57 protein-coding genes and 1 riboswitch (2 of these 58 only partly in view) are annotated in these 55514 nt (G+C 72.2%); of the genes, 25 read left to right on the top strand and 32 right to left on the bottom strand.

Annotation, left to right across the window (positions count from 1 at the left end; translation table 11 throughout):
* The 7 genes from metE to ACIRL2_RS09925 all read left to right on the top strand — a co-directional run.
* Positions 1–1715, top strand: the 3' portion of a protein-coding gene (gene metE, locus ACIRL2_RS09955; RefSeq protein ID WP_402231368.1) for a 5-methyltetrahydropteroyltriglutamate--homocysteine S-methyltransferase. It extends 610 nt beyond the left edge of the window; only the last 1715 of its 2325 coding nucleotides appear in the window; its start codon lies off the left edge, out of view; it ends in the stop codon at positions 1713–1715.
* 181 nt (positions 1716–1896) lie between these two features.
* Positions 1897–2038, top strand: a riboswitch (cobalamin riboswitch).
* A 97-nt stretch (positions 2039–2135) separates the two neighbouring features.
* A complete protein-coding gene (locus ACIRL2_RS09950; RefSeq protein ID WP_395858980.1) occupies positions 2136–3632 on the top strand; it encodes a prenyltransferase/squalene oxidase repeat-containing protein in 1497 nt (498 codons plus the stop codon).
* Entirely contained in the window at positions 3629–4657 is a 1029-nt protein-coding gene (locus ACIRL2_RS09945; protein ID WP_402231366.1) for a hypothetical protein, read from the top strand. The genes ACIRL2_RS09950 and ACIRL2_RS09945 overlap by 4 nt, the downstream gene beginning before the upstream one ends.
* Entirely contained in the window at positions 4654–5889 is a 1236-nt protein-coding gene (locus ACIRL2_RS09940) for a CbiQ family ECF transporter T component (RefSeq protein ID WP_395858977.1), read from the top strand. The genes ACIRL2_RS09945 and ACIRL2_RS09940 overlap by 4 nt, the downstream gene beginning before the upstream one ends.
* Positions 5886–7613 (top strand): ABC transporter ATP-binding protein, encoded by a 1728-nt coding sequence (locus tag ACIRL2_RS09935; protein WP_402231365.1) that lies wholly within the window; start codon positions 5886–5888, stop codon positions 7611–7613. Before ACIRL2_RS09940 ends, ACIRL2_RS09935 begins: the two co-directional genes overlap by 4 nt.
* Positions 7610–8596, top strand: coding sequence for an ECF transporter S component (locus tag ACIRL2_RS09930; RefSeq protein ID WP_395858975.1), 987 nt, complete (start codon positions 7610–7612; stop codon positions 8594–8596). Before ACIRL2_RS09935 ends, ACIRL2_RS09930 begins: the two co-directional genes overlap by 4 nt.
* Before the next feature lie 240 nt (positions 8597–8836).
* Positions 8837–9475, top strand: a complete 639-nt coding sequence (locus ACIRL2_RS09925) for a hypothetical protein (RefSeq protein WP_395858974.1) — start codon at positions 8837–8839, stop codon at positions 9473–9475.
* A 75-nt stretch (positions 9476–9550) separates the two neighbouring features.
* On the opposite strand, the gene ACIRL2_RS09920 is transcribed toward ACIRL2_RS09925, so the two are convergent.
* The 5 genes from ACIRL2_RS09920 to ACIRL2_RS09900 all read right to left on the bottom strand — a co-directional run bounded on the left by ACIRL2_RS09920 (position 9551) and on the right by ACIRL2_RS09900 (position 12666).
* Positions 9551–9793 carry a hypothetical protein gene (locus ACIRL2_RS09920; protein WP_402231362.1) on the bottom strand — a complete coding sequence of 81 codons (243 nt, stop codon included), beginning with the start codon at positions 9791–9793 and terminating at the stop codon, positions 9551–9553.
* Positions 9794–9944: 151 nt separating this feature from the next.
* The gene (locus ACIRL2_RS09915) at positions 9945–10346 is read right to left on the bottom strand and encodes a VOC family protein (RefSeq protein WP_331771055.1); all 402 of its coding nucleotides are present in this window, start codon (positions 10344–10346) and stop codon (positions 9945–9947) included.
* Positions 10347–10404: 58 nt separating this feature from the next.
* Complete coding sequence (locus tag ACIRL2_RS09910) at positions 10405–11187, bottom strand: aminoglycoside adenylyltransferase family protein (RefSeq protein ID WP_402231360.1); 783 nt, start codon at positions 11185–11187, stop codon at positions 10405–10407.
* A gap of 178 nt (positions 11188–11365) precedes the next feature.
* A complete protein-coding gene (locus ACIRL2_RS09905; protein ID WP_395858971.1) occupies positions 11366–11785 on the bottom strand; it encodes a YybH family protein in 420 nt (139 codons plus the stop codon).
* Positions 11786–11907: 122 nt separating this feature from the next.
* Complete coding sequence (locus tag ACIRL2_RS09900) at positions 11908–12666, bottom strand: DeoR/GlpR family DNA-binding transcription regulator (RefSeq protein ID WP_395858970.1); 759 nt, start codon at positions 12664–12666, stop codon at positions 11908–11910.
* 61 nt (positions 12667–12727) lie between these two features.
* Between ACIRL2_RS09900 and ACIRL2_RS09895 the strand changes: the two genes are divergently transcribed.
* Both ACIRL2_RS09895 and ACIRL2_RS09890 read left to right on the top strand, forming a co-directional pair.
* Positions 12728–13360, top strand: coding sequence for an HAD family hydrolase (locus ACIRL2_RS09895; RefSeq protein ID WP_402231358.1), 633 nt, complete (start codon positions 12728–12730; stop codon positions 13358–13360).
* Positions 13361–13434: 74 nt separating this feature from the next.
* Entirely contained in the window at positions 13435–14658 is a 1224-nt protein-coding gene (locus ACIRL2_RS09890) for an MFS transporter (RefSeq protein WP_402231356.1), read from the top strand.
* 274 nt (positions 14659–14932) lie between these two features.
* On the opposite strand, the gene ACIRL2_RS09885 is transcribed toward ACIRL2_RS09890, so the two are convergent.
* A complete protein-coding gene (locus tag ACIRL2_RS09885; protein ID WP_395858967.1) occupies positions 14933–15478 on the bottom strand; it encodes a YceI family protein in 546 nt (181 codons plus the stop codon).
* A gap of 127 nt (positions 15479–15605) precedes the next feature.
* Between ACIRL2_RS09885 and ACIRL2_RS09880 the strand changes: the two genes are divergently transcribed.
* Complete coding sequence (locus ACIRL2_RS09880; RefSeq protein WP_402231354.1) at positions 15606–16214, top strand: MarR family winged helix-turn-helix transcriptional regulator; 609 nt, start codon at positions 15606–15608, stop codon at positions 16212–16214.
* Positions 16215–16241: 27 nt separating this feature from the next.
* On the opposite strand, the gene ACIRL2_RS09875 is transcribed toward ACIRL2_RS09880, so the two are convergent.
* The 5 genes from ACIRL2_RS09875 to ACIRL2_RS09855 form a co-directional block, all read right to left on the bottom strand.
* A complete protein-coding gene (locus tag ACIRL2_RS09875) occupies positions 16242–17042 on the bottom strand; it encodes a putative protein N(5)-glutamine methyltransferase (protein WP_402231352.1) in 801 nt (266 codons plus the stop codon).
* A gap of 295 nt (positions 17043–17337) precedes the next feature.
* Positions 17338–17646 carry a hypothetical protein gene (locus tag ACIRL2_RS09870; protein ID WP_402231351.1) on the bottom strand — a complete coding sequence of 103 codons (309 nt, stop codon included), beginning with the start codon at positions 17644–17646 and terminating at the stop codon, positions 17338–17340.
* A 435-nt stretch (positions 17647–18081) separates the two neighbouring features.
* Positions 18082–19182 (bottom strand): hypothetical protein, encoded by a 1101-nt coding sequence (locus tag ACIRL2_RS09865; RefSeq protein ID WP_402231350.1) that lies wholly within the window; start codon positions 19180–19182, stop codon positions 18082–18084.
* A 209-nt stretch (positions 19183–19391) separates the two neighbouring features.
* Positions 19392–21494 carry an NAD-dependent DNA ligase LigA gene (ligA, locus tag ACIRL2_RS09860; protein ID WP_402231348.1) on the bottom strand — a complete coding sequence of 701 codons (2103 nt, stop codon included), beginning with the start codon at positions 21492–21494 and terminating at the stop codon, positions 19392–19394.
* Positions 21495–21602: 108 nt separating this feature from the next.
* Complete coding sequence (locus tag ACIRL2_RS09855; protein WP_395858961.1) at positions 21603–22784, bottom strand: MFS transporter; 1182 nt, start codon at positions 22782–22784, stop codon at positions 21603–21605.
* 59 nt (positions 22785–22843) lie between these two features.
* Between ACIRL2_RS09855 and ACIRL2_RS09850 the strand changes: the two genes are divergently transcribed.
* Positions 22844–23896 carry an ArsR/SmtB family transcription factor gene (locus ACIRL2_RS09850; RefSeq protein ID WP_395858960.1) on the top strand — a complete coding sequence of 351 codons (1053 nt, stop codon included), beginning with the start codon at positions 22844–22846 and terminating at the stop codon, positions 23894–23896.
* Here ACIRL2_RS09850 and ACIRL2_RS09845 read toward each other — a convergent pair.
* On the bottom strand, positions 23860–24186 hold the full coding sequence (locus ACIRL2_RS09845) for a hypothetical protein (RefSeq protein ID WP_395858959.1): 327 nt from the start codon (positions 24184–24186) through the stop codon (positions 23860–23862). The genes ACIRL2_RS09850 and ACIRL2_RS09845 overlap by 37 nt on opposite strands.
* A gap of 127 nt (positions 24187–24313) precedes the next feature.
* Between ACIRL2_RS09845 and ACIRL2_RS09840 the strand changes: the two genes are divergently transcribed.
* Positions 24314–25072, top strand: coding sequence for a YqjF family protein (locus tag ACIRL2_RS09840; protein ID WP_402231346.1), 759 nt, complete (start codon positions 24314–24316; stop codon positions 25070–25072).
* A 366-nt stretch (positions 25073–25438) separates the two neighbouring features.
* Here the strand turns inward: ACIRL2_RS09840 and ACIRL2_RS09835 are convergent, their stop codons facing one another.
* Together ACIRL2_RS09835 and ACIRL2_RS09830 are read right to left on the bottom strand one after the other, a co-directional pair.
* Complete coding sequence (locus tag ACIRL2_RS09835; RefSeq protein WP_395858957.1) at positions 25439–25966, bottom strand: nucleotidyltransferase domain-containing protein; 528 nt, start codon at positions 25964–25966, stop codon at positions 25439–25441.
* Between the two features lie 107 nt (positions 25967–26073).
* Complete coding sequence (locus ACIRL2_RS09830; RefSeq protein WP_402231344.1) at positions 26074–27504, bottom strand: amidase; 1431 nt, start codon at positions 27502–27504, stop codon at positions 26074–26076.
* A gap of 220 nt (positions 27505–27724) precedes the next feature.
* Between ACIRL2_RS09830 and ACIRL2_RS09825 the strand changes: the two genes are divergently transcribed.
* Complete coding sequence (locus ACIRL2_RS09825; protein WP_402231342.1) at positions 27725–28375, top strand: TetR/AcrR family transcriptional regulator; 651 nt, start codon at positions 27725–27727, stop codon at positions 28373–28375.
* Positions 28376–28403: 28 nt separating this feature from the next.
* On the opposite strand, the gene ACIRL2_RS09820 is transcribed toward ACIRL2_RS09825, so the two are convergent.
* The 3 genes from ACIRL2_RS09820 to ACIRL2_RS09810 all read right to left on the bottom strand — a co-directional run bounded on the left by ACIRL2_RS09820 (position 28404) and on the right by ACIRL2_RS09810 (position 32035).
* Positions 28404–29351, bottom strand: coding sequence for a carbohydrate kinase (locus tag ACIRL2_RS09820; RefSeq protein ID WP_402231340.1), 948 nt, complete (start codon positions 29349–29351; stop codon positions 28404–28406).
* 88 nt (positions 29352–29439) lie between these two features.
* Positions 29440–30471, bottom strand: coding sequence for a LacI family DNA-binding transcriptional regulator (locus ACIRL2_RS09815; RefSeq protein WP_395858953.1), 1032 nt, complete (start codon positions 30469–30471; stop codon positions 29440–29442).
* A 139-nt stretch (positions 30472–30610) separates the two neighbouring features.
* On the bottom strand, positions 30611–32035 hold the full coding sequence (locus ACIRL2_RS09810) for an AGE family epimerase/isomerase (RefSeq protein ID WP_402231338.1): 1425 nt from the start codon (positions 32033–32035) through the stop codon (positions 30611–30613).
* A 373-nt stretch (positions 32036–32408) separates the two neighbouring features.
* Between ACIRL2_RS09810 and ACIRL2_RS09805 the strand changes: the two genes are divergently transcribed.
* From ACIRL2_RS09805 to ACIRL2_RS09795, 3 genes are all read left to right on the top strand, one after another.
* On the top strand, positions 32409–33182 hold the full coding sequence (locus ACIRL2_RS09805) for an ATP-binding cassette domain-containing protein (RefSeq protein ID WP_395858951.1): 774 nt from the start codon (positions 32409–32411) through the stop codon (positions 33180–33182).
* A complete protein-coding gene (locus tag ACIRL2_RS09800) occupies positions 33179–34324 on the top strand; it encodes an ABC transporter permease (RefSeq protein WP_402231336.1) in 1146 nt (381 codons plus the stop codon). The genes ACIRL2_RS09805 and ACIRL2_RS09800 overlap by 4 nt, the downstream gene beginning before the upstream one ends.
* 148 nt (positions 34325–34472) lie before the next feature.
* A complete protein-coding gene (locus tag ACIRL2_RS09795; RefSeq protein WP_402231334.1) occupies positions 34473–35438 on the top strand; it encodes an ABC transporter substrate-binding protein in 966 nt (321 codons plus the stop codon).
* A 231-nt stretch (positions 35439–35669) separates the two neighbouring features.
* On the opposite strand, the gene ACIRL2_RS09790 is transcribed toward ACIRL2_RS09795, so the two are convergent.
* The 10 genes from ACIRL2_RS09790 to ACIRL2_RS09745 form a co-directional block, all read right to left on the bottom strand.
* Positions 35670–36227, bottom strand: a complete 558-nt coding sequence (locus ACIRL2_RS09790) for a septum formation family protein (RefSeq protein ID WP_402231332.1) — start codon at positions 36225–36227, stop codon at positions 35670–35672.
* A gap of 102 nt (positions 36228–36329) precedes the next feature.
* Positions 36330–36956 carry a S26 family signal peptidase gene (locus ACIRL2_RS09785; RefSeq protein ID WP_395858947.1) on the bottom strand — a complete coding sequence of 209 codons (627 nt, stop codon included), beginning with the start codon at positions 36954–36956 and terminating at the stop codon, positions 36330–36332.
* Complete coding sequence (locus ACIRL2_RS09780) at positions 36953–38770, bottom strand: ABC transporter ATP-binding protein (protein WP_402231329.1); 1818 nt, start codon at positions 38768–38770, stop codon at positions 36953–36955. Before ACIRL2_RS09780 ends, ACIRL2_RS09785 begins: the two co-directional genes overlap by 4 nt.
* Entirely contained in the window at positions 38767–39291 is a 525-nt protein-coding gene (locus ACIRL2_RS09775; RefSeq protein WP_395858945.1) for a hypothetical protein, read from the bottom strand. Before ACIRL2_RS09775 ends, ACIRL2_RS09780 begins: the two co-directional genes overlap by 4 nt.
* Positions 39291–39815, bottom strand: a complete 525-nt coding sequence (locus tag ACIRL2_RS09770; RefSeq protein ID WP_402231327.1) for a MauE/DoxX family redox-associated membrane protein — start codon at positions 39813–39815, stop codon at positions 39291–39293. The genes ACIRL2_RS09775 and ACIRL2_RS09770 overlap by 1 nt, the downstream gene beginning before the upstream one ends.
* A gap of 339 nt (positions 39816–40154) precedes the next feature.
* A complete protein-coding gene (locus tag ACIRL2_RS09765) occupies positions 40155–40313 on the bottom strand; it encodes a hypothetical protein (protein ID WP_331771024.1) in 159 nt (52 codons plus the stop codon).
* A gap of 263 nt (positions 40314–40576) precedes the next feature.
* Positions 40577–41329 carry a class F sortase gene (locus tag ACIRL2_RS09760; protein ID WP_402231325.1) on the bottom strand — a complete coding sequence of 251 codons (753 nt, stop codon included), beginning with the start codon at positions 41327–41329 and terminating at the stop codon, positions 40577–40579.
* A gap of 3 nt (positions 41330–41332) precedes the next feature.
* Positions 41333–41803, bottom strand: coding sequence for a hypothetical protein (locus ACIRL2_RS09755; protein ID WP_395858942.1), 471 nt, complete (start codon positions 41801–41803; stop codon positions 41333–41335).
* A gap of 120 nt (positions 41804–41923) precedes the next feature.
* Positions 41924–43768: a SpoIIE family protein phosphatase gene (locus tag ACIRL2_RS09750; protein ID WP_402231323.1), complete on the bottom strand. Its 1845-nt coding sequence runs from the start codon at positions 43766–43768 to the stop codon at positions 41924–41926.
* A gap of 93 nt (positions 43769–43861) precedes the next feature.
* Entirely contained in the window at positions 43862–44881 is a 1020-nt protein-coding gene (locus ACIRL2_RS09745; protein WP_402231321.1) for an ACP S-malonyltransferase, read from the bottom strand.
* Between the two features lie 559 nt (positions 44882–45440).
* Between ACIRL2_RS09745 and ACIRL2_RS09740 the strand changes: the two genes are divergently transcribed.
* From ACIRL2_RS09740 to ACIRL2_RS09730, 3 genes are all read left to right on the top strand, one after another.
* The gene (locus ACIRL2_RS09740; RefSeq protein ID WP_402231319.1) at positions 45441–45722 is read left to right on the top strand and encodes a hypothetical protein; all 282 of its coding nucleotides are present in this window, start codon (positions 45441–45443) and stop codon (positions 45720–45722) included.
* A 155-nt stretch (positions 45723–45877) separates the two neighbouring features.
* A complete protein-coding gene (locus ACIRL2_RS09735) occupies positions 45878–46786 on the top strand; it encodes a Gfo/Idh/MocA family protein (RefSeq protein ID WP_395858938.1) in 909 nt (302 codons plus the stop codon).
* Positions 46787–46797: 11 nt separating this feature from the next.
* The gene (locus ACIRL2_RS09730) at positions 46798–47265 is read left to right on the top strand and encodes a hypothetical protein (RefSeq protein ID WP_402231317.1); all 468 of its coding nucleotides are present in this window, start codon (positions 46798–46800) and stop codon (positions 47263–47265) included.
* Positions 47266–47290: 25 nt separating this feature from the next.
* Here ACIRL2_RS09730 and ACIRL2_RS09725 read toward each other — a convergent pair whose 3' ends face one another.
* Positions 47291–47734 (bottom strand): nuclear transport factor 2 family protein, encoded by a 444-nt coding sequence (locus ACIRL2_RS09725; RefSeq protein ID WP_402231316.1) that lies wholly within the window; start codon positions 47732–47734, stop codon positions 47291–47293.
* Between the two features lie 70 nt (positions 47735–47804).
* Between ACIRL2_RS09725 and ACIRL2_RS09720 the strand changes: the two genes are divergently transcribed.
* Positions 47805–48752 (top strand): LysR family transcriptional regulator, encoded by a 948-nt coding sequence (locus tag ACIRL2_RS09720; RefSeq protein WP_402231314.1) that lies wholly within the window; start codon positions 47805–47807, stop codon positions 48750–48752.
* Positions 48753–48761: 9 nt separating this feature from the next.
* On the opposite strand, the gene ACIRL2_RS09715 is transcribed toward ACIRL2_RS09720, so the two are convergent.
* Positions 48762–49190, bottom strand: a complete 429-nt coding sequence (locus tag ACIRL2_RS09715) for an ankyrin repeat domain-containing protein (RefSeq protein WP_395858934.1) — start codon at positions 49188–49190, stop codon at positions 48762–48764.
* Between the two features lie 161 nt (positions 49191–49351).
* Entirely contained in the window at positions 49352–49822 is a 471-nt protein-coding gene (locus ACIRL2_RS09710) for a hemerythrin domain-containing protein (protein WP_402231312.1), read from the bottom strand.
* 305 nt (positions 49823–50127) lie between these two features.
* Between ACIRL2_RS09710 and ACIRL2_RS09705 the strand changes: the two genes are divergently transcribed.
* Positions 50128–51015: a SecDF P1 head subdomain-containing protein gene (locus ACIRL2_RS09705; protein ID WP_395858932.1), complete on the top strand. Its 888-nt coding sequence runs from the start codon at positions 50128–50130 to the stop codon at positions 51013–51015.
* Between the two features lie 57 nt (positions 51016–51072).
* Here the strand turns inward: ACIRL2_RS09705 and ACIRL2_RS09700 are convergent, their stop codons facing one another.
* Entirely contained in the window at positions 51073–51942 is an 870-nt protein-coding gene (locus ACIRL2_RS09700) for an aminoglycoside phosphotransferase (protein ID WP_395858931.1), read from the bottom strand.
* Between the two features lie 250 nt (positions 51943–52192).
* Between ACIRL2_RS09700 and ACIRL2_RS09695 the strand changes: the two genes are divergently transcribed.
* Positions 52193–52681, top strand: coding sequence for a GNAT family N-acetyltransferase (locus tag ACIRL2_RS09695; protein ID WP_395858930.1), 489 nt, complete (start codon positions 52193–52195; stop codon positions 52679–52681).
* Between the two features lie 134 nt (positions 52682–52815).
* Here ACIRL2_RS09695 and ACIRL2_RS09690 read toward each other — a convergent pair whose 3' ends face one another.
* Positions 52816–53790 (bottom strand): acetylxylan esterase, encoded by a 975-nt coding sequence (locus tag ACIRL2_RS09690; RefSeq protein WP_395858929.1) that lies wholly within the window; start codon positions 53788–53790, stop codon positions 52816–52818.
* A 279-nt stretch (positions 53791–54069) separates the two neighbouring features.
* Between ACIRL2_RS09690 and ACIRL2_RS09685 the strand changes: the two genes are divergently transcribed.
* From ACIRL2_RS09685 to ACIRL2_RS09675, 3 genes are all read left to right on the top strand, one after another.
* Positions 54070–54471: a VOC family protein gene (locus ACIRL2_RS09685; protein ID WP_395858928.1), complete on the top strand. Its 402-nt coding sequence runs from the start codon at positions 54070–54072 to the stop codon at positions 54469–54471.
* 305 nt (positions 54472–54776) lie between these two features.
* On the top strand, positions 54777–55418 hold the full coding sequence (locus tag ACIRL2_RS09680; protein ID WP_395858927.1) for a hypothetical protein: 642 nt from the start codon (positions 54777–54779) through the stop codon (positions 55416–55418).
* 30 nt (positions 55419–55448) lie between these two features.
* Positions 55449–55514, top strand: the 5' end (the start) of a protein-coding gene (locus ACIRL2_RS09675) for a class I SAM-dependent methyltransferase (protein WP_395858926.1). 690 nt of this gene lie beyond the right edge of the window; 66 of the gene's 756 nt are visible here — the first part of the coding sequence; it begins with the start codon at positions 55449–55451; its stop codon lies beyond the right edge, outside the window.

Here is a 55514-nt window from a genome sequence, read left to right as displayed (position 1 = left end):
TGCGCGCGGCCGGCGCCGAGTGGGTGCAACTGGACGAACCCGCGCTGGTCCAGGACCGCAGCTTCGCCGAACTCAACGCCATCGCACGCGCCTACCGCGACCTCGGCGCGCTCACCGACCGGCCCAGGCTGCTGGTCGCCTCGTACTTCGACCGCCTCGGCGAGGCGTTGCCGATCCTGGCCAAGGCGCCGATCGAGGGGCTCGCCCTCGACTTCACCGGAGCCGCGTTCGCCAACCTGGACGCCCTGGCCGCCGTCGGCGGACTGCCCGGCAAGCGCCTGGTCGCCGGCGTCGTCGACGGGCGCAACGTGTGGATCAACGACCTCGGCAGGTCGCTGGCCACCCTGGGTACCCTGCTGGGCCTGGCCGAGCGCGTCGACGTGTCCGCGTCCTGCTCCCTGTTGCACGTGCCCCTGGACGCCGGCGACGAGCGCGACATCGACCCGCAGGTCTCCCGATGGCTCGCCTTCGCCCGGCAAAAGACCGAGGAGATCGTCACGTTGGCCCGCGGCCTGGGCCAGGGCACGGACACCATCGCGACCCATCTCGCCGCCAACCGGGCCGACCTGGCCGCGCGCAAGACCTCCGCCCTGACCCGCGACCCCGCCGTACGTGCCCGCGCCGCCGCGGTCACCGACGCGGACGGCCGGCGCAGCCTGCCCTACGCCGAGCGCGCCGCGGCCCAACGCGCCCACCTGGGACTCCCGTTGCTGCCGACGACCACGATCGGCTCCTTCCCGCAGACCGGCGAACTGCGCACCGCCCGCGCCGACCTGCGCGCCGGACGCATCGACGAGGCGGGCTACGAGGAACGCATCGAGTCCGAGATCCGCGACGTGATCTCCTTCCAGGAGAAGGCCGGAATCGACGTCCTGGTGCACGGCGAGGCCGAACGCAACGACATGGTGCAGTACTTCGCCGAACAACTCACCGGATACGTGGCCACCCGGCACGGCTGGGTCCAGTCGTACGGCACCCGGTACGTGCGCCCGCCGATCCTGGCCGGCGACATCTCCCGTCCCGAGCCGATGACCGTGCGCTGGACCTCGTTCGCCCAGTCGTTGTCCGACCGCCCCGTCAAGGGCATGCTCACCGGCCCCGTCACCATGCTCGCGTGGTCCTTCGTGCGCGACGACCAGCCGCTCGGAACCACCGCCCGGCAGGTCGCCCTGGCGCTGCGCGACGAGGTCCGCGACCTGGAGGCCGCGGGGGCCTCGGTCATCCAGGTGGACGAACCAGCGCTGCGCGAGACACTGCCGCTGCGCGCCGCGGACCGCGCCGAATACCTGGCCTGGGCCACCGAGTCGTTCCGCCTGACCACCTCCGGCGTGCGCGCGGCCACCCAGATCCACACGCACATGTGCTACGCCGAGTTCGGCGACATCGTGCAGGCGATCGACGACCTCGACGCCGACGTGATCAGCCTGGAGGCCGCCCGTTCGCACATGCAGGTCGCCCGGGAGCTCGCCGCCCACGGCTATCCGCGCGAGGCCGGTCCCGGTGTGTACGACATCCACTCCCCGCGCGTCCCGAGTGCGGAGGAGGTGACCGCTCTGCTGCACGAGGGGCTGACCGCGATCCCCGCCGGGCGGCTGTGGGTCAACCCCGACTGCGGCCTCAAGACCCGCGGCTGGCCCGAGGTTCGCGCCTCGTTGGAGAACCTGGTGGCGGCGGCGCGCGGGGTACGGGTGACGCTCCCCGACGCCGCGTCCTGAGTCGGGACCACCGGGGCGGGGAAGGCACGCCCCGCCCCGGCGGTCCGGGTTGTTGCGGCGGCCATGCGTGCCCGAACGGCGTGCGATTGTCCACCGCGGGCTCACGGTTGGTGACGCACGGCACCGTTGATCGCATGCTCGTGCTGTTGTCCGACAGCCGGAATGCTCCGTATGCTCCACACGCCGACGTGTGTCGGCACCCTCAACTTCATAGTTCGAAACCCAGGGGAAGCCGGTCGAAGTCCGGCACTGACCCGCAACCGTAGGCGGCGGCCGAAAGGCCGCCGCGAGTCGGAATGCCTGGGTGCGTACGAATTGAAGGCTCCAGCTGTCGTGGACTACACGCTGAGGCCCGGACGCCCGACCGATGCCCGCATTGGTCGGCTCCCGGGACGCGTTGGTCTCGGAAGGGTCCCATCGATGTCCTGGCTCACCGTGAGGAACACCGGCGCCGTCGCGGTCTGCGGCGCGGTCCTGGTCGCGGCCTCTCCCGTCTTCTCCGCGTCGGCAGACGCCGCGAACCCGCACGCCGACAACGCCGTCGCGGCGGCGAAATGGCAGGCCGGGGAACTGGTCGACGGCGGCATACCGGGGTTCGCCGGCTCCGACTGGGGCCTGACCATCGACACGATGATGGCGTTGTCGGCCACCCGCTCACAGCCCGCCGCGGTCAAGGCCGCCGCGGACGCGGTGGCCGCCAACATCCGCAAGTACAACAGCGCCGAGGAGTGGGGCATGCCCGGCTCGCGGATTGCGGGTGCCACCGCGAAGGTGCTCTTCGCCGCCGTGATCGCCGACCGCGATCCGACCAGGTTCGGCGGCCTGGACATGCGCGCCGAGACGCTGGACCTGATCGCCGGGGCGGACGCCGGCGACGACGCGGGTCGGATCCGGGACAAGCTCACCGGCAGTCCCGACTCGAGCAACGCGTTCGGGCAGTCGCTGGCCGTGCTGGGTCTGGCCCGCAGCGGCGGGGTGCCGCAGAGCGCGGTGGACTTCCTGATCAAGCAGCAGTGCCCCAGCGGCGGATTCCGGCTGTATCCGGGTCAGTTGGGCAGCACCGGCTCGACCTGCCAGGACACCCCGACCACCGTGCTGGACCCGGACTCGACCGGCATGGCCGTGCAGGCGCTGCTCTCGGCGGCGACCGAGAGCAAGTCGGTCGGCGCCGCGGCCGCAGCGAAGAAGGGCGTGGACTGGCTGAAGTCCGAGCAGCGCGAGGACGGTTCGTTCGGCGGCTCCGGACCCACCGCGGCATCGAACACCAACAGCACCGGCCTGGCCGGCCAGGCCCTGCACGCGGCCGGCTACCGGGCCGAGGCGGACAAGGCCGCCGCGTGGGTGGTCAAGCACCAGATCACCAAGGACAACGCGGGCGCCGCCGACAAGGAGATCGGCACGATCGCCTACAACGCGGAGGCCCTCACCTCGGCCCAGGCCGAGGGTATTCCGGACTTCCAGCGCGACCAATGGCGCCGCGCGACCCCGCAGGCCCTGCTCGTGCTGGCCGATGTCCCGCTGGGTGACCTCGGCAAGGCCCCCACCGAGCCGACCGGCACCGCCTCGACCTCGCCGAAGCCGACCGACTCCGGCACCCCCAAGCCCACCGGCTCGGCCACTCACACCGGGTCCCAAACGCCGTCCGCGTCGACGTCCGGCACACCCACCACCTCGCTCACCCAGACCGCGAGCGCGTCGATCACCGCGTCCGCGACGACCACCACCGCCGGCACCGGCGGCTCGGTGTCGGGCGGCACGAGCAGCTCGGGCGGTGGGGGCACCACGAAGGGCGGCGGCGGAAGCCTCGCCAAAACCGGCGCCCAGGTCGGCGGACTGCTCATGCTCTCCCTCGGACTGGTCGGCACCGGCCTCGCCGTGCGTGCCGGCGCGCGGCGCACGAACGGAAAGCGCACATGAGGCGCCGTGGGAGTGGCGGCCGAACAGCCCGCGTGGTCACCGCGCTGGCCCTGCTCGCGCTGCCCGCCACCGCCCAGGTCACCGTGGCCGCGCCGACCGCGCACGCGGTCGACACCTCCAAGGGCACCCCCGGCTACTGCCCGGACGCCAACGGTGTGACGGTGGTGATCGACTTCCAGGAACTGGGCGGCACGACCATCGTGCGCTGCGCACGAGGTGACCAGGCCACCGGTCACGCCGCGCTGAAGAACGCGGGTATCGAGATCGCCGGTGTGGCCCGCTGGGGCGAGGCGTTCATCTGCCGGGTCGAGGGCAGGCCCGGCGCGAACTCCGAGGCGTGCATCGACACGCCGCCGGCCTCCGCGTACTGGTCGTACTGGCACTCGTCCAACGGCGGTTCGTGGACGTACAGCCAGTGGGGTGTGATGAACCGCAAGCCACCGCTCGGCAGCTTCGAGGGCTGGTCGTTCTCCAAGAACAAGACCGAGACCACCAACCCGCCACCCCGGGTGGCACCGAAGCGCCCGGCGGCACCCGCGACGCAGGACCCGCCACCCCGGACCGACAACCCGCAACCGCCGCAGGGCAACGGCGCCAACCGCACGACGTCGACCGCCCCGGGCGGCAACTCCAGTGCCGGCGGGACCGGTTCGACGTCCGCCGGGACCACGTCCAACGGTTCGACCACGACCGGTACCGGCGCCGGCACCTCGGGGAGCGATCCGCTCGCCCCGGGGCCCGGCGTGTCCGGCAACCCGATGGAATCCGAGCCGCCGCCCGCCGCGCCCACGAGCGAGGAGCCGACCGCGGCGGCGAGTGAGCCCGGTTCCGCCGCACCGTCCGCGCAGCCCTCGGGCGTCACGCCACAAGGTCAGACGTGGACCGGTGGCGAGGAGTTGGCGACGAAGAAGCAGGACGGAATCCCGACCATGACCATCGTCGGCATCGCCCTGTTCGTGGCCATCTGCGCGGCGGCCGGGTTCACCGCCTGGCGCCGGCGAACACGCGCGGACGGATCGGGATGACCGTGCCCCACCCGAAACAAACGCCGATCGCCGCCGCGTTCCGGCGCGGCGGCGGGCGTTTGCCGCGCACCGTGCATCCCGGCGCGTGGTGGTTGTGGGCCCTGGGCCTGGCCACTGCCGCCAGTCGCACCACCAATCCGCTGCTGCTGGCGCTGATCCTGGCCGTGGCCGGGTTCGTCGTCGCCAACCGACGCGGCGACGCGCCGTGGGCTCTGGCCTTTCGCATGTACCTGTTCCTGGGCCTGTTCATCATCGTGATGCGCGTGTTGTTCCGGATCATCTTCGGTGCGGGGGCGGCGAGCGGCCATGTGCTCGTCGACCTCCCGGAGATCCCGTTGCCCGCGTGGGCGGCGGGCATCCACCTGTTCGGCCCGGTGGGCTTGGAGCACGTGCTGGGCGGGTTCTACGACGGGCTGCGGCTGGCCACGATGATCGTGTGCCTGGGCGCGGCGAACGCACTCGCGAGCCCGAAACGCATGCTCAAGGCGGTGCCCGCGGCGCTGTACGAGGTGGGCGCGGCCGTGGTGGTCGCGCTGTCGGTGGCACCGCAACTCATCGAGAGCGTGCATCGGGTACGCCGGGCCCGCCGGCTGCGCGGCGGCGCGCAGAAGGGCATGCGGGCGCTGCGCTCGATCGCGATCCCGGTGCTCCAGGACGCGCTGGACCGATCGCTCGCGCTGGCCGCCGCGATGGACTCGCGCGGGTACGGCCGCAACCGGCACCTGCCTCGGGCCATCCGACTGCTCACCGGCGTACTGACCCTGGTGGGCCTGCTCGGCGTCTGCGTGGGGGTGTACGCGCTGCTCGACGGCAGCGCCCCGCGCTATCTGGGCGCGACCATGCTGCCCGGCGGGATCGTGGTCGCCGGCATGGGCTTCGTGCTCACCGGCCGGCGGATCAACCGCAGCGTCTACCTGCCGGATCGCTGGCGGTTCGCCGAATTCGCGGTCGCCGCGTGCGGGTTGGGCACCGGTGCGCTGCTCTACCTGACCAGCCGGATCGACGCCGGGAACCTCTATCCGTCGCTGAGCCCGCTCGCGTGGCCCGAATTGGCGCCGCTGCCGGCGCTCGCGCTGGTCGTGGGCGCGCTGCCCGCGTGGCTGGCACCGCCGCCCCCGCTCACCGTGCCCCGGCTCGGCGACACCGTGCCCCGGCCGGATACGACGGCCGGCACACCGACCCCGGGCCCGGCCGATGCCGGCACCACCATCAGGGAGAAGTCCGTCCGGTGATCGAATTCCGCGACGTCACCATCACCTACGCCGACGCGCCGGAACCTGCGCTGCGCGACGTCGAACTGAGCATTCCCGAAGGGGAGTTGTGCCTGGTCGTCGGTCGCACCGGCGCCGGCAAGTCCACCCTCCTGGGCGCGATCAACGGTCTGGTCCCACACTTCACCGGCGGCACCCTGCGCGGCAGCGTGCTCGTCGACGGAATCGACACCCGCTCCCGGCCACCGCGCGAGTTCGCGCACCTGGTCGGCGTGGTCGGTCAGGACCCCCTCGCGGGCTTCGTCACCGACACGGTCGAGGAGGAACTCGCTTACGGAATGGAGCAGTTGGCCATCCCCTCGCCGGTCATGCGCAAGCGCGTCGAGGAGACCCTGGACCTGCTGGGCATCGCCGAACTGCGCCATCGCCCGCTGCGCACCCTCTCCGGTGGCCAACAGCAACGCGTCGCGATCGGCTCGGTGCTCACCGCGCACCCGCGCGTACTGGTCCTGGACGAGCCCACCTCCGCGCTGGACCCGACCGCCGCCGAGGACGTACTCGCCGCGATCACCCGGCTGGTCCACGACCTGGGCATCACCGCGATCGTCGCCGAGCACCGCATGGAACGTGTGGTGCAGTACGCCGACCGACTCGTGCACCTGCCCGGCGACCGCACCGTCCGCGACGGCCCGCCCGCCGAGATCCTTCAGACCTGCGACATCGCCCCACCGGTGGTCGAACTCGGTCGGCTCGCCGGTTGGTCACCCCTGCCGTTGTCGGTGCGCGACGCCCGCCGCCTGGCCGCGCCGCTGCGCGCACGCCTGGTCGGCCGGACGCCGCCGCAGCCGGGTTCGCCCGCCGGCCCGTCGGCGTCGTTGCTGACGGCGCGTCGGATCATCGTGCGCTACGGCGACGTGATCGCGGTTCGCGGCCTGGACCTGGATCTGCCTCCCGGGCAGGTGACCGCGTTGATGGGCCGCAACGGCTCCGGCAAGTCCTCGCTGCTGTGGGCCCTTCAGGGCTCCGGACCCCGCCAGGGTGGCACGGTGGACGTCGCGGGTGAGGATCCGGGCAAAGCCGCCCCGCAGCGCGCCCGCGCACTGGTCGGCCTGGTCCCGCAAACCCCCGGCGATCTGCTCTACCTGGAGACCGTCGACGCGGAATGCGCCGAGGCCGACCGGGAATCCGATGCCGAGGCCGGCGCGTGCCGGGCGTTGTTGGACCGCATCGCGCCCGACATCGACGGGGCCCTGCACCCGCGCGACGTCTCCGAGGGGCAGCGCCTCGCGCTCGTCCTGGCCATCCAACTCGTCGCCGCACCAAGGGTCGTGCTGCTGGACGAGCCCACCCGAGGGCTCGACTACCACGCGAAGCGGCGGTTCGTCCGCGTCGTGCGCGAACTCGCGGACGCCGGACGGGCGATCGTACTCGCCACACACGACGTCGAATTCGTCGCCCAGGTCGCCGACCGTGTGGTGGTGATGGCCGAGGGCGACATCGTCGCGGACGGCCCGACCGCCGAGGTCGTGGTGTCCTCGCCGGCGTTCGCGCCACAGGTGGCCAAGATCCTCGCGCCCGCGGAGTGGCTGACCGTCGCCACGGTCGGCGACGCCCTTGCCGAAGCCGAAGCCGAAGCCGAAGCCGAAGCCGACGCGGCCGACCGTTCGCGGCTCGTCCCGCCGGAGTCCGTGCCCGCGCCACGCGACGTTCGCGGCCGTGCCCAAGACCGGGAGACGACCGGATGACGATCGCACCGACCCCGACCAAGCGCGGCAACGCCATCCGGATCACCCCGCGCACCGCGATCGTGCTCACCATCGCCTCGATCGCGGGCCTGGCGATGTTCCTGTGGCCGTTGTTCGCCTCGCCCTCGCCGGAATCGGCCGCGCACTCGGGCGACGCGCCGCTGATCTTCGCGGTCACCCTGCCGTTCGTGGTCGCGGTGGTGCTGGCCGAGATGACCAGCGGCGGTCTCGACTCCAAGGCGCTGGCCATGCTCGGCGTGCTGTCCGCGATCAACGCGGCCCTGCGTCCGCTGGGGGCCGGCACCGCGGGCATCGAGACGGTGTTCTTCATGCTCGTGCTGGCCGGGCGGGTGTTCGGGCCGGGTTTCGGCTTCGTGCTCGGGTGTACGTCCTTGTTCGCCTCGGCCCTGTTGACCGCCGGGGTCGGGCCCTGGTTGCCCTTTCAGATGCTCGCCTCGGCATGGGTGGGCCTCGGCGCGGGGCTGCTGCCGCAACGCGTCCGCGGCAGGCGCGAGATCGTGATGTTGGCCGGCTACGGGGTGTTCTCCGCGTATGCCTTCGGCTTCCTGATGAACATGTGGTTCTGGCCGTTCCTGGCCGATTCGGAGAGCATGGTGGGCCCCGCGTTCGTACCCGGCGACGGCATCCTGGACAACCTGCACAGATTCTTCGTGTTCACCATGCTCACGTCCACCTTCGGCTGGGACACCGGGCGCGCGATCACCAACTGCGTGGCGATCGTGCTGGTGGGTCCGGCAGTGCTGGCCGCGCTGCGCCGCGCGTCCCGCAAAGCGGCGTTCGAGGCGCCGATCGTCTTCGAACCCGCCCGGGCGGACAGCGACCGCCCGAGGGCGGGCACCGCGGAAGTTGCGGGCACGGCGGGCACGGCGGGCACTACGGCCGGCACGGCCGCCGCGGAGGGAAAGGCACCGCCGAAGGGAGACGGCACCGCCCACAGTCGCACTCGTGACCGAAACCGTTGATCCGTCCTCGTTCATCGCGCCGGCAGGCCCGACCGCACCCCCGCGACCTCGGGCGTACCCGACGCCTTGTCATCGGACCCGGGACGCCCTGCCCGGGCGACCGGCGGCGTACCCGCGAGGGGGGACCGATCAGCCCTGGCGCGTAGCCCGGTTCCGACCGTCGAGCGATCCGCGCCCACGCCGACCTCTGGGAGGTTCGTAGCGCAGGGACCGATCGGTCCGTCAACGGGAGGAACACCGATGCACCAGGCGCAATCGCAGGTCGCGCACTCGGATTCGAAGGCCGCACGAACGTCCGCCGGTCGGCTGCGGCGCGCCTGGCGGGCCGCCCACGAGCCCGTCCCGGGGGTGCCGACGTGGGCGCGTCGGGCCGCGTACGCCGTGCCCCTGGTCGTCCTGCCGTCGAGCATCTGGCGCCTCGGGGTGATCTTCGGTGACGACAAGCGCGGGGGGATGTTGCCGGACTGGGCCATGGACGGCTACGTCGTGCTGCTGTCCGTCCTGTCCGAACTCCTCGCGTTCACGGCGATCGGCCTGATCGCCCGCTGGGGCGAGGTGTTCCCACGCTGGGTTCCGGTCCTGCGCGGACGCCGGGTGCCGACGGCCGCGGCCGCGGTGCCCGCAGCGATCGGGGCGACCGTCCTCACCCTGATGTGGACGGCGATCGGAGTCGTCACGGAGGTGACGCGGACCAAGCTGAACGGCGATCCGCTTCCGGACGACTTCCCGTCGCGGGCCGGCGGTTGGGAATCCGCCTACTACTACATGTCCTACGCGCCACTCGTGCTGTGGGGCCCGCTACTCGCCGCGGTGACCATCGCGTACCTGTGCCGCCGCCGATCCGCCGCCCCCGGCCGCCTGGCCGCCACGGCCGGCTGACGGCCGCACCCCGTCCCCGCCGGGGGCCCAACCGCCGAGATACCGCCCCTCGTCGAGAGGCGGTACCTGGCCGGGTCAGGCCCAGTACTCCACATACAGCGAGAACCCGACCGCGCCGTTGCCGGTGCAGTGGTAGGTGCTTGCGCCGGCATAGTGCACGTACATCGCGCCCGTGTTCTGGCACTCGGACAGATACCGGTACGTGGCGATGTAACTGCCGCCCGCGGCCTGCGCCGAACCGGCCGCCGCCGTAACCATTCCCACCGACGCCGTCGCGGCGAGCGCCAGACCCGCCACGCGACGTGTCAACTTCGACATGCTTCCCCCGTTCGTCGATCATGTACGAACGCTCATGCTTCAGGTCGACCGAAGTGCCGTCAAGATCCTTTCGGAACAACTTCCGGGTATGTGGGGGGAGTTGCCGGCCGGCACGGGGTCGGGGGCGATCGCGTGCGGCGACCGTCCGGCACTATGCGAGGTACAGCTCCAGTTGGATGCTGTCGGGGTCCCGGAACGCGATCAGGGTGAACCCGGTCCTCGGGGTGACCCGGACCCCGGAGTGGATGACACCGGCTTCGGTCAACCGGGCCTCCCACGCGTCCAGTTCTGCCCGGGAGTCCACCGTCAGGGCCAGGTGGTCGAGTCCGGTCACGTGCTCCTCGAACTCGGCGCCCGCCTCCGGGTGCCGGTGCCGGGTCAAGGCGACGACGACGCCGCTCGGGTGACGCATGATCCGCCGCTCGAAGTCGTCGGTGTCCCACGGGATCAGCGGTGCGAAGTCCAGGACCTCGGAATACCACCGGACCGACGCGTCCAGGTCGCGTACGTTCAGTGCGACATGGTGGACGCCGGAGAAGCTCGCCTTCGACACGTGTTCCGCCCTTCGTGGCCGCCGTGCCCCCCACCCGTTCGAGCGAGATGGCCCGAGCCTACTGCGCGCCGGTGTACCCCGGTTCGCCCGCCGAGCGCTCGATCGCGGCAGCCATGTACTCGGTCAGCGCCCGCACCCGAGGCAGCAGGTCCTGCCAATCCTCGCGCTCGGCGCCGAGATAGCCGGCCCGTGCCCGGGCGAGCACGGGTCGGTACTCGGCCGGGAGGCGTGCGAGCACCCAGTCGGCGGCGACGTCCTTCGAGGTGATCACCCCGGTCGCGAGCGTCGCTCGGATCCGGGCCAGGGTCAGCAGTACGTTGCGGGTGTCGGTCGCCCACTCCCGGAGCAACTCCGGTACACCCGCCACGATCGCCCGATTCAGGTCGGCGCGCGGGACCGGGTCGAGCACCTCGTCCGGTGGCGGCCCGAGCAGCGGCGCCCGGCCCAGCAGCGCCATCGTGATCAGCGGCGCGAGATCCGGGCTCGGTGTCGGCGCCGGTGTCTCGCCACGCTCGTACTCCTCGCGCAGCCACTCGCCGTACTGGAATTCGCAGCGCGGCGGGTAGCGCCACGGCCTGACCTCGGATTGCACGACGACGGTCAACTCCACCGGCCGCGCGGGCCCGGATCGGGCGCGCTCGCCGGAGATCTGCAAGGTCGCCTCGACCAGTGCCCGACGCTGTGTCGTCGTGGTGCCGTGTCGCACGACGACCAGCACGTCCACATCACTGTGCGGGCGCAGGCCGCCGAGCACGGCGGAACCGTGCAGGTACATGCCGATGACGTCGTTCGTGTCGAGTGTGTCGCGAACGACGCGAACGACGTCATCGGTCGGTGCCACCCGTGTGCTCTCCGTCCCCTTCGGACGCGGGCCGCCGGCAGGCGGCCGGGCCCCTTCGCCTGCATCGCATGGTAGGAAGTCGGCCTCCCGGGCACCAACCGGTTTCGGCCGACGTGGCCGAGGCGCGGGTGGGCCCTGCCGAGTCGCGCACGAGTCGGCAGGGCCCGCACCGTCGGGATCAGCCCAGGATCGGGGTGGTCTGGGCCGAGGCGATCCGCCAGTCGTCGTCCTCCTTGACCAGCACGTAGGTGAGTTGGCCGGAGGTCGCGGGCAGGGCGGGCGTGGCCGAATCCTCCGCGCCGACGTTCGGCCGTCCGTCGAAGACCTGCTTGAGGCAGGCCACGATCGCCACGTCCGCGCGGACGAAGTGCACGTCCTGGATCTCGGCGGTGGTGGTCACATCCGCCAGGGGCGAGGCCAACGCCTGCCGCATCGCCGCGGTCAGCGCGTCCCGGCCGGACACGCGGCGCCCGCCGAAATTGACGATGTTCACCTCGGCGGTGTGCAGCGCCATGAGCCCCTCGATGTCGTTCTGAAGCTGCACTGCGTCCGCGACGAGACGACGGATGGCGACGAGGTCGGACGATTCGGTGCTCATGTGAACTCTCCCAAGTGGCTGGTGTCGCAAGGGCGGCGTGCCCTTCGGGAAGGAGTATGGAACTTCAAGCAAACTTGAAGTCAACCACCCTGGTCGGAGCCCCGGAACGGCCCCTGGGACCGTCACACCACCCGTACGTCCACGCCCAGCTCGCGCAGCCCCGACACCGCGTCGGCCGGCGCGCTCGCGTCGGTGATCACGATGTCGAGGTCGGTGGCCGGGCACACGTGACCCAGGCCGGTGCGACCGAACTTGCTTCCGGCGCAGACCGCGACGACGCGCTGCGCCGAGGCGATGGCGGCCTGCTTGACCGGCACCTCGGTGAGGTCGTTGGCGGTCAGCCCGTGAGTGACGGACAGCCCGCAGACGCCCAGCACGGCGGTGTCCACCCGCAGTGTGCGCAGCGAGGTCTCGGTGAGGTGGCCGCCGAGCGTCAGGGCGCCCGGCGTGGTCTGGCCGCCGGGGACCAGCAGGCGCACGTCGGGCGCGTTCCCGAGCAGGTGGGCCGAGTGCAGGTCGAGCGGGACCACGGTGACCCGGCGTCGGGCCAGCACGCGCGCGATGGCCAGGCTCGTGGTGCCGCCGTCCAGGATCAGCGATTCGCCGTCGGTGACCAGGGAATCGAACTCGGCGGCGATCCGACGTTTGCTCTCCGGCGCCTCGTGCTCGCGCACACCGAAGGGCAGCACCTCGCCGCGCAGCACGAGGCTGACCGCGCCGCCCCGGACCCGCCGCAGGACCCCCTGTTCGGCGAGCTGGTCGAGGTCGCGCCGGATGGTCATCTCCGAGCAACCGGTCTCCTCGGCCAGCTCGGCCACGGTGACACGTTCCGTCGTACGCATTCTCTCGATGAGCGAAAGTTGCCGCTCCGCACCTTCCATGTGTTCAATCAAACGTGTTGTATGTTCGAAAGTCAATCGACGACTCGATCGAGGAGCTCTCATGCGCACGGAGTGGATCGTCTTCGACTTCGGCGGGGTCATCTGTACGCCGCCGCCGGACCACGCGGGGGAGGCGATGGCCGGAGCGCTCGGGGTCACCCAGGGGCGGTTGTGGCCCGCCTACTGGCCGGACCGGGCGGCCTACGACGCCGGCGTCATCGACGCCGCCGGGTTCTGGCGCGGGGTGTGCGCGGGCCTGGAGCGGCCCGCTCCGGATCCGGAACTGGTGGACCTCCTGGTGGCCGCGGACCTCGACGCGTGGATGCACCTGAATCAGGAAACCCTGGACCTGCTGGCCGAGTTGGGCGAACCTACCAACCGGGGCATCGCCCTGGCGCTGCTCTCCAACGCCCCGGCCGAGATGGCCCGGCGGATCGAAGAGCAGCCCTGGGCGGCGCTGTTCCGGCACCGGGTGTTCAGCGCAGACCTGGGCCTGGCCAAGCCCGACCCGCGCATCTACCGGCACCTGTGCGAGCGGCTGGACGCGCACCCCGGCCAACTTCTCTTCGTCGACGACCGCGCGGAAAACCTGGAAGCGGCCCGGAAGTTGGGAATCGAATCGGTGCTGTTCACCGACACTCCCACGCTCCGTGCCGCGCTCGCCGGAACCCGATTCGCGGGATCGATCCGGTGAACGCCGGGCGCGACGGCGGGCCCGGCGACAGACCCGGACGACAGGAGCCCCCGGGCGCGGCCACGATCGGGCCCGTGCGCGCCGAGGACGCCCCGGCGCCGGGCCCGGCGGCACCCGCGCCGGCCGTCGGTCCACCCGACGACGCCCCGGCGTTCCCACCCGGCGCGGCGATCGCGGCCTGTGTGGCCTTCGTGCTGATCGGCGCGCTCCAGGCGCTGTACGGACCGGCCATCCCGGCGCTGCGCGACGAGTTCGACCTCGGCCCCGCCGGAGCCGGCCTCGCGCTCAGCGCGCACTTCGCCGGCGCGCTGCTGGGCGTACTCGGCGGCGCGGCGTTGCGCCGCCGCCGTCCGGATCGCCAACTCCTCGCCGTGTCCTGCCTGTCGATGGCGGCGGGCGCGGTCGGCTTCGGCCTCGCCGGGAGTTGGCCGCTCGCCCTGGCCGCGGTGTTCGTGCTGGGGCTCGGGTTCGGTGGCATCGACTACGGGCTCAACGTCATGGTCGCGGCCGGATTCGGTCGCCGCGGACCGGCCATGCTCAACATCCTCAACGCGCACTTCGGCCTCGGCGCGATCGCCGGACCGGTCCTGCTCGGCGCACTCGGCGCCGGCCGCTATCCGGCGGTGTTCGTCGGCTGCGGCGTGGTGTGCGTGCTGCTCGTGCCACCGCTGCTCGCGGTGCGCGACACCCCGGTCGGCACCGGGAGCAGCGTCCCGCGCTCCGGACTCGCGCCGGGTACGACGGCGCTGCTCGTCGCGGCCTTCGTCGGTGTGTACATCCTGCACGTCGGGATCGAGACCGGCGTCGGCGGTTGGGAGCCCACCCATCTGGAGGCGCTGGGCCATTCCACCTCGACCGCGGCCGGTGCGACCGCCGGGTTCTGGCTCGCGATGACCGTCGGCCGGTTCCTGGTCGCGCCGATCAGTCTGCGGTTGAGTCCGCAGGCCGTCGTGTTGGCCGGGTGCGCCGCGATGACCGGCTTCCTCTTCCTCGCGGCCGTCCCGGTGTTGGCGCCGTACGCCTATCTGGGTGTCGGACTCGCCATCGCCCCGATCTTCCCGACCGGCCTGGCCTGGCTCGCCGCCCGGGTTCCGGGCTCGGCGAGCGCCGCCGCATGGATGATCGCGGCCTCGATGATCGGCGGCATCGCCTTCCCGCCGCTGCTCGGCGGGGTCTTCGAGGTCACGTCCTCGGCGGGCTCCATTCCGCTGTTGCTGGGAGCCCTGTCGGTGCTGTGCCTGGTGGCCGCGGTGGGCTGCGCCCGGATCGGGCGGCCGGTCGGCGCCGGTCGCGGCTGAGCGCCGAGCGGGGTCGCCGAGCGGGCGCGGCGCGAAGCCACCGAGGGGGGCCGCCGAGGGAGGGGTTACCGGGCGGGGTTGCCCGGCGTACGCGGGCCCGCCGGGTCCGGCACATCCGCCGAGTCACCGAGGCGTCGCGTGGTGCCGACGTCGTACGTACCGTCGGGTGCAACGGTCCGCCGACGTCCGACCGGGTCGGAGGTCGGCGGACCGGAACCGGATCTCGCCGCGGCGCGGGACACGTCCGGGGTGGCGGCCGGTCGGCGCGCGGGTGTCACGCCTGCTTGGCCTCGATCTCCAGGACGATGGTGATCTTGTCGCCCACGGCCGCGCCCGCGGGGCCGCCGGTGACGCCGAAGTCGCCGCGGCTGATCTCGGTGGTGGCGGTGAAGCCCGCGACCGGGCTGCCGTCGAAGCCGGTACCGAAGCCGTTGACCTCGAGTTCGAGGGTGACCTGCTTGGTCACGCCGCGCAGCGTGAGGTCGCCGTCGACCTGGTAGACCACGGAGGACTCGGCGCGGATACCGGTGGACACGAAGGTCAGGCTCGGGAACTCGTCGGTGTTGAGGAAGTCCTCGTTGCGGATGTGGTCGTCCCGCATCTTGTTGTTGCTGTTGACCGAGGCGGTCTCGATGGTGGCGGTGACCGACGACTCGAGCGGGTTCTCGGCGGTGACGATCGAGCCCTCGAAGGTGTCGAAGCGCCCGCGCACCTTGGCCACGCCCAGGTGGCGTACGGAGAACGAGACGTCCGAGTGGACCGGGTCGATGGCCCAGGTGCCCGCGATGTAGCCGGGAACGGTCTCGACGGAGGTGGTCATGGGAGCTCCTTATGGTGCACTGCGACGGGATGCGTCGATCGGCCGCCACAGGCCGCGGCGGTTTAGTTGAACGCTCAGAAACATAACACCCACAAGTTGAGTCTTCAACAAGATCTATGCTGTTTCCATGAACGACGACGATCGGCTGACCGCCTCGGAGCACGAGATCTGGCGCTCGTACTTCACCGGGACCAGGGAACTCGCGGCCCATCTGGACCGGCGGATGCGCCGCGAGGCAGGCATGCCGATGACGTATTTCGAGATCCTGGGCCTGCTCGCGGAGTCGCCGAATCGGAGCCTGCGGATGAGCGAGTTGGCCGCGGCGTCGTTGTCGTCGACCAGCCGGGTCTCGCACGCGGTGACCGCCCTGGAGAAGTCGGGATGGGTCTCCCGCCGCCCGGTCGAGGGGGATCGGCGCGGCTGGGTCGCGCGCCTGACCGACGCGGGCCTGACCGCCCTCGGCGCCGCCGAGCCGACCCATGCCGCGACGGTGCGACAACACCTGTTCGACGTGCTGACGCCGACCCAGGTGGCCGCGCTGGCCGAGATCGGCCGGGCCATCCAGGACGGCCTGGGCGTGGTCTGCGCGAGCGTGCGGGCCGCGGCCGCGGGCGCGGGCGCCGACGACGAGGACGCGGACGGGACGAAGACGGAGGAGATCGATACCGGGATGGACTGTCCACTCGATGGACTCGACGGGACCGCGTGTGCGGGAGAAGGCGGAGCCGGCCGTTAGGCGGCCCGCCGCTCCGCCCGTCCTCGCCTAGACCTCGTTCCGGCCGGTGGGCCGGGTGCCGATCACGACCGTGGCGTACCACTCCTCGGACTCCACGACCCGCGGGATCAGGCCCGCGCGACGGAAGACCTCGACGGCCTGCGGGGCCTGCCTTTCGCTCGTCTCGACCAGCAACCGGCCGCCCGGGGCGAGCCAGTCCGGGGCCGCCGCGGTGACCCGGCGCTGCACGTCCAGGCCGTCCGTGCCGCCGTCCAGCGCCACCCGGGGCTCGTGGATCCGGGCCTCCGAGGGCAGCAGTTGCAACTCATCGGTCGGTACGTAGGGCGTGTTCGCGACCAGGACGTCGATCCGCCCGCGCAGCGTCGCCGGCAGCGGTGCGAAGAGGTCGCCCTCGAAGACCCGGTCGGCGGCGATGTTGCGCCGAGCACACCGCACCGCCGCCGGGTCGATGTCGGCGGCGTACACCTCGACTTTGTCCACCGCCGCCACCAGGGCCGCGCCCAGCGCGCCCGAGCCACAGCACAGGTCGACCACCACGGCGCCGGGACGGGCCAGCGTGACGGCCTGGTCCACCAGGAACTCGGTACGCCTGCGCGGGACGAAGACCCCGGGGTCGACGACGATCCGCAGACCCCGGAACTGGGCCCAGCCGAGTACGTGTTCGAGCGGAAGGCCGGCGACGCGGCGATCCACCATGACCGCCAGTTCGGCCGGCGAGGCCGCCGCGGAGACCAACAGTTCGGCCTCGTCCTCGGCGAATACGCAACCGGCGGTACGAAGTCTGGTGACGATCACGGATGTGGGCCACGGTGACGCGGAAACCGACATGAGAGCCTTTCGGGATGCCGAAGGGTGCTCTCGTGGACTCACCTATGCCAGGTGGACCGCACGGTCGTGGAAGGAGAGCACCCGACCTGATACAGCGGTAATCGGTGCCACCTCCTCGAAACTCGGATCCGGTTTGCCCACGGTTGGGCGCGGCGGCCACACTACCGGACGCGAACCCCGCCGCACGCCGGGGTCGCGTCACCCGCGCCTGTTCCCGCGGTTCACGCCGGAGGGCGCGCCGTACGCGAGGGTCGCGTATCCGCACCCGCAGCGCGCCGGTCCACGGCGACCAGGATCAGAGGCCGGCCAGGACGAGCGCGGCGGTGCCCGGAAAGCCCGCCGGGTAGCCCGCACCGCCGATCAGCGCACCGAACCCGACCGCGCCGATGCCCATGCCCGCGTCGAACGCGAGATTCCACAGCGCGCTGACCCGGCCGAACTCGTGTGGTGCGACCCGCTCGAACATCAGCGACTGGGTCACGTTCCGGGCGGTGCCGAAACCGGTCCCGAAAAACGCCGCGCCGATCAGCACGGTGACCGGCTCGTCCGGGCGGGCCAACAGCCCGCTACCCAGCGCGGTCGCCGCGATCGACGGCGCGAACAACCGGGCGTGCCGGTGCCGATCACCGAACCACCCGGCTCACCAACGGGCCGCCGGTGTGGTCCCGGATTGCGTCGACAGCGCGAGCGTGAACCAAGGAAAGCCGATCCGAGGACACCGCCGGCGGCAGGAACGTGCGGATCACGCCCGCCGCGAACGTGCAGGCAGCGAAGACCACCGCCGGCCGGGCGAGCACACCGGTACACAGGCCGGCCAACACGCCGCCCCGGTTCGTCGAGGCCGCCGGTCGGTTCGTTCGGCAGCACGATCGCGGTGCCGAACGCGCCGAGCGCGCACGCCGTCGAGAGCGTGAACACCGCGGTGATCCCCAGGTGTTCGCTCATCCACCGAGCCGGCAAAAGGCCCAGGACCGCCGGAACGCCGACCGCCGCGCCGTACAGCCCGCGCCCCTCGCCGCGCCGCGCCGGTGGCACCGCCCTAGGGCCACCGGTGTCCTGCCGCGCCGCCGTCCCAGCCCCGGGGGCGACCGCGTGAATCGAGGAGGTTTGCGACGTACTCCGGGACGTGCAGCCCGCCGCCGGTCGCCCGGCCGCGCCCGGAGCCCTGGCGGCGGTCGACGCACCGGATGTTCTCCCAGGCCCAGGCCTCCGTGCCGGCCATGCGATGGTGCATCGCGGACACGCAACGCCCCAGCACCAGTTCGGTCCTCGGGTCGGCCGCCGCCGCGCCGCGCCCGCCCTGCAGGGCGCGCCGCGCGGCCATGAAGTCGGCCACCCGATCCTGGATCCGCGCGGCCACCGCCGCCTCCGCGTGCTCGCGGCCGACGTGCTCGACGTAGGCCAGCACGCCGACCAGGTCGGCGGGCGGGTCGGTGCCGACGCCGTCCCGGGATGCGTAGTAGTCGCCGGTCCAAGAGACCACGTCCGCTTGGGCGTTGCGGACGTCGTCGTAGGCGGCGCCGTCCCGAATCGCCGCCGGGAGTTCGCCGCCCGCGAGGTACTCGTCGAGCAGCAGGCATGGGAACTGCCCGCTGGCGACCCGTCGATACCGGATGTAGGCGTCCACGCCGCAGGAGAGTTCCCGGGTCGCCGGATGGGACGTGTTCGCCGACCGGCGCGCCACCCGGTGCAGCGTTTCCACGCCCTCGACGACGAATTGCTCGCGCCACTTCGTGCTCATGGCCGGATACACCCGCTCCAGGATGTCCGCCAGGGCGTGCGCCATCGCGCCGGCGCCGGGTTCGGCCCGCCCGGTGCGGTACACCGATTCGATCTGATCGATCAGGTGCTCCTCCGTGGGCGCGGTGTGCTCCTCGGATTCGGCGTAGCGGTCGTGGGCGAGGAACTGCCATGCGATGAACTGCGCGTACAGGCACAGCAGTTCCGGAGCGGCGTCGGGGTGGGTATAGGCGGCGAGATCGGTGAGTCGTGCTCCGACCAGTCGCTTCTCGATGCCCGGGCCGTCGAGCAGGTGGTGCCGTCGGGCCCAGTCGAACAGCCCGCATTCCGCGTCGGGCGCGTGCGGATTGCGGTCGAGGGCGAACGGCAGTGGTATTCGCGGGGGATGTGCCTCGACCATGGGGGACTCCATTCGTCGTCGAAGGGTGGTGCGGCCAAGGGGTTTCCGCGTACCGCAGACCTTCCCGGCCACCACCGGCTCCCGAACGCGACGATGCCGGCGTCAGGGGCGCGGCACAGCGATATCGCCCGTTTCCACCGCAGGACGAATGTGGATCTGCTATGGATCGTCCCCATGCCCGTGCCCCGACGGGGGCACGGGCGCGGCGCTCACGCCGGCAGCAACGCCCCTACCAGTTCGGCGAATTGCTCCGGGGTGATGATCTCGACGCCGAGCTTTTCCGCCTTGGCCCGCTTGGAGCCCGCCTTGTCCCCCGCGACGACCAGGGAGGTCTTGGCGGACACGCCGGAGGACGCGGTGCCGCCGGCGCGCTCGATCAGTTCGTTCATCTCGTTCCGGGACAGCGCCGCCAGCGCCCCGGTCATCGAACCCGTCACCACGACCGATTTCCCGGTGAGCGGGCCCGCCTCGATCGGGCCCACCGCGCCGCCCTGCTCGGCCTCGGTCGAGCTCTCGGCCGCGACCGGTCGCCCACCGGGCTCGGTCATGTTCACCCCGGCGGCGACCAACTTGTCGATCACGTCGGCCAGTTCGGCCAGCTCGGCGACGATCACCGCCGCCTTGCCGGGACCGATCCCCTCGACCTGTGCCATCGTCTCCACGTCCGCCGCCCGGATCGCGTCCATCGTGCCGAAGTGCCGAGCGATCCGCCGCGACATCGACCGCCCGGTCTGCCGCACGCCCAGCGCGCACAACACCCGGCTGAGCGGCTTGACCCGAGCCTCCTCGATGCCGGCCAGCAGCTTGTCGGCGATCTTGTCCACCCGGTCCAGCGCCAGGAACTGTTCGCGGGTCAGGGTGAACAGGTCGGCCATGTCGACGACCGCGCCGGAGGCGACGAGTTGCCCGACGATCCGGCCGCCGATGCCCTCGATGTCGAGCTGGTCGCGGCCCACCGCGTACAGGATCCCGGCCTGGAGACCGCACGCGCGGCCCTGCGCGCACCGCCAGCGCTGCTGCGAGGTGTCCAACTCGCCGGCGCACTGCGGGCAGGCGGTGGGGAATTCGATCGGCGTCTCGTCCCCGGTGCGCACGTGCACCAGCGGGGCCTCCACCCGGGGGATGATGTCGCCCGCCTTGTAGACACTGACCTGGTCGCCGATCATCAGCCCGCGTCGTTCGATGTCGGCCGGGTTGTGCAGCGTGGCGAAGCCGACGATGCTGCCGTCGATCTCGATCGGGTCCAGGATCGCGCGCGGCGCGATCACCCCGGTCCGACCGACCGCCCAGTCCACGCCGACGAGCCGGGTGATCTTGTGCACGGCGGCGAGTTTGTACGCGATCGCCCAGCGCGGCGCGCGCGATCCATTGCCCGCGTCGGCCTGGTCCTGCGCGCTGTCGGCCTTGATCACCACGCCGTCGATGCCGAACGGCAGGTCGGCGCGCGCCCCGGCGATCTCGTCGACGGCGGCCTGCACCTCCTCGACGCTCGCGCACACCCGCAGCCGCGCCGAGGTCCGCCCGGTGGTGAGCACGCCGAGCGCCTCGACCCGGGCCATCACCGCGGAGTGGTCGGCGGTGCGCAACTCCTCGGCGAACGCGCTCTCGTCGTCGGCGAGCGGCAGTGCGACGTAGCCGAAGAAGGTCATCGGGATCACGTATGGCCGGTCCTTGGCGCGCAGCGTGCCGGCCGCGCCGCCGCGCGGGTTGGCGAACACCGTCGCGCCGTGTTCCCGGCGGATCTCGTTGGCCGCCTCGAACTGCTCCGCGGTGAGCAGGACCTCGCCGCGCACCTCGATCGAGACCGGCTCGGTCAGCCGATCCGGCAGGCCGACGACGGTGCCGATCGCGTGCGAGACGTCCTCCCCGGCGACGCCGTCGCCACGCGTGACCAGCCGCTCCAGCCGACCCTCGCGGTAGCGCACCGCGACCGCGAGGCCGTCCATCTTCGGCTCCACCGTCAGCGCCGCGACCCGCCGCTTGATCCGTCGCTCCAGCGAGGCGGCCCACGCGGTCAGGCCCTCGGGATCGAACACGTTGTCCAGGCTGAGCATCGGCACCGTGTGCGGCACGTCGCCGCCGGACAGCGCGCCCGCCGCGACCTTGCCCACCGGCGACTCGGCGAGCACCCGGTCGGGGTGCTCGCGCTCGTACACGCCGATCCCGCGCAGCAGGCTGTCGTACGTGTCGTCGTCGACGGTGGACTCGGCGCCGCCGTAGTAGGCCCGCGCGGCGGCGGTCACGGCCTCGACGGCCTGGGCATACGCGTCGAAGTCGGCGAGAACGGCGGCCGGCGCCGGGGTGTCGGTCATGCGCACATACTCTCGAACCGGACCGACATCGGCCGGATGGCGCGGTTGCGAAACCCGGCCGTCCGGCCGGCGCCCGCGCCGGACCGCCGACCGCCTCACCCGCGCCCCTCACGCCCCCTGGACCACCGGCCAGGGGTGCGCCCGCAGCCCCGCCGCCAACGTCAGCGTGACCGTGATCGACGCGCCGGCCAGCACGGTGATCGCCGTGGTCGGCGACGTCACCTGGGCGATCCCGCCCGCGATCGAGGCGCCGATCCCCTGCATCGCGACCATCCCCGACGAGTGCAGTCCCAACGCCTGCCCGCTCAACTCGTCCGGCGTCATCGCCATCAGGCGTTCCTGGAACAGCAGGCTCGCCGAATACCCGATCGACGCGAGCGCGACCACGGCCGCCGCGAGCGGAAGCGGCGGGTGCGCCGCGAACAGCAGGTACGGCGTGGCCAGCAGCAGCAACATCGGCGGCCCGAGCCGGCGCCGCCACGGTCCCGGGACGAAGCGACCGCCCAGCACGTCCCCGGCGAGCATCCCCAGCGCCGCGAACGCGAACAGCAGGCCCGCGTGGTCGGGCGCGAGCGGGATGAACAACGACTCGCAGCCGACGATCAGGCCGTTGGGCACCCACAGGGCGAGATACACGTACCGGCGCGGCTTGACCGACCACAGCAGCGTGTTGTTGCGCCAGGTCTCGGCCGGCGACGGCCGTCCGGCCGCGCGCGGCGGTCGCCGGGCCAGGCCGAACCGGGCCACCACGGCGGCGAGCAGGTACAACCCGGCGGCCACCACGAGCGTGCCGCGCGCGGTCAGCGCGCCGACCAGGACCGCGCCGAGCGAGAAGCCGACGATCTGAAGCGTCCCGTTGCTCATGTTGAGCACCGATCGCCCAAGCAGAAACCCGTCCCTGGGCAGGATCTCGTTGAGCAGGCCGTAGCGCACGCCGCCGCCCACCGCGGCCACCGCGCCCTCGGCCAACACGATGACGAACACCGCCCACAGCGGCAGCTCGGGGATCGCCAGTGCGGCGGTGCCCGACGCGAAGATCAGTCCGATCACCGTCATCGCGGCCCGCGGCGGCAACCGGTCCGCCGCCGACATCAGCGTCGTCGCCCCGATCACCTGCGCGAGCGAGCCGCCGAACATCCCCAGCGCGGCCAGCAACGGCGAGCCGGTCCGGTCGTAGACGAGCGTGCCCAGGGCCAGTGCGCTCACCGTCGTGGCCGCGACGTGCGCGGAGGAGACGGCGAACAGCGGGGTGTACTCCGGCGCTTCGAACAACTCTCGATAGGTGCGCATGGCGAGAGCCTCCGGCCCGACGGGCGGCGGACGTTAGTGTTTCGCCGGGAGGCGAAACCATGGGGTGGTGGCAGGTCGACGCGGACACCCTCGCGGGCAGCCGCTTCACGGTGTCGCCACTGGCCGAGGTCACCGCGACGCTGAAGACCCTGGAACGGGGGTCGGCCGCGCATCCGGGCGAGCGGGTCTGGCTGAACGCGCACCTGCCCGCCTATCGCGCCCGGCTGGCCGGGGACCCGATCACGGCATCGTTGTTGCGGATCGGCTTCGGCGGCACCTGGAACGCGGACTTCCTCACGCCGCCGCCCCCGTGTGCGGGGGAGCGGGCCTTCGTCGCGCAACCCGCCCTCGCCGCGGGATCGGCCTTCGCCGCGGAACTGGCCGGGATCCGCGGCACGTCCGGCGCCGCGGCCCGGGCGGACCTGGAGGTGTCGATGGGCGGCCCGCTACCCGCCGCCCTGCACCGATCCGACCTCGCCGAACGCGCCGCGGACATCCTGGACTGGGTCTGGGCCCGGGTGGTCCGGCCGGACTGGCCACGCCGGCGACGGATCATCGAGGCCGACATCGTCGCGCGTACCGGCCAACTGAGCCGAGGCGGCTGGGCGGCGGCCCTGGACGAGCTGCGCCCGGGCATGCGCTGGCTGGGCGCGAGCCGGTTGCGCATCAACGCGTACGACTACCCGCCCCGCGAACTCGGCGGCGCCCGCCTGTCGTTCGTGCCGGTCACCGCCGGGCGCGGCTGGGTGGCCTGGGCGGAGGCCCGCCACTACGCGGTGATCTACCCCTGCTCGGGCACGCTGGCCGATCCCCACCACAGCGCCGTCCCCGACTCGCTGGCCCGCCTGCTCGGCCCGGCCCGCGCCGGCGTGCTGATCCGCCTGGACACCCCCAAGAGCACCACCCAACTGGTCGCGCTCACCGGCCAGGGCCTGGGCTCCGTGGGCCGCCACCTCAAAGTCCTCCTGGACGCCCACCTCATCCTCCGCCGCCGCTCCGGCCGCTCCGTCCTGTACTACCGCTCACCGGCGGGCGAGTCCCTGATCACCGCCCAGACACCGACCGAGAGCGCGCTTCAGAACCACTGTGACCAGCCGAAGGTGAAGCGATAGGCCCGGCGCCCCGCCTCCGCTCCCCGGATGCCTCGGACGAGCATCACCGTCAGCGTCAGCACGAACAGCGTGGCGAAGGCGGCGACCACCAGGGCCCCGACGACGAGGCCACCGAGGAAGGCCGCGACCACACCGGCCACGAGTACCAGGCCCAGGCCGAAGTGCGCGTCGCGCGTGTCGGCGCGGAAGACCTCGCGCAACGCACCGCGCGACGCCCGCATGTCCCGGTCGTACCGCTCCCGCGCCGCCACCGGGTCGGCCTCGGGTCCCTCGGGCCACTGCTGCCGCATCGCGTCGTCCCCCGGCTCGACTGAACCGAAGCCTACGACGACCTTCCCGCCGAGGCGAGGCCCGAACCGCGGACCGCCGCCCGCGCGATGGCGCGCGGGGCCGTACCGGATGGGCCACCATGACCGGATGAGGACCGAACCCGTCACGCCGTTGTCGCCGCGCGGCATCCCGCACGTGCTGCTCACCCAGCGCTGGAGCGAACTCACCTTCGTGCACTGGGCCGTGCCGCCCGAGGCGGTCGCCCCGCTGCTTCCGGAGGGAACCCGGCCGGATGTCCTGGACGGCGTGACCTATGTCGGCCTCGTACCGTTTCGCATGGTGGGCGTCGGCTTCCTGCGGCTGCCGGGCGTGCCGTGGCTGGGCACCTTCCCGGAGACCAACGTGCGGCTGTACTCGGTGGACAGGGCCGGCCGGCGCGGCGTCGTGTTCCGCTCGCTGGAGGCCGCCCGCCTGGTGCCGGTCCTGACCGCCAGGGCCACCCTGCGCCTGCCCTACCGATGGGCCCGGATGCGGATCGACCACACCGGGGACCGGGTGCGCTACACGACCCGGCGACATCGCCCGGAGGGCGCGCCGAGAGGCGGCACGGTCGAGGTCCGGGTCGGCGCACCGGTGAGCGACCCCAGCCCGCTCGAACACTTCGTCACCGCCCGCTGGGGCCTGCACACCCGAGTCGCCGGACGCACCCTCTACCTGCCCAACGCACACCCGCGATGGCCGCTCCACCGCGCCGAGTTGCTGCATCTCGACGACGACCTGGTCGCGGCCGCCGGCCTGCCGCAGGTCGGCGGCAAGCCGGACAGCGTGCTCTACTCACCCGGCGTCCCGGTCCGCTTCGGCCCACCCCTCCCGGTCGACGACGAACCCCGTGGGCAGCCCGGCTGAGACGCTCCCGGGACCGGCCGACGACCGGCGGCGCGCACGATCGCGATCACCGCCGGTCGGCTGCCGGTCACCTCGGACGCCGGTGACCCCGGGCCCGGCATCGACCCCCGCACACGGTCGGCACCACCGGCCACACGGTCACACCCCACCTCGACACTCCACTCTGGCCGGGACACGCCGGAGTGCGGACGAACAACGCGAACGGATCGCTCATACGATCGATCCCCCGAGGCACCGACCCCACGTCGGTCGCCTCCGAGCCGCCGACCCCACGTCGGCCGCCCCACCGCCCCCACCCCACGAACCCGGCGTCCCACGCCACGAACTCGTCGCGCCCCACCACGGTCGCGACGACCCGGGCGCGGACTACCCGGCCATCCCCTTCCGCAGTCGGTCCACGTCCTCGATGTCCTTGGCCCGACGCGGACGATGCGGCATCCACGTGGGCGTCATCAGCTTTATCTCTATTTGCGCCTCGGGCGAGATGATCGGACAGGACAGCCCGGCCAACTTGCCCGGCGGGCCGTCCAGCATTCCCTCCGGCCACCGGGAGCCCGCCCACGGTCCGCCGGCCACGATCACGTGACCGTCGGGATCGCGGGCCAGGAAGGCGAATCCCAACTCCACGGCCCCCGTCGTGTAATCGAGTTGTTGCTCGGCGGGAGCACGAGGCAGGCGAACGAATCCACGCGCGGAGAACGCGGCGGTGAGAGCCGGGGCGTCCTGGGCCCACGCGAACCAGTCCACGTCCGCGTGCTCCCGGGTTATCCGGCCCAGGAAGAAGTCCATCGCCCATCCGCCACGCAACCAGACCTCTATACCCAACTCCCGGGCCAGGTCCTGGATTTCGACGATCAGTGCGAGTTGCCGGTCGGCATCCGACGACACAGTCATAGGTTTACCGTAGGGCTCCCGCCCCCGGCGCCGGCACGGTCCGCCCACGACGTCATCCACCCGTGACCGAAAACGACCCTAGGCCGACCCCGAGTCGAACAGCGGCCTCATCGCCCCCCGGCCGGCCCGCGCGGATCGATCGGGGCCAGGACCCCGAGCCGGTCCTCGATCGCCTGTGCGGCGAGCAGGCACAGGTCCTCCCGAAACGCGCGCCCGACGATCTGCACGCCGGTCGGGAGCCCGTCGACCACCCCGGTCGGCACGGCCACGCCGGGCACGCCCACGAAGCTGGTTGCCGTACACAGCCGCATCCCCGAGGCGACCCGGTCCCGCCCGGCCCGATCGCGCGACTCCAGTCCCGGTTCGACCGGCGGCTCGGTGAACGAGGGGCCGAGCAACAGCGGGTACTCGTCCAGGAATTCGGCCCACGAGCGGCGGATGTTCAGCCAGGTTCCGCTCAGCCGCACCAACTCGTCCGCGCCGACCGGCGGGGTCTGCTCCATCGCCATCGCGATATACCGATCGCCGCCCTCGCCGAGCAGCGTGCGCACCATCGGCCAGGTCGGCGCGAACTCGGTCACGGTGATCCGGCCGTACGCCTCCAATGCCTCGTCCAGCCTCGGCACATCCGCCACTTCGCGTACGTCGTACCCGGCGTCGCGCAGCGCGACGGCGGCGGTCTCCACGGCCGCGCGCACCGTCGGATGCACCCCGTGCCCGCCCGGATCGCTCACCACCGCGACCTTGATGGGACCGGGGAGCGGTTCGCCGTACGCCGGCACCGGCATCGCCCGCGGATCGCGCGGATCGGCCCCGACCAGCACCTCGTGCACCAGCCGCAGATCGCCCACGGTGCGCGCGAGCGGGCCGTCGGTGACCAGCAGTTGAGACGCCGGGCCCGGGTCGTCCGGGCCGAACGCGCGATGGTCCGCGGCGAATCGGCCGGTGGACGGCTTGAGCGCGGCCACGCCGCAGAACTGGGCAGGCACCCGCAGCGACCCGCCCGAGTCGTTGCCGAGTCCGAGCGCGGCCATGCCGGTGGCCACCGCCACCGCGTCGCCGCCGCTGGTGCCGCCCGGCGTGCGGTCGCGATCCCAGGGGTTGACCGTGTCGCCGAACAACTCGCTGCGCGTGTGCATCCCGGCCAGGATCAGCGTCGGAATGTTGGCGTGTCCGATCGGGATGGCGCCGGCCGCACGCAGCCGGGCCACCGGCGGCGCGTCGGACGGCGCCACCAGGTCGCGAAAGCGCGGCACGCCGAATGTGGTCGGCACACCCTCGACGGCGGTGGTCTCCTTGACCGTGAACGGCACGCCCGCCAGCGGACCCGGCGTCGCACCGGCGGCCCGCCGGCGGTCCGTGCGCGCCGCGGCCTCTCGGGCGCGCTCGGCCATGACCTGGGTGACCGCGTTCACCTGCGGATTCACCTCGGCGATGCGCTCCAGATGGCTGTCCACCACCTCGATGGCCGAGACCTCCCCATCACGCACCGCCGCCGCCAACGCGGCGGCGGACATCCTCCACAGGGCCTCCCGCATGGTGCGCACTCCTTTCCGTCCACGTTCCGATGCACTTGCATCGGAACTGTAGCCCGGGAATCGATACGAGCGCATCGGATAAAGTCGCCGGCACGAACGAGCGTCGCGCGCGGCCGGCCGCGAACGGGCGACGCGCCGACCGCGAATCGGCGGCGCGTGGTCGCGAACGAGTCGACCGGACCGTGCACGAGCGCGCCGGGATACGGAAAGGCAACCGGCCATGCCCAAACAGGTGGACCACGCGAGCCGCCGCAGGCAGATCGCGGAGGCCGTGTGCTCCCTCGCCGACGAACGCGGCCTGGAAGGGGTGACCCTGCGCGACGTCGCCGCCCGGGCGCAGGTGTCGATGGGCGCCGTCCAGCGCTGCTTCGCCACCAAGGAGGAGATGCTGGTGTTCGCGCTCGGGCAGATCGGCGAACGCATCGACGAACGCGTCCGGGCCCGACTGGTCGCCGGCCCGGCCCAGTCGGCCCGCTCCGAACTGGGCCACGCGGTCACCGAGATCGCGCTGCTCGACGAGGAGCACCGGGCCGAGGCCAGGGTCTGGCTGGCCTTCGTCGCCCAGGCGGCCGTCAGCGACGCGCTTGCCGGACCGCTGACGGCGAGCTACGCGGCACTGCAAGCGGCATTCACCCACCTCGTCACGGCGGCCGCCGCCGACCACACCCCCGCCGCCGACCACGCCGCCGGAGCCGATGTCGCCGACCGCGCCGCACCGCTGGACGCACAGCGCGAGGTCCGCACCCTGCTCGCCCTCGCGGACGGGCTCACCACCCACGTCCTGATCGGTCACCTCACCCCGGAGCAGGCTCGGGAGGTCCTGCACACCCACCTGGAAAACCTCTGGCACCGCCCGCCCGGGACCGGCTGAGCCACCGTCGCGGCCGCTGCTTCGCTCGCTACTCCCGACCGGCTTCGCAGGAGAGCCCGTGCGTGCGCCGATACGCGCTCAGCTCCGCCGCCGTGGGCGGGTTCGCGCCCGCTCGGGAGCAGGTGAGGGCCGCGACCACCGACGCGTCCGCGAGCAGCGTGCCGAGCGTCGTCGGGTCGAGGTCGCGAATGCCGGCGGGGTCCAGGAGATTCCGGCGACGCAGCGCGTCCAGGAGGCCGGCCGTGTACGCGTCGCCCGCGCCGACCGTGTCCACCACCCGCACCGGTCGGGCCGGCGCCGTCGCATGACCCGCCCGGCATACCCCGTACGAGCCCTCGGCACCGCGCGTGACCACCACCAGGCTCGGACCCAGTGTCCGCCAGGCATCCGCCGCCGCGACGAAGTCCCGCCCCGGGTATAGCCATTCGAGGTCTTCGTCGCTGACCTTGACCACATCCGACAGGGCCACCAACGACTCGATCCGGGTCCGGGTCCGCTCCCGATCGCCCATCAGGGACGGCCGGCAGTTCGGGTCGTAGGAGACCAACGTCGTCCCGCTCGCGTGCTCGGCCGCCAGCACACGCCGCACGGCGTCCGCGCCGGGAGCGAGCGTCGCCGCGATCGAACCGGTGTGTACGCACCGGGTCGTGGCCGGAACGCGGATCGGCTCCGGCAGCTCCCAGGCGATGTCGAAGGTGTAGGTGGCCGCACCCGCCGCGTCCAGATCGGCGCGCGCCACGCTCGTTCGACCCGCGTGCGCGCTGCCGGGCGCGACCTCGACCGTGCTCGCGGCCAGGTGCGCGGCGAGCAACGCGCCGTGCGGGTCCCTCCCGTGGCGGGTGATCAGGTGGACCGGCACGCCGAGCCGGCTCAGACCCACCGCGACGTTGGCCGGACTGCCCCCGGGGTGGGCGAGCGGTTCGCCGCCCCGCACGGACACGAGGTCGATCAGCGCCTCGCCGATCACGGTGATCACGGGTGGGTCCTCCCGGCTGAGCCGTCGTTGCGGTGGGTGACCCGACGACCGGCCCCGACCGGCCGGGCGTCGGGGGACGTGCGGCCGGTCACGGACCGACCTCGCCGGAGCCGCGGGGGATCAGGCGGGTGCGCATGTGGATGTGTTGTACCGGCGTCGCGTCGCCCGCCAGCCGGCGGAACAGCAGGTGCGCGGCGGCCTGACCGATGCCGAACGGGTCCTGGGCGACCACCGTCACGGCGGGCACGAGCATGTCGGCGAGTTCGAAGTCGTCGAAACCGACCAGGGCGGGTTGCACCGGGGACCGGCGGATCTCCCGCACGGTCTCCACCGTGAAACGGCTGTTGCCGCAGAAGACCGCCGTGGCCGGATCCGCGCCGCCGAGCATCGCGCGCAACCACACGCGCAGTTCCGCACCGTACGGCGGCCCGTTGTAGACCAGGCGCGGATCGAGTTCGACGCCCGCCTCGGTCAACGCCTCGCGGTAGCCGCGCAGTCGTTCGTGCGCGGTGAAGATCTCCAGGCGGTCGCCGATGAACGCGATCCGCCGATGGCCGTGCCGGATCAGGTGCTCGACGCCGTTCCGGGCACCGCCGACGTTGTCGACCAGTACGGTGTCCGCCTCGATGTCGCCCGGCGGGCGGTCGACGAACACGCACACCATCCCGGCCTCGATCTCCGGCAACAGGTAGGTGTGGCTGCCGCTGGCCGGAACCACGATCAGTCCGTCCACGCGGCGCGCGCACAGGGCCAGCACGAGATCGCGCTCCTTGTCGGGATCCTCCGCGGACGACGCGCTGAACAACACCGTGCCGTGCTGGTGTGCGATGTCCTGGATGGACCGGGTCAGCGCGGAGGAGAACGGGTCCGCGGCGTCCTCCAGGACCAGGCCGATGCTGGAGGTGTGTCCCGAGCGGAGCTGCGCCGCGCTGTCGTTGCGGCGGAACCCGGTCTGCGCGACGGCCGCCCACACCGCCTGCTGCTTCACGGCGCTGACGTTCGGCTCACCGTTGATCACTCGCGAGACGGTCTTGATGCCGACGCCGGCGATGGCGGCCACGTCCTTCATCGTGGAGCGACCGCGCCCGCGCGGTCGCTCCGGTGTCGTGGGGCCGGCCATCGGGGGTCCTACCTTTCGAGCGGCCGGGCTCGTGCCCGGCACCCATGGTGCGTAGCTCGTGGGACGTGGAAAGCGGGGGCGGGGGAGCGGGAAACGGGGTATCGGGGTCGGGCGGCGGGCGATGAAGGTGGTCGTCGGATCAGCGGGTGGCTCGGCGCAGTGCCTCGGCGATGGTCGGAGCGGACCGCAGCCGAGGCAGCAGGGTGGCCTGGACCGCGTGGTACGCGTCGGGTTTCCCCTGCCAGACGGTGGCCGAGGGCCGCGTGTCGGCGTCGAGTTCGTGATGCCAGCTGCCGTGCTCGCGGTCCAGGAACACGGCGTCGGCATGCTCCCACCAAGCTCGGTACCAGTCATCGTAGTCGGCGACCCCGGTGGCCCGACGCAGTGCCGCCGCGGCCGTGATGGCCTCGGCCAGGACCCAGTGCATGCGGGTACGGACGACCGGTTGCCCGGCCCAGTCGAGCGTGTACACGAACCCGGGCCGACCGTCCGCGTGTCCGCCCTCGCGTACCGCGGCGGCGAACAGGTCGACCGCGTCGGCGCGCAGCCACCCGGGCGGATCCGGCAGCGAGTCGGCCAGGGAGAGCAGCAGCCGGGACCACTCGAACCAGTGCCCGACGGTCGCGCCGTAGGGGCGGAACGGGTCGGCGGGGCGCTCGCGGTGGTACTCGCGGCGCGGTGTCCAATCCGGGTCGAAGTGTTCGATCAGCCGCCATCGGTTGGCGCGGGCGTGGTCGTGGACGACGCGTTCGGCGATGCGCAGGGCGCGGGTACGCCACTTGTGTTCCCCGGTGGCGTCGGCGGCGGCCAGGAACGCCTCGACGGCGTGCATGTTGCTGTTGGCGCCCCGGTACGGCTCGCCGGTGGTCCAGGTGCGATCCCAGGATTCGGCGCAGGCACCCCGGTCGGCCTCCCAGAATCGGAGTTCGACGAGGTCCAGGGCCTCGGCGAGCAGGGCGGACGCGTCCCGGTGGCCGGCGGCAGACGCGCTCGCGGCGGCCAGGACGACGAACGCGTGGTCGTACATGCGCTTGCCGTCGAGGCGTTCGGCGTCGAGTACGGGTCGCCCGGATCGGGTCACCACCGGATGCCAGCCGCCGTGCTCGTGGTCGTGCAGCAGCTCGGTCAACGCGGCGAGACCGTGCGCCACCAGGCCCGCCGCCTCGCGGGCATCGACATCGCCGCCGCCGGCCGTCCCTCCCGGCGGGCCGTCCCCGAACGACCGCCCGCCGAACGGTCCCGACCCGAGAGGCCCGCTCACGAACCCATCCGCGAACCCATCCGCCGCGAACCTCTCGGCCGAAGGACCTGCGGCCACCCCGCCGGCCTCGCCCACGCCCGCCCCGCCGTCCCGGCGAAGCTGCGCCAGCGCGAACACATGCGTCATCCGTGCCGTCACCCACGTGTGCACGACCCCGTCCGCCACCGGCCTGCCGACGTCGTCGAGCCACCCGAAGCCGCCTTCGGCCAGCCGCGAGCCCCGGGCGAATCGGATCAGTCGATCGCACTCCGCGTCGAGCCAGGCCACGTGTTCGGGGGAGTCCCCCAGGGGTTCAGCCGCCATATGCCGCACGCTCCCTCTGACATCGTTGTCAGACGGACCGTACTCGGCTCCCCGCAAGCTGTCGATACGCCACACCTCAACCAGCCCTCGATCAACCCCCAGCCATCGCACGAGCAGCCCATGGTGTGACCCATCTCGGGGGCAATCGCCGTAATCCCCAACAGAACAACGGGAGATGCGCGTCACATCCGAGGTTGCCGAAACTCTTGACACCTGCCGGTGGGGCCAGCACTGTACTGACACCGTTGTCAGACGGTGGATCGCACCAACTCCCCTCGCCCCCGTTCTGACACGCGTGCGAACTCGCGGCGCCCCCGGTCCCGGCCGAGACGGCTCGTGCGGAACAACCCGACAATCCGAAGGAGTTGGGCACGTGCAACCCCTGATCGAAGGCCGCGGCCTGGTCAAGCGGTACGGCCAGGTGCAGGCCCTGCGCGGCGCCGACTTCACCGTCTTCCCGGCCGAGGTCGTCGCGTTGATCGGTGACAACGGCGCGGGCAAGAGCACTCTGACCAAGGCGCTCGCCGGCACCGAACGTCCGGACGCCGGCCGGATTCTCTTCGAGGGCCGTCCGGTCACCATGCAACGACCAACGGACGCCCAGGAGTTGGGCATCGAGACGGTCTACCAGGACCTCGCCCTGGCGCCCGACCTGGACGGCCCGGCCAATCTCTTCCTCGGCCGCGAACTGCTGCGCAAGGGCCTGGCCGGACGTCTGGGCGTGCTGGACAAGGCCGCGATGCGCGCGCGAGCGGTCGAGGCGTTCGCCCGGCTCGGCGTCGAATTGCAGGACGTGGACGCCCCGATCGGGACACTCTCCGGCGGCCAGCGGCAGAGCGTGGCCATCGCCCGCGCGGTCGCCTGGGCGGACAAGGTGATCTTCATGGACGAGCCCACCGCGGCGCTCGGCGTTCTGCAGCGCGGCCGGGTGATGGACGTGATCCGCCGGGTCCGGGACAGCGGCATCGCGGTGGTGCTGATCAGCCACAACATGCCCGAGGTGCTGTCGGTCGCGGACCGCGTCGAGGTGTTGCGCCTGGGTCGTCGAGTGGCGAGCTTCACCGCGGCGGACACGACGGTGGAGGAACTCGTCGGCGCGATGACCGGCGCACTGGACGGACTCGATACGCAAGGAGCGCCGGTATGAACCTCGACAAGACGGCCACCCCACCGGGTCACCCGGAACCGGACAGGGACCGGCGCGACGAGCGGCCCGAGGCCCGGCCCGACCACCGACCCGAGGACCGGGACGAGGGGCGGCCCGACGAACACGGCGAGGACGCCCCCCGGGGTCCGGGATCCGCGTTGCGCGCCGCGATCCGGCGCCGGTTCGCCCGCACCAACTCGTGGTGGACCTTCCTGGTCCTGATGGTGTTGGTGACCGCTTTCTCCATCATGCGGCCCGAGGAGTTCCCGACCACCTTCAACCTGCGCAACGTGGCCACCGACGCCGCGGTGCTGCTGATCGTCGGCGTCGGCATGACCTTCGTGATCATCATGGCCGGCATCGACCTCTCGGTCGGCTCGGTCCTGGTGTTCTCCGGCGTCGCGGCGGCCAAGACGATGACCGCCGTCGCCGGCGCGGACGCCGGCTGGGGCGCGATTCTGCTGGGCGTCCTCGCCGGTCTCGCCGCCGGCGCCGCCTGGGGTGCGTTCAACGGCTTCCTGATCGCCAAGGCCCGAGTGCCCGCGCTGATCGTCACGCTCGGCAGCCTGGGCATGGCGCTCGGCCTGGCCCAGGTGATGACGGAGGGTCAGGACGTCCGGGGCGTACCCACCCGATTCACCGACACGATCGGCAACGGCCGATTCCTGGGCATCCCCTGGCTGGTGGTGATCGCCCTGGTGGTCACCGCGCTCGGCGCGCTCACGCTGGCCACCACGCGGTTCGGCCGACGCACCTACGCGGTCGGCTCCAACGCCGAGGCGGCCCGTCGCGCGGGCATCGGCGTCGACCGGCACATGATCAAGGTGTACGCCCTGTCGGGCACGCTGGCCGGTCTCGCCGGTGTGCTCTCCCTCGCTCGTTTCACCACCACCACGATCGGCGGCCACGCGAACGACTCGCTCGGCGCCATCGCGGCCGTCGTCCTCGGCGGCACCAGCCTGTTCGGCGGTGTCGGCACCGTGGTCGGCACGCTGATCGGCGTGTTCATCCCCGCCATCCTGCAGAACGGCTTCGTCATCCTCGGCGTACAACCGTTCTGGCAGAGCGTCGCGGTCGGAGCCGTGCTGATCGCCGCCGTGTACGCCGACCAGTTGCGCCGCCGCAGCCGACAACGCCGCTGACCGCGCGGGCCGTTCGTCCGGAGCGCCCGGTCCGGCCGCCCCCGCTCGACCCGTCGGCCGTCCGGGCCCATCCCCCGGCCCCGGCTGCCGGCCCCGCCGCCCGGTCCCACCATCGCTTCGCCCCACCACCGCCAGGAGGCACTGCCCGATGAAGACACCGACGTACGTCGCCGTGACCATCGCCCTGACCGCGGCCGTCACCCTCGGCGGGTGCGGCAGTGACAGCGGTTCCGGGGGCGGGCGCAAGATCACCTTTATCCAGGGCGTCAAGGGCGACGAGTTCTACATCTCGATGGCCTGCGGTGCGCAGCAGAAGGCCAAGGAACTCGGCGTGAAGCTCGACGTGACCGGCGCGGACAAGTGGGACGCGTCGCTGCAGACCCCCGTCGTGAACGCCGTCGCGGCCAAGCGCCCGGACGCCGTGCTCATCGCGCCGACCGACACCCAGGCCCTGCGGCAACCCGAACAACAGCTCAAGTCCCGGGGTACGAAGGTGATCGAGGTGGACACCAAGCTCGACGACGGCTCGATCCGGGAGACCTCGATCTCCTCCGACAACGAACGCGGCGGCATGCTCGCCGCGCAGACCCTGGCGAATCTGGTCCAGGACCGCGGCACGGTCGCGGCGATCAGCGTCAAGCCCGGCATCTCCACCACGGACGCGCGGCTCAAGGGCTTCGAGACCGAGATCAAGAAGCATCCCGGCATCACCTACCTCGGCGTGCAGTACAACGACGACGATCCGGCCAAGGCCGCCTCGATCGTCACCTCGACGATCGCCTCGCGCCGCGACCTGGTCGGCGTCTTCGCCGCCAATGTGTTCAGCGGCGAGGGCGCGGCCACCGGCATCGAGCAGGCCGGCAAGGCCGGTCAGGTCAAACTGGTCGCCTTCGATGCCACACCCAAGCAGGTCGAGGCCATGCGCAAGGGATCCATCCAGGGCCTGATCGCGCAGAAGCCGTTCGACATCGGCTCGCAGGGTGTCGAGCAGGCCGTCGCCGCACTGGACAAGAAGTCGGTCCCCAAGACCATCTCCACCGACCTGGTCGCCGTCACCAAGGAGAACATGGACCAGCCCGACGTGAGCAAGTACCTCTACAAGGGCGCCTGTTGAGCCCTGACACCTGGTCCGGACGACCCGCGCGCGGCGCGCGGTCCCACCCGGCCCGGCGTCCGGCCCCGGCCCCTCCGGGGCCGGACGTGCGTGCGGCCTGCTGCGAGCCGGCCTCGGACCGAGCGATCCGAACACGGCCCAGCGGCCCGAGCACGGTCGATCCGCGAGCGCACGCAGGCGGGCGGCGGCACCCAGTGCCGCCGCCCGCCGCGAACCGCTGCTCCCGATGACCTACTTGATGATCGTGGTGAGGGGCTGCTTGTCCTCACGCTGGATGATGCAGGCGGCCTGGCGACGGCCGTTGTTCCACGCATCCATGTCGAGCGGGTACGTGTACGAGAAGGTGATCTTGGCCGAGGCGGGCTGACGGTCGACGATGGGGCCGACGTACTGCTCACACAACTCGCTGACCTTGTCCGAGTAGCCGGGCGTGTCCGGCGTCACGGTCGCCGGCAGGTCGAACGCCTTGCCGACCTGGCCGGTGTGCGGCTTGCTGCACGGCACGTCGGTGGTCTTGCTGCCGTCCTGGTTGACGCACTGGCCGGTCTTGTACGTGAAGGCGTCAATAACCCCGGGCGAGGACGAGGCGCTGCCGGACGGCTTTGTGGTGCCGCCGGGCTTGCCGGTCGAGGTGGCCTTCTCCGTGGATGATGCGGTCGAAGTGACGGCAGGGGCCTTGCTGCCCTTGTCGTCCTTGTCGTCGCCGAGACAGCCGGAGAGCAGGGCGGTGGCGGCGAAGACTCCGGCCACGGCCGGCGCGATCACGCGCAGGCGGTGGGAGGTGGGCATGTGGGACACAACCTTTCGCTTCGGGACGCCCAAGATCCTGTCGCGAACCCTCACCGAAACGTTGAGGGAAATGGTGCTTGATTCTTCGCCGAATCGATGCGATCAAGCCCTTCGCCGTTCACCATCGACCGCTCTCGCCCGCGATCCGCTCGCATTCTCGTACGCCGGCGTCGTCCGCGCCAGACCCGAGCGTGCGGATCGTGCCTCGCCCGGCGCCGGGATCCGCCGCACCGCCACCCCGATCACCTGATGGCGATGCACGAAGCCGTACGCGCGCGAGTCCCAACTGGCGGCGGGGTTGTCGCCCAGCACGACCACGGCGCCGGTGGGCACCACGTCCGCGGCCACGTCGCGCAGGATCGGGAACCGGTCCCGGGGGATCGGGTCGCCCGCCACCGCCACCGCGCGTTTGATCATCAGCCGGCCCTCGGGCGCCGGGGCCAGGTCGGTGCGCTCCGGGATCGCCGCCAATTCCTCCGGACCGAACCCGCCGATCTCCGGGGGCAGTCCGGCCAGCAACGGCGGGTTCGGGACGCGCACGACCACGACCTGACCGGCGCGCACCCGACCGGTGCGGCGCACCAGCAGGCGGTCCCCGGGGGACAACGTGGGTTCCATGCTCGGGCCCTGGACCGTGGCCACCAGGTAGCGCCGCTGCATCCATACCAGGCTCGCGCCGCCCAGACCGGCGGCCGCGGCCCCGGCCAGCGCCATGCGTCGCGTGTTCACTTCGCCTCCTGATAGCCGGCCGCCTGGAGTCGGAACAGGCTCGCGTAGCGGCCGTCGTGGTCGAGCAGTACGTCGTGCGGGCCCTGCTCGACGATCCGGCCGCCGTCCAGGACCACGATCAGGTCGGCGTCGCGCACCGCGCCGAGCCGATGCGAGATGAGCAGGCTGGTGCGGCCCTCGCGGTATTCGCGCATCCGGGCGTGCACCTCGTGCTCGGCTTGCGGATCCAATCCCGAACTGGGCTCGTCCAGGATCATCAGGTCCCGCCCGGCGCGTACGAACGCCCGTGCCAGGGCCAGGCGTTGCCACTGGCCGCCGGAAAGCACCACGCCGGTGTCCGGGTCCTCCTTGTCAGCCTCGCTGAAGAACATCCGGGTCAGCAGCGTGTCGTAGCCGCGCGGCAGCGCGACGAGCCGCTCGTGGATGCCCGCCCGTTCGGCGGCGGCCTCGATCCGGGGCCGGTCCCGCAGGCTGTCCGGGTCGCCGAGGGCGATGTTCTCGGCGGCGCTCATGTCGTACTTCATGTGGTCCTGGAAGACCGCGCTGATCCGCGCGCGCAGTTCGGCGGGCGGGATGTCGCGCAGGTCCACGCCGTCCCAGGTGATCCGCCCCCGGGTCGGGTCGTACATCCGGCACAACAGCTTGACCAGCGTGCTCTTGCCCGCGCCGTTGAGTCCCACCAGCGCGACCGCCTGCCCGTGCGGGATGCGCAGGTCGACGCCGCCGAGCACCCAGGGGTGGTCGTCGCTGTAGCGGAACCACACGTCGTGGAACTCGACGCCGACTCCCGGGCGCACCGCCGCCGGCGTCTCGGTCGCCGAAGGCAGGTCGGGTTCGGCGCGGGCGATCGCGACGAAGTGGGTCAGGCCCAGGAGTTGCCCGTGGGCGGAGGCGATCGAGGAGACCAGGGTGTCCAACGCGGCCTGGATCCCGGCCAGCGCGGCGACGAACATCACCACGTCGCCGACGGTGAGGGTGCCGCGCCGGGCCGCGTCGGCGGCCCACCACAGGCCGCCGCCGGCCACCGCGGCGCCGAGCGCGCCCAGCAGACCCTGGGTGGCGAACTCGCGCAGGTCCATTCGGCGTTCGGCGTCGTTGGCGCGGTTGCGCTCCAGCACCATCCGGGCACGCAGCACCGATCCGATGCCGAACAGGCGGATCTCCGAGGCAGCCTGAACGCCCGTCAGCAGACCGCTGTAGAAGAACTCGCGGCGATGCACCTGCTCGTTGTCCCACTGCATCGTGGCCCGCAGCCGGGACAACCGCAGTTCGGCGATCAGCACCGGGACACCGGCGACCAGCACGAGCGCGGTCATGGTGGGACTCAGGATCAGCAGCGAGGCGACGAAGCCGAACAGGGTGAGCGTGCCCTGGAGCGTGTTGCCGACACCGTTGACCAGGACGCCGAAGTTGGCGGTGCTCTGCTGGGCGAGCCGCAACCGGTCCAGGAATGCCGGATCCTCGAACCGGCGCAACCCGACCTGGCGTTCGGCCGCGCCGAAGAGTCGGTCCGTGGCCAGCACGCCGGTGGCCCGGCCGATCTGGGCGCGCAGATAGCGCCCCAGTCCCGGCAGCACGGTCGCGACCAGTCCGGTCAGTGCCAGCGCCAGTGCCGGGCCCGCGATCGAGCCGTGCCGCTCGGCCAACCGGTCGATGACCAACTTGGTCAGCCACGCGGTGGCGATCGGTACGCCGGCCGCGCCGATGGTGACCGCCAGCGATCCGGCCGCCTGGCCGGGCGCGGCGCGTACCGTCAGCGCGGCCGCCTCGCGGGTGGCCGCGGCCACCTCGCGCGCGGGTATCCGTGGGCTCACGCGCGCGCTTCGCTGGGCAGGTCGCTCATCCGACCACCACCGGCCACCACCCGCCGATCGTCGCCGAGCAGGTACACGGCGGGCGTCCAGGTGTTGTGGAACGCCGCCTGGACCGCGCCGTCGAAGTCCTCCGTCACCACGCGGGCCACCGGGGCGAGCGTGGCGATCAGGTCGGCGTCCGCGCCCGCGACCACCGCCAGGACCTCGCCGCGGGCCATCGTGCGGGCCTTGTCGGCGAACAGGGGCGCGAGCGTGTGGCAGGGCTCGCAGTGCGCCGAGAAGAACCCGACCAGGCCGCGCACGTCGGCGTCGGAGACCTGCTCGCCGTCGATGGTGCGCGCGGTGAACATCTCCGCGCGCGACCCGGGAGGCAGTTCGGTTCCGGGACCGCCCGGCCGAGCCGTGCCCGGGTGCGGATCGCTCGACGGTTCGTTCAGGCGGCGGATGACGCCGAGCGTGAGCAGCAGATTGACCGCCGCGACCAGGCCGATCAGGACGACGGCGGCGACAAGAAAGGGCATCAGGCATTCCTCGCGAACAGGTCGACGATGTCGTCGAGCGTGATGATCAGGAGCGCGCCGACCAGACCGCCGACGCCTGCCACGGCGCTGCCGGCCATCGGCGGCAGGACGTCACCGGAGGCGGCCGGCCCGGACGCGAGGACGCCGCCGAGGGCGGCGGCCAGGAGCACGCCGTTGCGGGCCAGATGGCGCACTCCCAGCGGGGCGTCGGAGGCGCCGAAGCAGCGGCAGGAGGAGCGCCGGCCGCGCCGCAACGCGGTGCCGATCGCGGCGGTGAAGGCGATCAGCAGCCCGCCCGCGATCGCGAAGCCCGCGCCGCGCAGAGCCGGGATCGCGACCAGCACCGGCACCGAGGTCTCCGCCGCGACCACCACGACCGCGATCGGCTCGGCCCGCCGCGCGGGCATCGGCACCAGACGCGGCACCGACGCGACGAAGCCGGCGAAATCGCGGAACTTCGAGATCGCCGAGGCGGCGAATACCAGGCCGACCAGACAAGCGCAGCCCACATATATATATCCCATGGGCACCCTCTCTTTATGGCGCGCGGAAACGGCGGGCGGCGAAATCATCGCCGCCCGCCGTCGATTCGGGCAGGATCGTTCAACACATTCCGGTGATCCGCGTGCGCACAATTCGTCGGATCGGTGGTGACGAAGATGCGCGCGGTGCCACGCCGGAGGCAGTTGTCGATGCGATCCGTGGGACCTCGGCCTTGTGGGCCGTGTGTCCCGGCATTGACGGCAATAAATCCCCGCGGTGAGTAATTGCTTCGAGGAATTCTGCGGGAGAGGAATCGGCCCCGAGGGACGTCGCGGGCGGGGAGGTTCCACCCGCCCGCGACGGGTTTCACTCGGTCCCGGTCAGCAGGTGCCGATCCTGACGTAGGTGCAGCCCTCGTCCAGACAGCACTGCCGCAGCCACTTCACATGGTTCTGGCAGTACGTGTAGTTCGAGCAGCCGGCGTCGACCGTGACCTTTTGGGCCACTCGGTTCAGCAGACGATCAGCGAGACGCATCATGACGTCTCCTCTCCCGGCCGGGTGGGCCGTATGGATTGGTAATTGGATTATTGCCAGTCCCGCTTTTTATTGGCAAGACCCAAAACACCAACGATCGGAGATGATCAAGGAATGCTTTGTCCGGCCAATTTGCGCACTGCAAAACAGCCGCGAATCGAGCCGATCCGCCGAATCCGGCGGATGGGCTCGAAATGCCACCTTCCGGTCCCGGTACGACACGTGCCGATGTCGCGAAAAGGCGCGCGGGCACGGATACGGCGTGCTTACGGGACGAGGTGGGCGAAAACCACGACGTTGCCGGAATAGTGGGTCTTCCTGGAGTAGGTGCCGCCGCAGGTGAGCAGCCGCAGTTCCGGTCGGGTCGCGTCGCCGAAGACGCGCGCGGCGGGGAAGTCGTCCCGGGCGAACGCCTCCACCCCGTCCACGACGAAGGCCGCGACGCTGCCGTCCTCGCGGTCGATCTCGATCCTGGAGTCGCGCGGGAGCGAGCCGAGCGGGTAGAAGACCGCGGGTCCGGCGGCGGTGTCCACGTGGCCGACGATCGAGGCGGTGCCCTTCTGCCCCGGGGTGACTCCGCCCTCGTACCAGCCGGCCAGATTGCGATCGTCGCGCGTGGGCACGTCGATGCCGCCGGCCTTGTCCAGGCCGACCCGGGTCAGCGGTGCGGAGATGCCCAACTCGGGGATCCGGATCCGGATCGGCGTCGACGCGCGCATCGGCGGTGCCTCGGTGGGCACGGCCGGCGGAGTAGGCGGAGTGGGAGGCGTGGGAGGGGCGGGTGTGCCGGGCATGCCGGGCGCCGCGGGATCGGCCGGCGGCATCGGCGACGCGATCGGCACCGCCGCGGCGGCGGGCGGACGTGGCGGCGGTGCGACGGTGTGGTATCCGGCGTACAGCAGACCCGAGCCGCCGATCGCCAGCACGCCGGAGGCCGCCGCCCAGAGCAGGCGGCGGCCACCGGGTCGGTGCGGCCGATCCGCGGCACTCGCGGGTGCCTCGGGAGCGGAACGGGTCATCGGTCAGGCGAGGTTCGAGGCCCGGCGGCGGAGCGCCACGAAGCCGGTGCCGGTCGCGCCCGCGATGACCAGACCACCGACCGCCAGCAGCGCCGGGTCGCGCTCCTGGGTACCACCGAAGCCGGCCGTGGACGCCGCGACCGGCGCGCTGCCCATCACGTGCAGGCTGCCGATCAGCTCCTGGCCCTCACCACAGACCACCTTGACCTCGTAGTCGCCGGTGGCCACGTCCTTGATGGTGGCCTGACCCTTGACCTCGTCGCCCTCACGGGTGAGCGTGACCATGGCCGTGAACGCGTCCGAGGAAGCGGTCGCCGTGTTCGCGGTGCAGTGCTTGTCGTCCGACAACAGCACCGTGTCGCCGGGGCGACCGGAGTCGGCCTGCATCGGCGCGGCGGCGAACGCCGAGCCTGCGGAACCGCATACGGTGAGACCGACGATCGTGCCGACGACTGCGAGACGGGCACAGCGCATTTCGTCCTCCAATGGACATGCGGAACCGAACCCGACAGACCGGGTTCCAGGGGAAGTCCCGCTACAAGGAACGTAAAAAGCCGCCCCACCCCCCGCCACCGGTGGCCGCCGAACGGTGGATCACGCCGGGCTTCGGAGTGGACCGGTCCCGGCCGGGGGTTTACCGCCGCCCCCGCCCACCGACGCCCCGCCCCCGCTCGTCGCCGCCGTCCCACCGCCGCCGCCCACCTGCCGGGCCGCCATCACCGCGACGTCGTCCTCCACCGGTGGCACCACCAGCCGGTCCAGGATCGTGTCCACCAGCGACTCCAACGGAGCCCCCGGCTCGATCCGCAGCGCCGCCAATCGCTCCAGCGACACGTCGATGTCCTCGTCCCGACGCTCCACCAGCCCGTCGGTGTACAGGACCAGCACACTGCCCGGCGCATCCGGCCGCACCTGGGCCGTGTACCCGCCGCACCCGGTGCCCAGCGGTGGACCGGTGGGCAGGTCGAGCAGCCGGGTCGCGCCGTCGGCCGCGACCAGCAGCGGCGGCAGATGCCCGGCGTTCGCGTACGTGGACACCCCCGCGTGCGGATCCTTCAGCACCAGCAGACACGTGGCGACCCGCTCCAGCCCGGCCTCCTCGCCCATCCGGTCGGCCCGCGTCAGGATCTCCTCCGGAGACAGCCCGCCGGCCGCCAACACCCGCAGCAGCGCCCGGTAATGGCTCATGTCCACCGCGGCCTGCACGCCGTGCCCCATCACGTCCCCGACCGCGAGCAGGGTGCGCCCGTGCGGCAGCGCGATCGCGTCGAACCAGTCGCCGCCGACCTCCACGCTGCGCCCGGCGGGCAGATAGCGGGTGGCCAGCTCGATGTCCGGGTGCGGTGCCTTGGGCCGGGCCAGCAGGGCGCGTTGCAGGGCGAGCGCGACGCTGTGCTCGCGCGAGTACCGCCGCGCGTTGTCCACACACGTGGCGGCCCGGTACGCGAGGTCGCGGGCCATCTCCACGTCGTCCTGGGTGAACGGCGCCGAGTCGCCGGCGCGGATCAGGCTGAGCGTGCCGATCGTCTCGCCGCGCGCGATCAGCGGCACCATCATCGCCGAGTGCATGCCCGCCGCGCGGTAGACCGCCACCCGGGACGCGTCCGGCGCGGTCGCCCGCAACGCCTCGTCCGAGGGACGGTTGTCCACCACCGTGCACCCGGTCCGCACCACCCGCGCCACGTCCGCACCCGGCTGGTAGTCGATGTGCTCGCCGGGCCCGCCCAGGAGGGTGCTCAGGTAGCGCAGCCGCGGGATCGAGGTCCAGGCGGCCCGACGCAGCCGCACCGTGTCCGGCGCCGGGCGCGGCCGGCCGATCTCCTGGTCCGGATCGGCCGGTTCCAACAACTCGACGCCGACCACGTCCGCGAGCACCGGGACCAGTAGGTCGACCAGCTCGCGGCACGTGGTGTCGGTGTCCAGCGTGGTGCCGATCTCCAGCGCGGCCCGATCCAACAGCGCGAGCCGCCGATGCGCCTGATCCAGCGCGAGCTGGGTGCGCCGGGACGCGGTGGTCTCCATCAGGATGGCGACGACGCCGAACACGCCGTTCTCGTCGTCGAGCCGGTGATAGGCCGCGTGCCACCACCGGGTCTGCGGCGCGCCCGCCACGGTGCTGACGCCGGTCACGGTCGCCTCGCGCGCGATCCCGTCGGCGAGCACCGCGCGCAGCACGTCCCGGGGCACCTCCAGCCCGGGGAACGCCTCGGCGAGGTCGCGCCCGACCTGCTCGTGCGCCGGCCGCCCGTCGATCCGGGCCAGCGCCGGATTGACGTACACGTGGCGCAGGTGCGGGTCGAGGATGCCGATCGGGGCCGAGGTCTCCTCCAACACCCGGTGGAACAGCCGCAGCCGAGCGGCCACCGACAGACGCGAGTCCGCGCCGAGCAGTCCGCCCACGTCGAACTCGTCGTCCGCCGGGTCGACGTCCTTGTGCAAGCCGGGTACCTCCTCGCCACCACTGCCACCACCGTCGCGGACCGCCGGGTCCGGGACGCCTCGCGCGCCGCGCTCGGGCGGGCGCGGGCCGGTTCAGCCGGTAGGCACGCCCGGTGGCTCGGCGAGCGCGGCCAGGTCCACATGCAGCAGTCCGCACGCGCGCAGCGTGCCGCCGACCCGGGCCAGGTCGGCGCCCGCCGAGACCGGCACGACGGTGCGCACCCGGGGGTCGCCGGTACGGGCGAACGGGCCCAGCACCTCGCGGGCGCCGGCCTCCACGAACACCTCGATCCCGCGCTCGCGCAACGTGGTCAGCGCGGTGCGGTAGCGGACCGGATGCCGCAGCTGGCCCACCACCCCGTCGCGCAACTCGCGCTCGTCCGCGTAGTCGCGCCCGAGCAGCGGTGAGAGCACCGGATAGCGCGGGGTCCGGAACTCGATGTCGGCCCCCAGCCGGCGCCACTCGCCGGCCGCCGACTCGCGCAACCGGTTGTGGAAGAGCGTGCGGACGGTCAACGGCTTGGCGGCCACCGCCTTGCGCTCGGCCAACGCGGCGAACGTGGCCAGCGATTCGTCCGGCCCGGAGACCACGGTGTGCTCGGCCGAGTTGTCACAGGCCAGGTCCAGGCCCGGCAACTGGGCCGAGCACAGCAGTTCGAGCGTGTGCCCCGGCGCCAGGCGCAGGGTGAGCAGGCCGGCCGGATCGGTGGTATGGAGCGTGCAGGCCGCCGCCCGGGCCAGATACAGCCGGGCGCCGTCGCCGGCCGTGTATACCCCGGCCGCCGCCAGCGCCGCCATCTCGCCCAGGCTGTGCCCGAGCAGCACGTCGGGGCGCACCCCGAAATCGCCCTCGAGCAGCCGGAAGGCGGCCAGCGCGCCGGCGTAGATGGCCAAGTGCAGGGACAACTCGTGCCGATCCATCAACTCGTGCGCGTCCGGCGCCTTGGAATCGAGGAGCAGGCGCGACGGCGACAGTGTGGCGCGATCGTCGACCGCGTCGTCGACCTCGGCCAGGGTGTCGCGGACGACGGGCCGATCCTGGAGCCGGCGCAGTGCGCCCGGCACATAGGAGCCAACGCCGGGCATGATGATCGCGGTGCGTGGCACGCTCACGGAGACTCTCCCTTGGCTCTCGGTGGTCTCTGCTGCCGCGGCCGGGAGGTTCACCGAACCCCGGCCGCGGGTCCTGGGACGACATCCGGAGGGTGACGAGGCGACTGCGCCGGGTACTCTCGCGGATCGTCCCCGCTCATGACGGCAACCCGGGCTCGCGGGAACGGGGCGCGTGTCCGGGGCGGATCGGGACGTGGACGGTGGGCTCTGGGCCCGGGCCGGCGGATCGGCCGGGTGGGTCGGGGAGGGGCCCGATTCCAGGAGAGTCGAGCCGGCCGAGGACCGCAACCGCGCCCACCGCCGCGCGCCCGCGTCCGGAGCCGCCGAGCGCTCGATCCGGGGCCGATCCCGCGCCCGGGCGGGGCGGGCAACTCACGTGGTGCCGGCGGCAGCCGACCTCGGGGCGGCCCGGTCGGCGACGTGGGCATTCGGCGGCAGCGGGCCGCCGTTCGGGGGTATGCCATCCGGGTGGTTCACCGGGCGCGGGCCGCGGTCGCCGGTTCGGGTGGACCCCGATGCCCACCCGTCGCCTCGGGTGCCCCCGATCGTTGGTCCGAACGTGATCAGCCCCAGCCGCGCACTGGCCGCCGGAATCGTCTCGGCCGCCGTGCTCGTCGCGCCCGCGCCGGCAGCCGTCGCCGTGGCCACCGAACCCAACAGCGGCGTCACGGTCGTGGTGACCGGCGACGACTACCACGTGGCGGCGGACGGTGTCGTGGTCCGACACGCTCCCGCCGAGCATTCCGCCGTCGTCGAGATCGCCCGCCACGGCGACACGCTCACCGTGCACGGCACCCACGTCGCCGACGCGGACGCCGACCGGTACGGCGCGCGTCGGTAGCCGGCGGCCACCAACCGGCGCGCCGAACCCGGCCGGGCTCCGCGAGCGCGACGACCCGAGTCGGCGCCGACCGATCACCCGAACGGGTGTGCATATGCTGGCGGGGCCGTGAACCGGACGTGTGGCCCGGCGGCGTCAACGGGAGGAGTGACCCGATGAAGGTCGGCGTCATCGGTCTGGGCGACATCGCGGAAAAGGCCTACCTGCCCGTTGTCTCGACCCTGCCGGACCTGGAACTGCGCCTGCACACCCGTACGCCGGCGACGCTGCGCCGGGTCGGGGAGACCTACCGGGTGCCCGCGGAGCACCGCCACGCCGACCTGGATGGGCTGCTCGCCGAGGGCTTGGACGCGGCGTTCGTGCACGCGGCGACCTCGGTCCATCCGGAGATCGTGACCCGGCTGATCGAGGCCGGCGTGCCCACCTACGTGGACAAGCCGCTGGCGTACAGCCTGGACGAGAGCGCGCACCTGATCGAGCTGGCCCGGGCGCGCGGCGTCGGCCTGATGGTCGGCTTCAACCGTCGGCACGTGCCGGCGTACGCGGAGAGCCGCGAACTGCCGCGCGACCTGATCGTGATCCGTCGCAACCGCGTCGACACCGCGCGCGAACTGCGCACCGTGACCTTCGACGACCTGATCCACGTGGTGGACACGCTGCGCTTCCTGGCCCCGGGCGAGATCGAGCACGTCGACGTGCGGGCCCGGGTCGTGGACGGATTCGCGCAACACTTCGTGCTGCACCTGTCCGGTGCCGGCTTCAGCGCGATCGGCATGCTCAATCTGCGCAGCGGGTCGGACCAGGAGATCCTGGAGGTTTCCGGTCGGGACGGCACACGCGAGGTGTACAACCTGGCCGACGTGGTCGACCACCACCAGGGCCTGCCGACCACCCGACGGCGCGGCGACTGGACCCCGATCGCGCGCCAACGCGGGATCGAACAGGTGGTCCTGACCTTCCTGGACGCGGTCCGCACCGGTGTCTTCCCCGACCTCGACGACACGCTGCGCACACACGAGATGTGCGAACTGGTGGTCACCGAGGTGGAGAAGCAACTGGGCTGAGGGGGACGCACATGCGGACACGATGGTCGCCTCCGGTCGTCTCCCCGGGGCGGCTCGCCGAGGTTGCCGCCGAGATCGAGCGGATCGGGGAGCTCATTCGCCACGACGGCGCCGGCGGGCAGGGCGAGGCCGAGGCCGCGATGGCCGCCTTTCGGGCAAGGACGGGACACGACTACACGATCGCGGACTTCGTCGGTTACCACGGATCACGGTCCCTGGCGGACTTCGCCCTGGAGGCGGCCCGGCCCGCCCGGCCCCGGATCGCCGACATCACCCGGGCGGAACTGGTCGAGATCGTCGAACGCGTCCTCGCGGGGGACGCCGAACTCGACTGGTATCTGCTGGTGTTGACGGTCAACGTGGCGCACCCGAGGGTGACCGAGCTGATCTTCGGCGGGCCGGCCGGGGGCGACGGCGCCCTCGAGTCCGCCGAGGAGATCGTCGACGCGGCGTCGGCCTATCGCGCGATCGCGTTGTGAGCCGGGCCGGCGGGGTTCGCTCGGGTCAGAACATCGTGTTGTCGTTCGCGGCGGTTTCCGGGATCGGCTGGATGACGTCCCAGTGCTCGACGATCCGGCCGTCGCGGACACGCACGATGTCCACGAGGGCGCTGCCCCGATCCTCTCGCGATGTGCGCATCAGGCTGTGTACGACGACCAGATCGTCCTCGGCCGGCACCCGCTTGAAGTCGATGGTCAGGTCCGGGAACCGTGCCCCGAAAGCGGTGACGAACTCGACGAACGCGTCGGCGCCGTCGGGAGCGTGCGGGTTGTGCTGGATGTAGCGGGCGCCGAGGTACTTCGCGGCGGCGTCCATCGGCTGCTTGTCGTTGAACGCCAGGTCGAAGAAGTCCTGGGCGATTCGCTTGTTCCGGTCCAGTCGGGCCGGCCCCTCGAGGTCGGAGTCGTCGGATCGGTCGTTCGGGCTGTGCCGTTCGGTGTCTGTCATGGGTTCAGTTCAGCAGCGAGGGGCCCACGCCGGGAAACACCCGTTCGGATCGGTGGCATACCCTGCGGGTATGGCCGAGGTGGAGCTGCGTGAGCTGCGCTATTTCCGGGTGGTTGCCGAGGAGCTGAACTTCTCGCGTGCGGCGATACGTCTGGGGATGACCCAGCCGCCGCTCTCCCGGGCCATCCGGCTGCTCGAACGACGGCTGGACACGGCCCTGTTCGAGCGGGACAGCCACCGCGTGGCGTTGACCGCGGCGGGGGAGGTGCTGCTCGCCGAATCCCGGTCGGTCCTGGACGCGGCCGACGCGGCCGTACGGCGCACCCGGCGTGCGGCGGCCGGCCCGCCGACCCTGGTCGTCACGGCGAAGCCGTGCGTCGCGACGGACCTGCTGCGCGACCTGGTCGCCGCGTACCGCGCGTTGCCGGCGGCACCGATGGTGGAGGTGGTGGTCGGCGGCTTCGGCGAGCAGGCGGACATGGTGCGCGACGGGCGGGCGGACGCCGCGCTGCTCAGTGCGCCGTACGACGTCCAAGGGCTCGAACTGGAGCACCTGATGGGGGAACCACGCGTGGCAGCACTGCCTCGGGTCCACCCGCTGGCCGCCCGGGAGACGCTGACCTGCGCCGACTTCGCGGACCTGCCGATGCCCAGGTGGCCGACCGCGAGCGTGGTCGAACGCGACTACTGGGCCGGGCGCGACCGGGCGCCGAACCGGGCCGGCGAGCGGGCCCGGGGTCCGCTCGTCCACGACAACGCGCAAGTCCTGGAGTGCGTCGCGCTGGAGCAGGCCGTGGCGCTGGTGTCGGCCTCGCTGGCCGACCGCAACCCTCGCCCGGACATCGTCTATCGGCCGGTCTCGGACGCGAGCCCGTTCACCATCGCGATCGCCTGGCGGCAGGGGGCCCGGAACCCGTGGCTCGCCCGGCTGGTCGACGTCGCGACGAAGGTGGCGGCGGAGACGGAGGCCCGGGGGCTCGATATGGGCGCGGGACTTCCCGTCGGCCGGCCCGGGTAGGGCGCGACGTCAGCCGGTTCGGGGCGGCAGCGCGCCGGCGGCCGACAGCGCGGCCACGGTTTCCGGATAGGGACCTCGCGTCGCCCAGTCGATCGGGGCGTAGCCCGTGCCGTGGTCCTCGCGCAGATTGGGATCCGCGCCGTGTGCGAGCAGTTCGCGGACGGTCTCGGTGTGGCCCCAGCAGGCCGCCGCGCACAGCGGGGTGCCCTCGGAGCCGGAACCGCTCTCGGTGTCGGGGGCCGCGCCGGCCTTCAACAGGAGCGCGACCACGTCCGCGGCCCCGTGGACCGAGGCCGCGTACAACGGCGTGGTCCCGTATCGGTCCGGCTGTTCGGGATCGGCCCCGGCCCGAAGTGCCGCGGCCGTCTCGGCGAGGCGGCCGAGGCCGGCCGCGCCTACGAGCAGCCGCGACAGTCGTTTGCGCTCACGATGGTTCACGCCGCAGAGGGTAGTGCGCGGGTCGCCACCGCGCGCGGGAATTTACGGGTGGTGCGCGCCGAGGGCGGGGCAGTGGCCGGCCGGTGGAGCGGGAGTGGCTCGGGGAGGGACCGGCGGCGGGCGTGCGGGAGCGGGCGGGCGCGGTGTCTCGGGGGTGCGGGTCAGTAGTTCGTTTCCGCCGCGCCGCCGGGCGGGTTTCGGCGGGCCGCCCGAGCGGCGGTGATCCGGGCCGAGACGTCCACCCACGTGCTCCCGTAGTCGCGGTCGAGGCGGTCGCGCTCTTCCGGGGAGAGGTGATCCAGGGCGGGCAGCAGGTCGCGCTGCTCGTGGACCAGCAGGCCGTCCATCGCGGACGCGGCGTCCTGCGCCTCGTCCTGAAAGCCCGGGCCGTCCGGGCCGAGCCGCTCGGCCGAGTCCAGGAAGCCCTCGATCCGGCGCGCCTGCGCGATGGCGTCGTCGACAGACCCGCTGCGGTGCCCGTCGGCGTCCCGGATCGCCGGATACAACACCCGTTCCTTGGTCGCGATGGTCGCCCGGATCGCGTTGTCGGCCTCGTCGAACAGGGCGACGGTGCTCTGCGGGGTGGCCCGCCACCGGCGGATCAGCTCACGAAGGTTGCGGTTGTCCAGCACGACTGTCTCCTTGCGCGACTCGGCTCACGCGGCCGCTCGGCGTGGACCGGCCACGACCACACCCCGTGCCACTGCCCTTTTCGGGACGGATCATCCCTTGGCCGGCACGCGGAAGGCAGGCCCTGCCGGGGCGGTCAGGACCACGAAGTCGGGGTCTGTCGGGTGTTGCCGCGCCGGCCCGGCCGTGGGCGGCCCCGGGCGCGCCCGGAGCTGCTCGACCCGTTCGACGGGATGCGTGGCGGTCCCGGGTGAAGTGCCGGCCGATCCCGCCCCGCGTCGACGACCGAGCCGGCATCGTGGTGCGGGTGACTGAGCCCTCGCGCACCCGACTCGCCCGGACCCTCCTCACGACGGCCGCTGTGGCCGCATTGCTGACCGCGGTGGGCTGTTCATCGGAGGACCCGGTCCGGTTCGAGGACGGCGACCGGTCCGATTCCGTCGAGGGGGTGCCCGGCCGGGACTTCGCCGATGTCACTTTGACCCCGGAAGGTCCTTTGGACGCACGGCAGTTGTCCGCCTCGGCGGACATCATGCGCAAGCGCGCGGCGACGAGCGGCCTGTCGGTGAAGGACGTGACGGTCCGGGACGGCGCGTTGGTGCTGCGGGTCTCGCTGAGCAAGTACGGCGCCGAGACGAAGCAGCGGATCGCGGCGATCGCCGGCACCGGGCAACTGACGGTGCGTCCGGTGACCAGCGCGACACCGGTCCAGGCGACCGTACCCGGGCAGCCGGGAGCGTCGGCGCCCGCGAGCCCACCCGAGTGCGCGGACTCGGCGACGCCTCGGGCGGACGCACCCGGCTCGCAACTGGTGACTTGTGACACCAAGTCGGTGGAGAAGTACGTCCTGGCGCCCGCCGTGATCACCGGCACCGACGTCTCCGGGGCCGAGGCCCTGCCGCCCGCGAATGGCTTGCCGAGTTGGGAAGTGAGGATCACGTGGACGGCCAAGGGCCAGGACGCCTTCACCCGGGTCACCTCCGAGGCCGCCGGCGGCCGACTGCCCACCAACCGGATCGCGATCGTCTGCGACGGCCGACTGCTGATCGCACCGACCGTGCAGTCCGCGATCCCGGGTGAGGCGGTGATCAGCGGGTCCTACAACGAGGCCGACGCCCGACAACTGGCCGCGACGATCGGCGCGGGAACGCTGCCCGCGGGATTCACGGTCGGCGCGTACGTCGAGGGCAAGTAGTGGGAGTTGCGCGACGGTCGGCGCGTACGTCGACGGCGCGCGGGCGCCCGGCGGAAGCTAGGTCCACAGGCTCGCCCAGGTGTGGGCGGCGTGGGCGAGGGCTTCGGCGCCCCAGACGCCGTCGGCCGCCTCCTCGTCCCAGCGGCGTGCCTCGGCCAGCGTGAAGGCGCGTACGCCGTCCGGGGTCGCGTCGCGCCATCCCGGGGTCCGGGTCACCCAGGCACGGGCCTGTTCGGGAGTGTGGCCACCGGCGGAGACCAGGCGCAGGCCCCATAAGGCCGCGTCGATCCACGCCGGGCCGAGCGCGGGCCAGGCCCAGTCGACCAGACGGGCCCGGGTGCCGTCGACGAGGACGTTGCAGGCGGCCGGGTCGGTGTGCAGCAGAGACGTCCCGGTCAGCAGGTGCTGTTGGGCCGGACCGCACCAGTACCCCCAGCGATCCCACGCGCTCGGCAACCGCAGTCCCGGCACCGGACACCCGCCCAACTCGGCGAGCGCGTCCACCACCAGGGCCAGGTCCGGCGACCCGGGTGTGTAGTCCGCATGGCGACCGTCGATGCCCTCGAACGCCAGCAGATGCCACCCCGCGACCTCCAGCCGCCACAACACGCGCGGAGCGCTCGCGGGAAGGAACGCGTTCACCCGTTCCTCCTGGTCGAGTTCGTCGACCGGCTCCCAATGCGATCCCCACCATCCGGACCCCTCGCCGGCGGGGGCGCCGACGAGCACGGGGGCGGGCCTGCGTTCGCGCTCGCGCTGTGCCTTGACGAAGACGGTCCGACCGTCGGGAAGCGTCAACACGGCCGACGCACCGCAGTTCGCGCCGCCCACCGTGTCCGCCACCACGGGTTGCACGCCGAGCCGGCCCCGCACCGCCTCGCGCACCCGCACCGGAAGTCGATCCCACGCCACGTGGGCGATCGCCACGTCAGGGCGCCGGAGGCGGCGGATGCTCCGGCGGCGCCGGCGGGTTCTTGTCCGGCGACCTGGGCCCGGGTGGACGCCCCGGGTTGTCCGGCGTCGACGGCCCTCGCGGAGACGTACGCCCCTGACGCATCATGCATCGCAGCGTAGACCCGGGTGCCGACCTGCGAACAGGGCCCGAGCGCGATGATCGTCATCGTCGGTCCAAAGGAAACGGCTGGCGCGAAGGTTGGCGTCCCGGCATGCTGGGGCGATGTTGATCAGGGAAGCCGGCGCAGCCGACTGGGCGGGCATCTGGCCGTTCTTCCACGAGATCGTCACCGCCGGGGAGACGTTCACCTACCCGCTCGATCTCGGTATGGACGAGGCCCGCGAGTGGTGGCTCCTGGCCCCGCCGTTTCGGACCGTGGTGGCGGTCGACGAGGACGGGGCGATCCTCGGTACGGCGAAGATGAATCGCAACCACATGGGCAACGGTTCGCACATCGCCAGTGCGAGCTACATGGTCGATCCCGCACGCTCGGGCCGGGGCGTCGGCCGGGCGCTGTGCGAGTACTCGATCGCGTGGGCCCGGGCCCAGGGATACCGGGCGATGCAGTTCAACGCGGTCGTCGAGACGAACGTGCACGCGGTACGGCTCTACCGCAACCTCGGCTTCGAGGTGATCGGGACGCTGCCGGAGGGCTTCCGGCATCCCGAGCACGGATACGTCGGGCTGCACATCATGCATCTCGCGCTCTGAGCGGGCTTCGCGCGCGGGTCGGTTCGCGACCGGTTCTCCATGGGTCCCCACCGGTTCCCGACCCGTTCCCGGTCGGTTCGGGGCGCGCTCCGCGGTAGGTGACGGGCACGCCCCACAAGACTCCTGATCGGTCGTCAGGCCCGGAGAGCGGTGCGGAGCCAGGACAGGCGCAGGCCGTCCTGGAAGGCGCCACCGCCCTCGTGGCCGTTGAACGGATAGACCTCCATGCGCTTCGCCGCCGGGTAGTGGTTGTAGGCGGCGAACACCGTGGACGGCGGACAGGTGGTGTCCATCAGGGCCACGCTGAACAGGGCCGGCGCGGTCGCACGGGCGACGTGGTTGACCGCGTCGAAGTAGCCGAGCGTACGAAACGCCGCGTCGACGTGGTCGCGGTGCGCCGCGAGGTAGCGGGTGAGTTCGCCGAACGGGCCGGTCGCGGCGATCTCGGCGCCGCGGCGGAAATGGCACAGGAACGGCACTTCGGCCACCACGGCGGTCAGATCGGGAATCAGACCGGACATCGCGAGCGCGATGCCACCGCCCTGGCTTTCGCCGACCATCGCGATCCGGGTCGGGTCGACGGCCGGGTGGCTGCGTGCCGTCGCGACGGCACGGACCGCGTCCACGAACACACGGCGGTAGAAATACAGGTCCGGATCGGTGATGCCGCGGGTCATGAAGCCCGGGTGGGTGGGGCCGCCGCCCGCCGGGGCGTCGTCGCCGGTACCGCCGCTGCGCCACACGCTGCCCTGGCCGCGCACGTCCACCACGAGATGTGCGAACCCGGCTGCGGCATACAGGAGTTGCTCGTGCGGGAGGCCGCGCCCGCCACCGTATCCGGGGAACTCGACGACGCACGGCAGCGGGCCGTCGCGGTGGGCGGGCAGGACCAGCCAGGCGTGCACGCGCTGACCGGCGTACCCGGCGAAGGACACGTCGTGCACGGCCACCGCGGTCAGCGGGCCGGCCTCGGGCGTGAAGGTCGGGTCGAGGGGATGTGCGGCGGCCTCGGTGAGCGTACGCGTCCAGAAGGCGTCGAAATCATCCGGCTCGGTGCGAACCGGTCGAAAACCTTCCAGTTCCGTCAACGCCAGGTCGCTCAAGGGCATGCCGTGCTCCTCGTTCCTGTTCGGGTGCGGTCGATCGAGTGCCCGGGGATCGAGTGCCGGCGATCGTGTCGTCGGCCAATTCTGCACACCACCGGATCGGCGTGATCAATCGGGGCGAACGCGGCCGACGCGAGCGCCGGGCGCCCCGGAACCGCCGCCGTCGCCTCGGGCTTGACACTCCGCCCGCGGTCGATCGAGGATCGTGAGCGGCATCGAACGTCGGCACCGATCGGGTGCGGCGCACGAGGTGCCGGGGTAGTGCCTTGGAGGCATGCCACCGTGTCCATTCTCCTGAACCACACCATCGTTCTGTCCCGTGACCGGCGAATCTCCGCCGAGTTCACCGCCGGGATCCTCGGCCTCGAAGTCGGCCCACCGATGGGGCCCTTCCTGCCGGTCACCGTCGCCAACGGCGTGACATTGGACTTCGCGAGCGTCGACCCCGAGACGATCTCGCCGCAGCACTACGCGTTCCTGGTCTCCGAGGCCGAGTTCGACGCGATCTTCGAACGACTGCTCGCCGCCGGTGTCCGCTACTACGCCGATCCGCGGCTGAGCGAACCGGACGCGATCAACCGGCACGACGGCGGTCGAGGCGCCTACTTCCTCGACCCGAGCGGCCACTACCTGGAGATCATCACGCGCCCCTACGGCGGCGGCGAGGCGGACGCGGAGGTCTGAGCGGCCGAGCATGTCGCGTCCGTCCGCGCTGCGTTCGGGCGCCGGCATCCCCGACCCGAACCCTGAGACGCGACGCTTCCCAGGGGCGTATGTATCCAGCGGGGTAGGCGCGAGGGCGTACTTTCGTCCTCCTGTTCGTGCGCCGTCGGGAGTAGTACCCCTAGGGGCGGGTCCTCCCAAAGCAGTAACGGCAGTACCTACACACGACTGATTCGCGGCCTGTTGATCGCCCCTAGATTTATGGAGACGAAGACGAGGATCCGGCCGCAGGGTCGCAGAGTCGAAGATGAGAAAACGGGGACACCATGAGCGCCGCAACCAAGTCGGGGACAGTAGCCGCGTTCATGCGCTTCGTCTTCTTCGGCGGTGGTACCGGACTGGCGTCGAGCGCCGCGCTCGTGGCCCTGTCCGATCACCTGTCGATCGCCGTCGCCAACGCCGTGGTCACCGTGATCTTCACGCTGCTGGCCACCGAGTTGCACAGCCGGTTCACCTTCGGCGCGGGTCGGGCCCGGGGCCGGGTCCACGTCCAGTCGGCGCTGTCGGCCGCGGTCTCCTACCTGTTCACCACCGGCGCGATGCTCGCGCTGCACGCGGTGCAGTCGGCGCCGGGGGTGCTCAAGGAGCAGGCGGTGTACCTGACCGCCTCCGGCGCGGCCGGGATCGCCCGCTTCCTGTTTCTGCGGTTCGTCGTGACGGGCAAGGAGGCGAGTGTGCCGGGCGTCGCGAAGGGTGCGCCGACGACGGTGGTCGTTCCCGCTGCGACCGGCGTCGCCGTTCCCGCCGTCGCCGCTCCTGCCGTCAGCGTTCCCGCCGTCGTCGCGACTCCCGTCCCGGCCCCGGTTCGGGTCGTGCTTCCGGCCTGGTCGGCCATCGTCACGGTGGCCCTCCCGGCCGCCGGGGCGCGGCCCGTGCCCACCCGCGCGTCACTCGTCGCGACGGCCTAGCAAGATGTTCCCGCCGACAGGAGTACCGGTATGACCCGCGCCGCCGCCGAGCACTACGAGCGACTCCTCGCCGAGAACTACACCTGGATGTTGGGT

The sequence above is a fragment of the Embleya sp. NPDC127516 genome, assembly GCF_044765325.1.
Classification (GTDB): domain Bacteria; phylum Actinomycetota; class Actinomycetes; order Streptomycetales; family Streptomycetaceae; genus Embleya.
The sequence above is the reverse complement of the archived record's forward strand: the minus strand, read 5'-3'. Positions and strand labels throughout refer to the sequence as shown.

Excerpts from the sequence above, each read along its gene's own strand:
- ACIRL2_RS09885 (WP_395858967.1), bottom strand. The coding sequence starts at position 15,478 with ATGACCACCTCCGTCGAGACCGTTCCCGGCTACATCGCGGGCACCTGG.
- ACIRL2_RS09760 (WP_402231325.1), bottom strand. The coding sequence starts at position 41,329 with ATGACCCGTTCCGCTCCCGAGGCACCCGCGAGTGCCGCGGATCGGCCG.
- ACIRL2_RS09680 (WP_395858927.1), top strand. The coding sequence starts at position 54,777 with ATGAGCGCCGCAACCAAGTCGGGGACAGTAGCCGCGTTCATGCGCTTC.
- ACIRL2_RS09825 (WP_402231342.1), top strand. The coding sequence starts at position 27,725 with ATGCCCAAACAGGTGGACCACGCGAGCCGCCGCAGGCAGATCGCGGAG.
- ACIRL2_RS09695 (WP_395858930.1), top strand. The coding sequence starts at position 52,193 with ATGTTGATCAGGGAAGCCGGCGCAGCCGACTGGGCGGGCATCTGGCCG.
- ACIRL2_RS09810 (WP_402231338.1), bottom strand. The coding sequence starts at position 32,035 with ATGGCGGCTGAACCCCTGGGGGACTCCCCCGAACACGTGGCCTGGCTC.
- ACIRL2_RS09735 (WP_395858938.1), top strand. The coding sequence starts at position 45,878 with ATGAAGGTCGGCGTCATCGGTCTGGGCGACATCGCGGAAAAGGCCTAC.
- ACIRL2_RS09930 (WP_395858975.1), top strand. The coding sequence starts at position 7,610 with ATGACGATCGCACCGACCCCGACCAAGCGCGGCAACGCCATCCGGATC.
- ACIRL2_RS09840 (WP_402231346.1), top strand. The coding sequence starts at position 24,314 with ATGAGGACCGAACCCGTCACGCCGTTGTCGCCGCGCGGCATCCCGCAC.
- ACIRL2_RS09875 (WP_402231352.1), bottom strand. The coding sequence starts at position 17,042 with ATGTCGGTTTCCGCGTCACCGTGGCCCACATCCGTGATCGTCACCAGA.
- ACIRL2_RS09940 (WP_395858977.1), top strand. The coding sequence starts at position 4,654 with ATGACCGTGCCCCACCCGAAACAAACGCCGATCGCCGCCGCGTTCCGG.
- ACIRL2_RS09920 (WP_402231362.1), bottom strand. The coding sequence starts at position 9,793 with ATGTCGAAGTTGACACGTCGCGTGGCGGGTCTGGCGCTCGCCGCGACG.
- ACIRL2_RS09725 (WP_402231316.1), bottom strand. The coding sequence starts at position 47,734 with ATGACAGACACCGAACGGCACAGCCCGAACGACCGATCCGACGACTCC.
- ACIRL2_RS09790 (WP_402231332.1), bottom strand. The coding sequence starts at position 36,227 with ATGCCCACCTCCCACCGCCTGCGCGTGATCGCGCCGGCCGTGGCCGGA.
- ACIRL2_RS09925 (WP_395858974.1), top strand. The coding sequence starts at position 8,837 with ATGCACCAGGCGCAATCGCAGGTCGCGCACTCGGATTCGAAGGCCGCA.
- ACIRL2_RS09845 (WP_395858959.1), bottom strand. The coding sequence starts at position 24,186 with ATGCGGCAGCAGTGGCCCGAGGGACCCGAGGCCGACCCGGTGGCGGCG.
- ACIRL2_RS09755 (WP_395858942.1), bottom strand. The coding sequence starts at position 41,803 with ATGCGCTGTGCCCGTCTCGCAGTCGTCGGCACGATCGTCGGTCTCACC.
- ACIRL2_RS09720 (WP_402231314.1), top strand. The coding sequence starts at position 47,805 with ATGGCCGAGGTGGAGCTGCGTGAGCTGCGCTATTTCCGGGTGGTTGCC.
- ACIRL2_RS09835 (WP_395858957.1), bottom strand. The coding sequence starts at position 25,966 with ATGACTGTGTCGTCGGATGCCGACCGGCAACTCGCACTGATCGTCGAA.
- ACIRL2_RS09815 (WP_395858953.1), bottom strand. The coding sequence starts at position 30,471 with ATGGCCGGCCCCACGACACCGGAGCGACCGCGCGGGCGCGGTCGCTCC.
- ACIRL2_RS09950 (WP_395858980.1), top strand. The coding sequence starts at position 2,136 with ATGTCCTGGCTCACCGTGAGGAACACCGGCGCCGTCGCGGTCTGCGGC.
- ACIRL2_RS09945 (WP_402231366.1), top strand. The coding sequence starts at position 3,629 with ATGAGGCGCCGTGGGAGTGGCGGCCGAACAGCCCGCGTGGTCACCGCG.
- ACIRL2_RS09730 (WP_402231317.1), top strand. The coding sequence starts at position 46,798 with ATGCGGACACGATGGTCGCCTCCGGTCGTCTCCCCGGGGCGGCTCGCC.
- ACIRL2_RS09775 (WP_395858945.1), bottom strand. The coding sequence starts at position 39,291 with ATGCCCTTTCTTGTCGCCGCCGTCGTCCTGATCGGCCTGGTCGCGGCG.
- ACIRL2_RS09765 (WP_331771024.1), bottom strand. The coding sequence starts at position 40,313 with ATGATGCGTCTCGCTGATCGTCTGCTGAACCGAGTGGCCCAAAAGGTC.
- ACIRL2_RS09865 (WP_402231350.1), bottom strand. The coding sequence starts at position 19,182 with ATGGTCGAGGCACATCCCCCGCGAATACCACTGCCGTTCGCCCTCGAC.
- ACIRL2_RS09850 (WP_395858960.1), top strand. The coding sequence starts at position 22,844 with ATGGGGTGGTGGCAGGTCGACGCGGACACCCTCGCGGGCAGCCGCTTC.
- ligA (WP_402231348.1), bottom strand. The coding sequence starts at position 21,494 with ATGACCGACACCCCGGCGCCGGCCGCCGTTCTCGCCGACTTCGACGCG.
- ACIRL2_RS09905 (WP_395858971.1), bottom strand. The coding sequence starts at position 11,785 with ATGAGCACCGAATCGTCCGACCTCGTCGCCATCCGTCGTCTCGTCGCG.
- ACIRL2_RS09770 (WP_402231327.1), bottom strand. The coding sequence starts at position 39,815 with ATGGGATATATATATGTGGGCTGCGCTTGTCTGGTCGGCCTGGTATTC.
- ACIRL2_RS09690 (WP_395858929.1), bottom strand. The coding sequence starts at position 53,790 with ATGCCCTTGAGCGACCTGGCGTTGACGGAACTGGAAGGTTTTCGACCG.
- ACIRL2_RS09880 (WP_402231354.1), top strand. The coding sequence starts at position 15,606 with ATGAACGACGACGATCGGCTGACCGCCTCGGAGCACGAGATCTGGCGC.
- ACIRL2_RS09800 (WP_402231336.1), top strand. The coding sequence starts at position 33,179 with ATGAACCTCGACAAGACGGCCACCCCACCGGGTCACCCGGAACCGGAC.
- ACIRL2_RS09895 (WP_402231358.1), top strand. The coding sequence starts at position 12,728 with ATGCGCACGGAGTGGATCGTCTTCGACTTCGGCGGGGTCATCTGTACG.
- ACIRL2_RS09830 (WP_402231344.1), bottom strand. The coding sequence starts at position 27,504 with ATGCGGGAGGCCCTGTGGAGGATGTCCGCCGCCGCGTTGGCGGCGGCG.
- ACIRL2_RS09900 (WP_395858970.1), bottom strand. The coding sequence starts at position 12,666 with ATGGAAGGTGCGGAGCGGCAACTTTCGCTCATCGAGAGAATGCGTACG.
- ACIRL2_RS09795 (WP_402231334.1), top strand. The coding sequence starts at position 34,473 with ATGAAGACACCGACGTACGTCGCCGTGACCATCGCCCTGACCGCGGCC.
- ACIRL2_RS09855 (WP_395858961.1), bottom strand. The coding sequence starts at position 22,784 with ATGCGCACCTATCGAGAGTTGTTCGAAGCGCCGGAGTACACCCCGCTG.